This window comes from Marinomonas balearica (assembly GCF_004362145.1).
In the GTDB taxonomy this organism is placed as follows: Bacteria; Pseudomonadota; Gammaproteobacteria; order Pseudomonadales; family Marinomonadaceae; genus Marinomonas; species Marinomonas balearica.
The window spans coordinates 313,244-356,396 of record NZ_SNXC01000013.1 but is presented as its reverse complement, the minus strand read 5'-3'; the positions used below and the strand labels follow the sequence as shown (position 1 = coordinate 356,396).

Genomic DNA, 43,153 nt, shown 5'->3' with positions numbered 1-43,153 from the left:
GCAAATAAACGCATAGAGGTTATGTCATACAGAGCATCTTCCATCGCGGGATCACTCATGTTGTACCAGTTTTGCATAAAGTGAATGCGTAACATGGTCGCAAGCGGGTAAGGACGTCGCCCGTTACCTGCTTTCGGGTAAAAGGGCGCTATTTGAGCTTCAAGTTTTTGCCATGGAATCAACTCATCCATACGACCAAGAAAAAGCTCTTTGCGGGTTTTGTGGCGTTTGCTGGTAAATTCGGTATCTGCGAAGGAGAGTTGGTTCATGGTTGACTAGGAATCTTAGTCAGCTTAAGTTGGTGAGATTGTCTCATGTTGCCGACTTATTCGCAGGTTCCTTAGGCCTTAAATAATAGCATTAAACTGTTTTTAAACACTCTTTCAAAAGGGAGCCTGTAAAGGCTCCCTTTTTTAGTGAGAAGTTATTTGGCTTTATATAACGCTTCCTCATTAAGCGATAACCACCAAGCTATACGGAAGCGGAGGGAATGACAGCGGCATTAAATGCGTTTAGGTATTGTCTCTACTGTGTTAAGAACACCTTCTTCCTTTAATTTATCAATTGTTTCTCGTAGCTCCCATAACGGAGTATTTATCTTTTCAGCAATTTCAAAATTACTTGATGAACCATCGCAATACGCCAAAAAATTCATCATATCCTTGACTTGTGAACCACTACTTTTAGTACTTATAGTTGGGTATAGCCCTCTTTTTCCAAGTTGTGGCTCACATAAAACATCAGAAGACAGTATCTCATCCATTTCAAGACATTCTATCGCCCTTTTCAGCACTTCATAGCCGCCAAGTAAACCTTCTGGAGTAACAAGGTTTAAATCATCCAAGGATGTGTGGTATTCAGGGTAGCGACCGTATTTGGTGCGCATAATAGAGCAAACAGGCAAGTCTATTCCGGGGCTGCAATATTGGCGTTCGTCACTACCCCTATCTAAAAAACTATAGCTTACAAATTGAGGTTGCATATGCTTCAATACGTGCAACGCGACCCTATCAGAAATAGCATCTCCCTGACGAGACGGCAAATAAGAATAGGATCGATCATCTCCAATGCAGGTGACATTAAACCCTGCAATGACGTTCCTCTGCATATAACGATAGTTTCTACTAAGATAAGTTATCGACCCGATTGTCTCCGGAATAACGATAATACGATAAGTATATTTTCGATTTTTAAGTTCCGATATCCACTTAGCTAAATATGTTGCAACTACAGGCCCAGAGAGTTCATTATTTGCCATTGAGGGATGGCAAAGATAGCTGGAGATAAACACTTCTTTATCTGACTCTCCTTTAATAATTAGCTCTCCGTAAGTAAGAGCCCCTTCTTTCAACTCACTATCGATAAATATTTTATACTCGCCTGGTGTAAGCTGCTCTCTTTCTTTTTGGGTAATACAAAATCCCCAGCGCTCTTTATAATATGACGTTATATAAGGAATTGCATCAGGCTGATTGGGAAGCGAATATAAATGCTTTTGTAGCTCCTCATAGTCAACTACTTTATTTATCGGCATTGAATAACCAACAATATGCAAATTCGATTTTTTGAAATCGCAAATTTTATCTCCACTTGGAGTGACTATATATGCATCCTTGATATTCCATTCTTTTGGTACTTCCCAGTCGAAACATTTCGTTCCAGTAGGCACTTCAATAACTTTCATGGCTGGAACATGCTTTTTTAAAATTCCCAAAGACTGGCGAAATCCATTTCCTGTTATGCTTCGACAAATAGGAAAAAGCTCTTGGCACAGCTCATATAACTCCGTACCTAAATTAGACATCTTATTTTCCTTCAGTCCGATAAAGTGTATTTTTAGCTTTGCCCGACTGAATTATATTTGAAGTAAATTCATACATCTCTTGAGCAGAAACTGTTCTTAAACCAGAGCCTTCTTTTGGCCTACAACCAGTATATAGCCCCTCTTTCCACATTAATTCTCCTGCAGGATTTACGTGCGTTAAAATACCTTTCTCTATGTTTCGTACAAATAAACCATAGGTTTTTAACTCTGTATTTCCTAACTCATCAGTGTAATCAGAGCTAAACGTTTTATGATAACGATAATCCACCTCCATCATTTCTTCCACATGATGATAGAATGTCATACTGTTTTGATCTGGTAAATCTAATACGGCAATTCGCCCATTCATTTTTCTCAAGACAGAAAATGGCGAATCTTCACCATACCCACTGAAGTTATCAATACTTTTGAACGTATTTGCGGAAGCACCAATCGCTGCAAATGAATAAATAGGATGACCTGTTCGCACAGATAGCGGATGCTCTCGCCCCGCCTCAGTAAGCGCTCCCATATAGGAAGGCGTACTTCTTTTATCAAAGGGAACACCTTTGGTGAAATCAAAATTAAATAACGGTAACAACAATGTACCTGTTGGTCCAACCGCTTCCAAAAATGATTCAAGGATATCTTGAGGGCTAAGCCTTACTCCTAATTTAAAATAACGCTTAAAAGTTAGCTTGATATTACTATGTACAAGGAGAACATCACCTTTTCGTACTCCAGCCTCGGTCCATTCTTCTGCAAGTGTTTGGATCATTCATATCCTCCAAAAGTCGGGGGGTTGACAATTAGTATTTATGGTATGCACAAAAGTCGGCTACTTAGCCACCCAGTACCTTCAACTCATAGTCAACCCTATATTTAGCTATATTGGCGATTATAAATTATCGTCAATATAGCTAAATATAGCCGATCCTGCAGCATCTATCGATTGCTAATTCTTAGGGAACCTGCGAATAACTCAGTCTATTAGTCGCTCAGCGTTGAAGTTTTGCATTTGCGCTCTATAAACATAAATTTCGAGCGCTTTTAACGCCATTTTGGGATTGTTACTCTCATTTTTTGGGGCGCTAGACGGACTAACCCCGTGCAGATCGTATCATTTGGTCGACTCGCAGTAAGTTTCCAAGCGCAAATAAGACGGCAAGCTTCTTGTCATTCTTCGACAAGCCTTTGTAGACGACTTTTCGGAAGCCAAACTGACATTTTAGTATTCTAAACGGGTGCTCGACTTTGGCTCTGATACTGGCCTTTAAATACTCTGTTCGGATGGGGTTCTTATTTATACGAGGACATTTGTTCCAAGCTCGTATCTTACTGGGCATCTCAGCAATCAACCGATCCAGCTTCTTTCCTTTAGTTTCCTCTCGTTTTTCTACACCACGGTAGCCTGAGTCGGTTGATACAAATGACTCGTCGCCATGTATGAGCTCATGGATTTGGTTTAGATCATGATCATTGGCGGGGGTAATAGTAAAGCTATGCACTAAGCCGCGTTTTGCATCGACACCAAGATGTGCTTTTAGTCCAAAGAACCATTGATTTCCCTTTTTGGTTTGATGCATTTCAGGATCACGCGCATTCGATTTATTTTTGGTTGAGCTTCAATAATCGTCGCGTCAACGATGGTTCCTTCCTTGAAGTGGATTCCTGAGTCAGACAACCATTTATTTACTTCTTTAAAGAGCTTACGACCAAGCTTATGCTTCTCAAGCAAATGACGGAAGTTCATGATGGTTGTGTGATCAGGAATGGCTCCCTCTAAAGGCAAGCCTGCAAATAAATGCATAGAGGTTATCTTATACAGAGCATCTTCCATCGCGGGATCACTCATGTTGTACCAGTTTTGCATAAAGTGAATGCGTAACATGGTCGCAAGCGGGTAAGGACGTCGCCCGTTACCTGCTTTCGGGTAAAAGGGCTCTATTTGAGCTTCGAGTTTTTGCCATGGAATCAACTTATCCATTCGACCCAGAAAAAGCTCTTTGCGGGTTTTACCGCGTTTGCTGGTAAATTCGGTATCTGCGAAGGAGAGTTGGTTCAAGGTTGACTAGGAATCTTAGTCAGCTTAAGTTGGTGTGATTGTCTCATGTTGCCGACTTATTCGCAGGTTTCCTAAGTAAGTTATAGTTCGAATCAGGGTTGATCGGTTCAAGTCATAGCTACTCATTTATCAAAAGGATCTAAAAGTGAACATTGCGATTTTAACGTTTGAAGGGTTTAACGAATTGGATTCGTTTATTGCCGCAGGCATTTTAAACCGAATGAAGAGTATGGGGTGGAATGTCCAGATTACGTGTCCTTCAAACACTGTCACTTCGATGAATGGGGTGAGTATTTCTGCTCAGCAACCGCTGGAGTTTGCGAATACCGCCGATGTGGTTCTTGTTGGAAGTGGTATTTACACACGAGACATTGCCAAAGACTGTGAAATCTTAGATCGACTTAATTTAAACCCAGAAAAACAATTAATTTGCGCTCAATGTTCCGGAGCCTTACTTCTTTCCGCTTTGGGGCTTTTAAATAGCATACCCGCGTGTACAGATTTGACGACTAAGCCTTGGGTGATTGAATCCGGAGTAGAGGTTTTGAATCAGCCCTTTTTTGCACAGGGAAACATCGCAACCGCTGGTGGATGTATGGCGTCACAATATTTGGCAACGTGGATCATTGCAAAGCTTGCAGGCGATGAATCTGCTGAATCTGCAATTGATTACGTTGCCCCAGTGGGTGAAAAGGAATCGTCAGTAGCTCATAGCACGTCTGTTGTTTCTTCTTTTTTATAAATAGCGAGTGTTATAGAATTTAGGCTCAGATGAAAATAAATTATGGATAATACGAGGCTGTAAAATTGAGTCCCCAAGAGATTATAAAAAAGTATGAGCGTGCGCTGGCAAGCCAAGATTGGGGTTCTGTTGAACCTCTTATGCATAAGGATGTTTGCGTCACGTTTTCGAATGGTACGTTTAAAGGTTTGCTCGATGTTAAGGCTGTATTTGAGAGCAACTTCGCTTCTATTAAAGATGAAGAATATTCCATATCAAACCTACATTGGGCACATATCTCTGAAACTGAGGCAGTATGTTTATACAGCTTTAACTGGAAGGGCGTAATAGAAGGCGAGCTTTGTTCTGGAGGTGGTCGCGGCACCTCGGTTCTCGTTTTTGAAGGTGGGCAATGGCAAATTATTACTGAGCATTTAGGGCCAAATGCCTCTTGAAATGGCTGGTTGATACTGTAAAAAGGAATAGTGAGTATTACATTCCGCTAATACATTCAATTATGCTAAATAAGTCACAAGGTGTGTTTACAGGATGTTATTGCACGACTCTGAAATGAATAAAATTATCGATTTAATTGAACAAGATTCTACTAGAGTAAAGGCTTTGGAGTGTGTCGCTCGGTTAGGTCTACCTCAGTGCTTTATAGCAGCAGGATTTGTTCGCAATTTGGTTTGGGATTCATTACATAACTTAGAAACGTCTACACTGCTAAACGATGTTGATGTCATCTATTACGACTCTAGCGAATCATCGCCTCTGGCTTACTTGTTGTATGAAACACAATTAAGCGCTTGTATGCCTGATCTCAACTGGCAAGTACGTAATCAAGCAACAATGCATGAGCGTAATGGCGATATGCCATATACAAGTGTGTTGGATGCTATGAGTTACTGGCCAGAAAAAGAAACTGCCATTGCCGTACGCAAACTGACACTCAATCACTATGAATGTATATCGGCCTTTGGATTGAAGTCATTGTTTAATCGTCGTATTACGCGCAACCCCAAAAGATCACGTGAAACGTTTGAGCAGCGGGTAAATTCAAAAGGGTGGTTGGTTAGGTGGCCATCATTGAGCGTTGCTTCGTAGTGATTTTGAATCTTCAATGCCATTGTTAGATAGCGGGTCTAACGTTATTTCTATTCTGGCTTTTATGTATCGCCACATAGGTCAGGTATAGGTACTGCTCAATGTTTGAACTTATACCGCGGTATTGTCACAATATGAATCTGGTGAATTTGGATTTTAGCCAAGGCGCTTGAATTTTATACTTTTTTTGCCAAAAAAATTCCGACGTATTAAATGAATAGTTTCGAAATGTCGGCTTGTCCCGTACAATACGATTTTTGTCGTATTTCTTCTAAGGCATCATGAGCTATCAAGTACTGGCACGTAAGTGGCGCCCGCAAACCTTCCTCGAAATGGCAGGGCAAGACCATGTTTTACAGGCATTGGTTAATGCGTTGCGTCAACAGCGTTTACATCACGCTTATTTGTTCACTGGAACTCGCGGAGTGGGTAAAACAACCATCGCCCGCATTTTTGCAAAAAGTTTAAACTGTGAGACAAATGGTATCTCTCCTGAGCCTTGTGGCACTTGCTCTAGCTGTACCGAAATTGCAGAAGGCCGATTTGTTGATTTGATCGAAGTCGATGCGGCCTCTCGTACAAAAGTTGAAGATACGCGCGAGCTGTTAGAGAACGTACAATACGCGCCCACAAGGGGCCGATTTAAAGTGTACCTGATCGATGAGGTACACATGCTGTCTACTCACTCTTTCAATGCTCTTTTGAAAACGCTAGAAGAGCCACCGGAACATGTTAAGTTCCTTTTGGCAACGACGGACCCTCAGAAGCTACCTGTCACAATTTTATCTCGTTGTTTGCAGTTTAATCTTAAAAATATGTCTCCACAGCGAGTAGTGGATTATTTGCATACTGTACTTGATGCCGAGAAGGTCGGGTACGATCAAGCGGCACTTTGGCAAATTGGGCAGGCTGCGAATGGCAGTATGCGTGACGCCTTGAGTTTAACGGATCAAGCGATCGCTTTTGGTGACGGGAAAATCACTGAAACGGGCGTGACCTCCATGTTGGGGTTGGTTAATCAGAGCCAAATTATAGCGTTGTTGGAAGTCGTAGCCGATAGAAACGCGGCGCTTACTCTACAAAAAATCAATGAGCTGGCTGACTACCAACCCGATTTTGTCGCCATTTGTGCATCGTTGCTGGATACATTACATCGTGTGGCTGTTGAGCAGCAAGTGCCTGGCGTGCTTGTAGATCAGTTGGGTGATTTGGAAAAAGTTCAGCATATTGCCAAAACGGTTATGCCTGAAGATGTTCAGGTAATGTACCAAGGTTTGATGGTTGGGCGTCGGGATCTTCATCTAGCGCACAGCCCTAAAGCCGGCTTTGAGATGCTTATGCTGCGTATGATTGCCTTTAGGCCACAGCTTGGCATGACGGTGAGCCATGATGCACCTCCGGCCATTTCGGTTGCCCAACCTACTGTCGCTCAATCGACTGAAGCGCAAACAACACAGAAAAATACGTCAGACCAAACAATTGCTGAACAGCACACTTCAGAATCTAGTGACTACCATCAGGGAGTAGAAAGTTCTTTAGATGGTTCTTTAGGTGGCTCTGAAGAAATCAACACTCACTATACCGATAACGCATCGCCAAAAAAATCTGATGTTGTGCCAAATCGAGATAGTGTTAAAGATAGTGATGAATACGACCAAACTCCTCCTTGGGAAGAGTCTGTATCGCAACAGCCTAACTTGAAAAACGCTTCGGAGCCTGAATCATCCGTGGCGGAAGAGATTGTCGAAACGAGCGAATCCAGTTTCAATCAAAATGCTCCGACGGGTTTGAATCCTGACCCAGTGCCGTCATTGAATGAATATTCGCAAGACGAGCCTGTATCGTTAGAAGAAACCAAACAAGAAGAGGTTCAAGAGCCTAAGATAGAAGCATCGGGCGTACAGGACGACAATATAGAGCCTGAACAGCCTGCGATATCGGAACCGGTGAATGAACTAGACTCTTCAGATTTGGGTTCAGATTCAGGTTCAGGTCGAATGCGAGAAGTGAGTGAGCTTTTATCTCATGCTCCGCTGGATGAGCCTGAGGAAGAAGATGAAGACGAGGCGGATGAGAGAGCGATTGCAGAAACGGCAGATCCTTTTAGTTCCGCAGCGGATTTGGTTGATCACATCGGTGCGTCTGCTTCTGATCAAGGTGATGGGCAGGAAGACAGCAACCCTTTTAAAGATTCAAAGGTTGATTCTGTAACGCAACCTGCATTAGGGATGCCCGCACCGACCATTACTCATTTCAGTGAAACGACTATGCAGATATGGTGGCTAATTGCCCCCAGACTGCCACTGACGGGTCTGGTCTACAATATCACTATGAACTCATCGTTGATTTCAGCGTCAGAGCAAGGGTTGAAATTGCAGGTGCCGTTAGAGTACGGTCACATGCTGAATCAAAGTCGATACGAACAAATCCAATCTTCGTTGTCTAGCTTCTTTAATATGCCCGTGCCATTGATTATCGATACGGTTGCGGAAGTCGAGGGCGTGACAGCAGAAGAATTTGCAGCGAGTAAACGAGCGGAAGCGCTTCAGGCTGCTATTAATCATTTAAACGGCCACCCAGTAGTGCAAGCGATAAGCAATGCCTTTGGGGGGCAATTAATCTATGACACAGTAAAAGTAAAAGCTTAATTGGAGAAAAACACTATGTTTAAAGGTGGAATGGGCAACATGATGCGCCAAGCGCAGAAAATGCAAGAGAACATTCAAAAAGCCCAAGACGAAATGGCGACTATGGAAGTAGAAGGCCAAGCGGGTGCGGGTCTTGTTAAGGTTGTTATGACAGGCCGTCACGACGTTAAGCGTGTTTCCATTGATGATTCACTTATGGGTGATGATAAAGAAATGTTAGAAGATTTAGTTGCTGCGGCATTAAATGATGCAGTACGTAATATTGAATCAACTCAGAAAGCGAAAATGGATGCGGCAACAGAAGGTATGTCTCTTCCGCCAGGCTTCAAAATGCCGTTCTAAAGAACGGCTAACGTGTTTCCTAAACAGCCTTAATGCTGTTAGATTGATAAACCTGTCCAGGAGACGACTTTGTTTAGTCCTCTTATAAAAGAGCTGATGGAATCCCTCAGGTGCCTGCCAGGTGTGGGCCCTAAGTCTGCTCAAAAAATGGCGTTGTATCTCCTAGAACGAGACAGCCAAGGTGCAGACCGTTTAGCGTGCTCACTTCGGGACGCGTTGGATAAGGTTGGACGGTGCGGTACGTGCCGCACCTTGACCGAAGACAGCGAATGTTCCATTTGTTTGGATCAAGAGCGAGATCAGACACGGCTTTGTATCGTTGAGACACCTGCCGATGTTATTGCGATGGAAAATGCAGGTTCGTTTGATGGCCGGTATTTTGTTTTGTTGGGTCATTTATCTCCCATCGATGGTATTGGTCCAGAGGAGTTGGGGCTAGATCGACTCGAAAAACTTGTGGTTCAAGCAAGCGTTGAAGAGGTCATAATAGCCACAAATTCAACGATAGAAGGTGAAGCAACGAGTCATTACATATCGGAATTGCTGAAACCGTTAAACATTGAATTAAGTCGATTAGCTCAGGGAGTGCCGATCGGTGGTGAGCTGGAATATGTCGATGGCAACACATTGGCATTGGCATTGAAAGGGCGAAAGAAACTTTAGTATGACAACAGTAGATCAGAGTTATGACATTGTTTGGGTGGAGACCGACGCTGAGTTGGCTTCTTGGTGTAAGTACTGGTCTACGTTAGATGTGATCGCGGTAGATACGGAGTTTTTACGCCGTACCACTTACTATCCTATCACCGGATTGATTCAAATTAGTGAAGGCGAAAAAGCCGTATTAATTGATCCGCAAACTATTACCGAATGGGCACCGTTAAAAAGCTTAATGGTGGATCTAAGTGTAATAAAAGTATTTCACGCGTGTTCCGAAGATCTTGACGTATTCGACCGACTTCTAGGGGTTTTGCCGACACCGTTTTACGATACGCAGATTGGTGAGGCTTATGCGAATGGCCAGTGGTCGGTCAGTTATGTGAAGCTAATTCAATCTTATTTAAATATTGAAGTGGCGAAAGACGAAACACGATCGGATTGGACTGTGCGTCCGTTAACAGAAGCTCAAAAGCGCTATGCAGCACTGGATGTGATTTATCTCGCAAAAGTGTATCCGCAGCAAATTGAAATGTTGCAGAAAAAAGCAATGCTAGAGTGGGCGCTGGAAGATTGTGACACGCTAAAATGGCAATATAAGCAAAATGGCGACCCAGAGGCCAATTGGAGCAACGTTAAGGCGGCTTGGCGATTGAGCCCAAAGAGTTTGACCTTACTTCGTTTGCTGTTTATTTGGCGTGAAGAGCAGGCTAAATTGGAGAATGTGCCTAAAGGGCAGGTTCTGAAAGATCGAAGCCTATGGGCCATCGCGAAATTTATGCCCGATCACCATAAAGCGATCGCTAAAATCGAAGACCTAACAGGAAAACAGCATCGACTTTATGGAGATACAATTTTAGAAAAGGTAAAAGTTGTACAGTCTCTCTCAGGAGATGAGTATCAATTGATGCTGCCTACGCCGTTACCGTCTCAAGCGGGCGAGCTTTCTAAATCGATAAAAAGCTACATTAAGCAGCGATCTGAAGAGTTGGGTGTCGCACCAGAAGCTGTTATGAAGCGCAAACTTTTGGACCCGATCGTTCGTTATTTATACGAAGGTGGAGAGCTGGATTGGTCTAATCCTGCGATGCTGGGATGGCGAAAAGATAAAATTGTAGAGCCAATACTGTCAAACTTTGGCGAACAACCCTCTAATTAAGTAATGAGCCAAATATGAGCAGAATGATTATTGAAATATTTCGTTCCTCGAAAAAGGATGAAATGTACCTATACGTTGAAAAGTCAAAAGGTTTGACGAATGTTCCAGAAGCGTTAATGGAGCGTTTTGGTAAAGGCATTAGTGCGATGACAATGCTAATAACCGAAGATCAAAAACTAGCGCGGGCTGATGCAGGTGCTGTAATGAAAGCGATTCAGGAGCAAGGTTTTTACCTTCAATTGCCTCCTGTTCGTGATGAATATTTGCTTGATCTATATAAAACGCCAACGCAGGCGGCTTATTAATGATCGCTAAGCGTTATGAGCCCTTTTGGAAGACGCATACTCTTAAAGAGATGTCCCGTGAGCAGTGGGAATCGATTTGCGATGGTTGTGGGAAGTGTTGTCTCCAAAAGCTGCAAGACGACGAAACTAACGAAGTATACTACACGGATTTGGCCTGCCATCAGCTTGATTTAGGTAAATGTCAGTGCAAGGTATATGAAACACGCGAACAGCATGTTGAGTCATGTTTAACACTGAAAGTTGACGATATTCCTGAATTTCATTGGTTGCCTGACACCTGTAGTTATCGTGTTCTATCAGAAACAGGCGATTTGCCGAATTGGCATCCTTTGATCGTAGGAAATGATAAAGAAATGCAGCGCCAAGGCCTAAGTGTTAAGCATTACGCCGTAAATGAGTTAAAAGTGAATGAAGAAGACTGGGATACTCATATTATCCGATGGGTTCACGGCATGCCTGAATCTTATGACCCGTTTGGTTAAATTTACTGGTTTGACGGAGAAATCTGTGTAGTCCTTCTACAATAAGCGATAAGCCCAATGGGAAGAGGTTTTCATCCCGAGTGAAAGAAAACCTCTTAAGCAAGGAGTAGAGTGTGATTCTTAGAATGCAATCTTTGTTATATGGAGCATTAATTGTTGTATGTTCTGTAGTGTTTCCCAAAGCGTTTGCAGACACGCAATTTCGTATTATTGTTGATGCCTCCGGCAGTATGGTGATCAGTGATCCGGATAAGCTGACATCAGAGGCGCTCAAACTCATATCAAATCTTGCCCCAGAAGAGCATGCAACGTTAGGTGTATGGTTATTTGGAGAAACGCCGAGGGTGCTTCTTCCTGAAGCGCCTATCAACAAAGAAACGAAAGCAAAACTTGCGAATTACGTCGATAATTATGTGACGCAAGATCTAAAAACCGACCTTGAATCCATCCTAGAACTGCTTCTTAAAACGCCTGACGGGCACTTTTTATCCAAAGACATTAACCGCCATTGGATCTTAGTGACGGATGGCATGGTTGACGTAGATTTGGATAAAGACATTAACGAAGCCTCCCGCCGTCGTATCATGACGACATTGACCGAAGCGCTGGAGAAGCGAGGTATTCATTTACATACCGTTTCTATGACGGGCTACACTGATGAGGAAATGCTTAAGCAACTCTCAGTGAAAACCAACGCTTCACACACCGAAGTGGCTTCACCTGAAGAATTGCTGGATACATTTGATCGTATTTTTGCTCAAACAACGCCAGCAGAAGAAGTGCCCTTTGAAGGGAATTCGTTCTTTATTGATCCCTCAATCGACGAAGTCACTTTGCTGGTATTTCATGAAGATTCAAATACAAACCCTGAACTCATAAAACCCAATGGGATGAATGTCCCCTTAAGGTCTAGTGGTTCAGTTACGGTTTCGCATACACCTTATTACACCCTTGTGACAATATTGGAGCCTGAGAGCGGAACATGGCAAGTAAAAAACGTTGATATTCAACGAAGCTCGATTCGTGTTATCACCTCGCTAAATGCTCAAGCCACCAAAATATCGCCAGTGGTGTTTGTGAATGAGCCGGTTTTTTCAACCGTAGGCTTATTCGAGAGTAACGATCTAATTAAAGACCCAAAAGTGTTGGGTCTTATGGATGTGACACAGGAGCTTGCGCTGATAACGGGTGACAGTCGTCAAATCGTTGAGCAGCGTAAAATGAAGCAATCTGCCAGCCAATTTAAGCATAAAGTCGAAAAGCTCAGCACAGAAGGGAATTATGCGCTTTCTAGTACGGTGGATGGTCAAACATTTACGCGCAAATTGACTCAGTACTTTTCGGTTTTTCCTGCTATCAAATTTGACTCTGCAAATAGAAGTGAAAACTTTGTAGCGTTCAGTGCAACACCCACAAATTTGCGACTAAACACGCTACGAAGCAATGTTAAGTTGGATATAACGTATAAAGACGGTACTACAGAGACTCAGGAGATGCCTTTTGTTGGTCAAGGCTATTGGGAAAAAGTGTTTCCAATAGAGCCAGGTAGTCAGATGAAGGTAAAAGGTAAGTTGATTGGCATCACGCAAGCAGGTATACGATTCGAATACGAATCGGAGCCTTGGACAGTTGAGCGCAAGGCTGCTGGTGAGGTTCGGCTTTTACGCGGTGATGAGGCGCTGTCTACAGAGGCGTTGACTGCACTTGCGACGACAAACAGGGCGCTGATGCCTGTCGTTGTGGCACCACAGGTGACGGTTGTTGCAGACGAAGACATCGAAACAGCGCCAGAAGCCGTTGTTGAAGAGAGTGCTGAAGAAAAGCCTGATGAAACGCCTCCAGCGCAAGAGACAGAAGACGAACCTGTTACCGAGATTAAAGAAGTTGCAACGTTGGGCATGGGAGATTGGCTGCTTTACGGTGGCTTAAATTTGCTCGGCTTGTCATTGATCGGTGGTGGTTATTTCGCCTACCGACGAATTAAACGAAATAAAGATGATTCAGAAGAGTTAGAACAAGAAGATGTGTGAGTTGTTAGGCATGAGTGCCAATGTACCAACGGATATTTGCTTCAGTTTTTCAGGGCTAAGAGCAAGAGGTGGGCGTACAGGGCCTCACAAAGATGGCTGGGGGATGGCAATGTATCGTGATCGCCAAGTTTGGGCTATTCATGATCCTCGCCCGAGCGCCGATTCGGATATGGCGGAAGTAATGAGTAAAACGTCGCTCAAATGCGACATAGTCATTAGCCATATTCGACAAGCGAATGTGGGAAATGTGTGTCTCCCTAATACTCACCCTTTTAGTCGAATGATATGGGGTGAAACGTGGGTATACGCACATAATGGGCAATTGGAAAACTCTGAAGCTTTGCCGGTTAATGAGTATCACCCGATTGGTTCTACAGATTCCGAGCGTGCATTTTGCTGGATATTGGGGCAATTAAAGGTGCGCTATGGAGACGATAAGCCAAATCAAGAAGCGCTATCAAATACGCTGTATGAGCTAACCAGCCAGCTAAAAAATAAGGGAGTATTTAATATGATGCTCTCTGATGGCGAATCGTTATTCTGTTATTGTACGACAAAGCTGCATTGGATAACTCGTCGAGCGCCATTTAAGCCCGCAACTTTGTTCGATGAAGACGTAAGTGTCGATTTTAAAGAAGTAACCACAGACAAAGACGTGGTGACCGTCATCGCGACGCAACCCCTTACAGAAGACGAGCAGTGGAACCAAATGGAAGAAGGTGAATTGTGTGTCTTCAATGCGGGGGAGGTGATGTTTAGGTGCTCAACGGTATACCGCTAAACGCTACACTCTTTTAGTCTCAAGTATTGGGAAATGTAAATTTAAGTAGCATTCCCCTGTGATTTTATTACCTATTAAATTCTTCTCACTGTTAAAACTCAGTTTCTTGGGCTTCTGAGCGCCTGCACTACTGCTAAATTTTTCCTACCCAAATTTTTGAGTGTTTCTGTTTCTTTTGCATTTTTTTATGCCTAATCACGACTACGCTTTTGGTTCACATAATGGATTGTTGTCGCCTAATTAATATTAGCTGAGCCTAATTTATGTAAAATTACTTTCGGTAATGTGTTTATTAAAAGAAAGGGTTTGCTTCTATTTTTTAAGATGGTGTATTAAAATAAAAAACTGAACGTATATGCAAAATTAATATTAATAATGTATTTTTTTGAAACTTAAGATATAAATCTTGTGGTGTATATGTATTCTTTGTGGGTATATCTTTTCGTATTCTGTATTTATAGGGGGATGATAATGTTGAGGGTGGTTCATTGTGTTTAGTTTTTTGAGTAATTTAACGCTAAATAAGCAACTGAGAGTTTCGTTTTTATTCTTGCTTATACTGACTATGTGTGTGAGTTTTTTCGGTGTATACGGGCTTTATCAAACGGACAAAGGTTTTAATAGCTATCGGAGTCTTGCTATTGAAACTAACCTCGCGGGTCGGATGCAAGCGAACCTTTTATATGCCAGAATTTCTGTTATTAAATACTTCTCAGATCAAGATCCACAGATTGTTAACCAATACAATAAACGGATGGATAATCTAAACCGTTTCTTTGACGATGCGGCCGAAATTGTAGTTGATGAAAGAAGGGTGCAGCTAACGACAGAAAGTAAGACCTTGCTAACGCAATATGATGACGCTTTCGGAGAAGTTCGTAGACTTATAAAGAGCAGAAATGAAATCGTGAACCAAAAACTCAATGTTGTCGGTGCTTCTCTTACTGCTGAGTTTGGTAAATTCCTAGGTAAAGTTCGAGAAGAAGGTGATCCTAAAAAACTCCTGATTGCCATAGAGTTAGAGGATTATTTGTATGCGGGACGACTGTCTGTCATTAAATATTTAGTAAGTAATCAGACCTCTGATATTGAGCTGGCTAGGTTAAATCTGTCCGATAAATTAAAGCCTGGCTTAAGCCATTTAACTGGATCTTATCCGGAATTTTCTGATGATATTTCACAGGTAGAAGCACTTCTTACTAAATATTTGGTCAGTTTGGAAGAGATTAATGACACCATCACTCGCCGCAACCGCATTATAGACAGCGAACTCAATGTCATCGGTGCTAAGATTGCAGATAATTTGGAATCAATGAAACTGTCTGTAAAGTCGCATCAAGATGAAATAGGGCCACAACTAACGCAAACAACTGATGCAATATTAAATACTGTTATTGTCGTATCTGCTTTGGCTGTGATTTTGGGCGGTATTCTTAGTTTTGTATTGCCAGGGGTTATTCGAAAGCCAATTGGCGGTGAACCTGAAGAGATAAATATTATTGCCAATAATATCGCTAACGGCGATTTTACTCAAAACTTAGACGCAAGTAATGCAACGGGGATTTACAGTTCAATCTCGGTAATGTCAAAGAATTTAAAAGAAACGATTCATGGTGTTGTAGAGATAGGAAACAAACTAGATAGTCAGTCAACATATACTGCGGATATTGCAAATAATACTCGAGGCGATGCTGTTATTCAAAAAGACACTAGTGCTCAAATTGCCACCGCTTTAAATGAAATGACATATAGTATTAATGAAGTTGTGAAACTTTCAGAAAATTCCGCAGAATCGACACGAGATGCAAATCAGTCAACGGTTGAAGGGTTGGAGTATGTAGCGAGAATGGTTGTTGCGATTGAGCGCCTCTCCGATATCGTCAAAGGCACTAAAGAGGATATTCAAGTCCTAGAGAAAAGCAGTGAGACGATTGGTGCTGTCGTTGATGTGATCGGTGGGATTTCTGAGCAAACGAACTTATTGGCTCTAAATGCAGCGATTGAAGCAGCAAGAGCAGGTGAGCAAGGTAGAGGGTTCGCGGTTGTTGCTGATGAAGTGCGTAGTCTCGCGCAAAGAACGCAAGAATCGACCGATGAAATAAAAACCATGATTGACGGGCTTCGGACGAGTACGAATCGAGTGGTTGTTGGTATCAACGACAGTGCGCTAGAAGCTGAGAAAACGGTTGAGATCAGTGGAGAGACTAAGAACTCATTGGATGTCATCCGCGAAAAAGTGAGCTTGATTAATGATATGAACAGTCAGGTGGCTGTGTCTGTTAATCAGCAATCAGCGGTATGTGAAGATATAAACCGAAATATTACAGCGCTGGTTGATGCGACTCAAAATACTGAAGATAGAGCATTAAAATCAGTAGACGCGAGTGTTGATATGAAAGATATGTCTTCGGAGTTAAAGAAACTTGTCGAAGGTTTTAGGGTATAAGCCGCTGATGATCGAATAAAACCGGAGTTGGTTAGGCGGCTTTTTTTGATGAGTTATAATAAAAACGAGTTATAACTCATCAATTATTTAATTAAAAAATACAGAATGTTTTAATCACAGAGTTGATGGTATTCTTGAGTTCTCACCGCGAGCCGAAGAAAGGGCGCGTGAACGGCTAATCGCAAGTGTCGAAATGAGAGCGATAGCATTCTAATTCAAGCTACTTGTCCAAGGATTCAGGGCGTAGATACATTCTTTTAGGGGTTTTATTTACAATGATATGTGGTGTTCAAATTGGGTAGAACACCACATATAAATTCATCGCTAACGAAGTACAGCTTTAAGTTTTGGCTTTGCTATTGCTTAGGCGTACTCGCTTAGACGCGTTAATCTTCGTATCCGAATAATTGTCTTTCTAGCAAATCAACCAATGTGTGAATAACCGTTATTTGACACTCTTGAACACGCGCTGTTCCAGTGAGGTTAATCTTGATCTCAGTATCATCTCGTGAGGTTAATGAAGATACGTTTTTTGCATCCGGTGTGGTTAATGCAATGATCGCGATTTTACGCTCGTGAGCTGCTTGAATTGCTTGAATAATAGGCGATGTATTGCCTTTATTTGCAATCACAAACAGCACATCACCCGGGTTTCCAAGTGCGGTGATTTGCTTGGAAAAGACATCATGATAACTGTCGTTATGAGTGATTGATAAGATCGTAGGCGCATCCGAGTTTAAAGAAAACGCGGGTAATCCAGGGCGCTCTCTATCCATACGGTCAGATAAGAGCGTGCTAAAATACTGCGACAAATGAGCGCTTGTGCCGTTGCCAATACAAATGACCTTACCGCCTGACGCAATGCTGCCAAAAAGAACTTTAGCAGCATGTTCAATATAAGGTGGTAAGCTCTCAAGGGCTTGTTGTTGCGCTTCAAAGCTTTGTGCGAATTGAGTGTAAATTGCTTCTTGAAGATCCATACTACTAAATAATTGCCTTAAACCAGTTCAAACTGTTCTCGTCTATTGTTTGGTCAAATGTTACAGCGTCGAACCTTATTGGACTGTGCTCATGTTTGTGCTTTTTTATCCAAAATTGCGCTGTTAACAGTATCTTATTAAGTTTTGACGGAGTAATGCTCTCAATAGCTTTACCTCGACTGTGATTCTTTCTGAATTTAACTTCTACAAAAACAACAACATCGCCTTCCATGCAAATGATGTCGATTTCGCCATAACGACTGTGAAAATTTCTACCTATCACTCTTAGGCCGCTACGTTCCAGAAACACAGCGGCGAAATGTTCTGCCTGATCGCCGCTTTTTATGCGCTTATTGCTGTGTTTCTTCTCCTTGAAACTCGAAAGCAGTTTGAGCATCTACGATTTTCCCTTTTCTGTAGGTGACTATATTCGGTCGACGATGAAAAACACCCTGATCGTCTAACGTAATAATGCCTGTTTTCGCGGATAATCTTGCATTGGCTAGCTGTTCGAAAACAGGGTAGCGATTTGCGAGAAGTAGGGAATCCGATCCCATCGCTTTCAGGCGTAAAATCAAATTTGAATCCGTTGAACCTGCGTTGTCCGTTTCGACCAATAGCTCTGGAATCTCTGTAAACAGTATACGCTCTATATCTTCTTTCTTAGCAAGCTTATACGGTGGTGTATCGTTCAAAGAGTTTGTTGAAAGCAAAGGGATGTGGTCTGCAAAGTAAAAATCGACAAGAGGTCGAATTTGTTTTGCGTCACTGATTTTACCGACAAAAAATATGTAATCCAGATCCTGACGAGCGCGAGAGATGCTCTCTACCGGCTCGCCAATCCATTTCGCGATGGATCTTTGACGCTTTTCGCTTTCATCAACCAGAAGTATTTTCTTAATGGCGTTTTGTCGGCCCTTAGGTGTGTCTTCGTAGCTTAAGTTTATCGCAACGGGCACCGCAGCTTCTTCCGCAACAGTATTAAACTCATCCCCTTGGCGCAATGCCCACGTCGCCTGAGTGGTAAGAATAGCGGCTTTTTCTGCACCTGCTTGTTTGGCTACATTAATCAACTCGCTAATGTCATCCGCGACGTTGAGAGAAAAGTAAAATAGATTGGTTTTCGAAGGGTTCTGCTCCAGACGATTTAGCGCGATTGTCGGCACGGTTAAATCGGTTTGCAGTAAGCGAGCAACATTACTTTTTCTCAGAGGCCCGATAACGACATCAGGGTTTGTGTTGGTCGCCTCAAGGTAAGCGTCTTCGATGTGCTCGTATTGGTCGCTGTCGATGACTTTAATTTTTGGACGAATGCCTGTGCTGGCATAGTAGGTTTTTAAAAAGCCTTCTAATATCGCGTCTGAGGCGGGCTTAAGTGTGCTGCTCATAGGCAGCATCAAAGCAATAGAAGTAGGAACCAAATCGCCTAACGACGCAATGAGCTGAAAATCGATTGGCGGATTGATTGAAGCCGGATGTGAAGGATGGCTCGTTCGCCATTTCGCAAATGCTTCTAACTGCTGCTCAAGGGTTAATGATTGATTACGAAGCAATGAGCTGACGTCAAGCCAGCCACGTAAAATGATATTGTTATCGTTACGTAAATACTCCAGCTCCACGTCAGTCAGGTTTTGCGCAGCGAGCCAAAGTTTAGATTGGTTATCAGAACGCCCATCAGGCGGCAAAGTAAATGAGAGCTTTAGTCGCTCTTTTAACGTCGCTGGCCAATTTTCCAGCGTTTCCAGAACCGATGCTCGTTGCAAACCGAGCTGATTTTCAGATGCAGGGGACTGAGCGGCAGGCAGGCGCTTTGCCCGAGATAATGCAGAAAGAGCATCTAACGGTTTTTTCAATTCTGCATTTGCCTGAGCCAGCAATAAATAGCCTTGGAACTGAACTGAACTTGAGAATGGCGTTACATTGTCATTCAAGATAGACGCAGCGTGTTGCCACTCCTCAACCGCCATCATTTCATTTGCAGCGTGAAAGTAAAAAAGAATCGATTGTTCGAGAGAATCGGCATTGCGTGCACGCCACAGCGCAAACTCAATAGGGTCTGTAGGGGCTTGTTCGTCAATAATTAAAGGGATCTCAGACGTAGAACCCGTATTGGATACCGTGTCATCATTAGTTTCTATCGATCCGCACCCAACAAGCAACAAAGTGAATGTAGTTAATGTTATGATACGCGAATGAAGAGATCTCATAAGCTCAATACTTCAGTTGTTTCAAAGAGGTAACATGGTAACACAGACCACGCCTGATGTGAGAGGAAGCTTTTACATCGTAGCGACACCCATAGGTAATTTAGACGATATTACCGCACGTGCGTTAAAGATTTTAGAAAGTTCGGACTACATCGCAGCGGAAGATACGCGTCATAGTAAGAAACTGCTGAATCATTTTGGCATCGAAACCAAGTTGTTCTCGGTTCACGATCACAATGAACGTGACAAAGTCGATTATATAAAGAGTCTGCTTGATGATGGCAAAAATGTTGCCCTCGTTTCAGATGCGGGCACGCCATTAATATCCGATCCTGGTTATCACGTAGTAAATGGACTGCGAGAGGCCAACTATCCTGTTGTTCCTGTACCTGGCCCAAGTGCGTTAATTACGGCGTTGTGTGCGTCAGGTTTGCCCACCGATCAGTTTTCTTTTTTGGGCTTTCTACCAGCGAAATCTAAAGCCCGAAAAGACATCGTGGCAAATTGGGCGAATGTTGCGGGTACGGTTGTATTCTACGAATCGACACATAGAATCATCGATTCAGTAAAAGACATCAATGAAGTTCACGGTGATCAAGTCACTTTGTCGTTAGCACGCGAACTGACCAAAACCTTTGAAACCTTCCTTCATGGAACGCCTTCTCAGATACTGGATGTATTTGCTCTAGATTCCAACCAAACTCGCGGTGAGTTTGTCGTCATGGCGTCTCTGAAAAAAGAAGACGTTAATGAAGAGGAAGCGAAAGCCAACGAGATGCTGGATTTACTACTTCCCGAAGTCTCTGTTAAGAAAGCCTCTGAAATTGTGGCTAAATTTCTTGATCTAAAGAAAAACCAAGTCTACAAGCTCGCTTTGGAAAAGAGTAAAAACGACTGATTGAAGCCCCCTTTTTTCTGAGTCCAAACAAAATTTATTGGTTTCAATGAGTTGGAACGGGCGCTAAAAAAGGGGGCTTTAGGTTCATTGGCACTCCATTCATTTTCTATCCGCCTGATACTCATACATTCTTCGCAGTCAGAATAGACTAAAAGATAAAGTGAGTTTTGTTCATTCGGAAAGAGCATGTCATTTTTGAGATAGGGCGAAAAAGCTTGATCGAAAGGATGAAATTTCCCTATGAGGAGAGGGGAAGCACCTAGCGAACATTTACAATCTATACATTGAATCAGGCACTTATTCTAAACACACGGTTATTTCTTTTCGCTCTACACTCAGATCGCAATTTGTTCATATAAAAAAACTTGTCGGAGTGCCATTTGGCTGAGATCGCATAATTAAGTGCGGGATCCGCGGAACCTGATCAGGCTTAACCGCCTGCGTAGGGAACAAGAAAAATTACTTTCTTTATTCTGCAGCAAATGTATTTGTGATTGTGTTTGCTGCGCCGTCTCTCTTTTTGATTTACGTCTGCTCATTGCCCCTTCAAATTAATCTAATACAGTTACCTTTTACGTATGAGTAAGCTCATATTTTGTTGAAGGTAATCTCCCGACAAGCATTTTCTAAGTTTAACTCAGCCCGGTGGCTACGCAGAGGATTAAAAAGCGGCGCTTGAGCAATTTGAAATTTGTGATACTCAGTCGATAAAGGACGTTGCCAATATGATTCGTCAGCAAGGTAAAGAGGTTGTGTGGAAAGATTGGGATGAGGCGGTTAGGTAATGAAGATACGATTAGCACGCGCCGCTTCGATATTTTCGTTGAGGCGGAACGTGCTAGATCGGTCTAACTACTGAGTGACTTGAGCGAACCAATCAAAGTAAGTTGGGAAAGTTTTAGACGTACAGCCCGGATCGTTGATTGTGACTTTGGTATTCGAGAAAGCAATCAATGAAAAACACATTGCAATACGGTGGTCGTTATAGGTATCGATCGCTGCGTGTTTTAACTCAGGTACCGGAGTGACAGTAATGTAGTCGTTGCCTTCTATTACTTCTGCTCCAAGCTTTTTAAGCTCTGTCGCCATGGCGTTTAATCGATCTGTTTCTTTTACTCGCCAGTTGTATATATTGCGGATCGTAGTTGTACCTTCTGCAAAAAGGGCAGTGGTCGCAATCGTCATTGCAGCATCGGGAATATGGTTCATATCCATGTCGATGCCTTTAAGTTCGCCTCGTTCAGATTCTATCCACGTTGGGCCATAGGTTATTTTCGCACCCATTGCCGCCAGCGCTTCAGCGAATTTTACGTCACCTTGAACGCTGTCTGAACCCACGCCATGAACTTTGATTTTACCGCCAGCAATGGCAGCCGCTGCTAGAAAGTACGAAGCTGAGGATGCATCGCCTTCTACCATTATTTCACCGGGGCTGACGTAAGTTTGCTGTCCTTTCACAACGAATGCTTGGTAATCACGGTTTTCAACGTCGATACCAAATTGCTTCATTACGTGTAAGGTAATATCAATGTAGGGTTTGGAAACTAATTCACCGTCTACGTGAATGGTTAGGTCGCCTTGTGCAAGCGGTGCGCTCATAAGTAGCGCCGTTAGGAATTGGCTAGAAATGTTTCCTTTGATGGACACTTCGCCGCCGTTGAGGCCTGCTGCCTTTATTTTCAACGGTGGGTAGCCTGCTTCTCCCTGATAGTCGACATCCACACCCAATGTTTTAAGGGCGTCGATCAAATCTCCGATTGGGCGTTCGTGCATTCGCGGCTCGCCGTGCAACAGGAACTCCCCGTTGCCTAAGCATAATGCTGCCGCTAAAGGACGCATTGCTGTGCCGGCATTGCCTAAAAATAGATCCGCTTGTTCGGCGTTAATTGGGCCACCTAAACCTTCTAAAATACACGTGCGACCTTCGTCTTCTAACGTATACTGCACGCCCATAAGCTTTAGAGCATTCAACATATGGCGGATATCGTCACTGTCGAGAAGGTTCGTGATTTTGGTTGTGCCTTTAGCAAGTGTTGCTAATAAAAGGATTCGGTTTGAAAGACTTTTCGACCCTGGAATCTGGATTTCTCCAGTTGCCGAAGATAGGGGGCCAAGCGTTAAACTTTCCATCAAAGTTCCTGTGTCGTCGTATGCATGTGAGCTGCGGTATACCGCATTGTGTTTTTTATTGCCAAAGCTCTTTTCAATAGCACCTATCGTTTATAGGTTACAATACGAGCCCGGTTTTTTTAGGCCGTATAGTGTATACGTATTGACGCGTTATAATCCAGTGAATTGCTTCCATATTTATGTGTAGAGGATACAAAGTGAAACATCAGTATCACCCATTAGGGTTCGAAGGGTCCAGGTTGTCTCAAGGATTTTGGCGAATGAACGAATGGGGATTTAATCCTCAAGAGCGGCTTCGCTTTATTGAGCAATCAATCGATCTAGGTGTTACAACATTCGATCACGCTGATATTTATGGGGATTATCGTTGTGAATCTTTATTTGGTGATGCGCTGGCAATCAAGCCTGATTTGAGAAAATCGATGCAGTTGATCACTAAGTGCGGTATTCATTTACCTTGCGAGCAACGACCTGATGTTGTTCGGTATCGTTACGATCACACCGCTGAGCACATTATTCGCTCCGCAGAACAATCGCTAGCAAATTTAAAGACAGACTATCTTGACCTCCTTTTGTTGCATCGTCCAAGCCCCTTGATGGACCCTGATGGTGTTGCTGATGCGTTTGAGCATCTGTTTACGCTTGGAAAAGTGAAACATTTTGGCGTTTCAAACTTCTCTCCAGCGCAATTTGATTTGCTTCAGTCGAGGCTGGAAACACCTCTTATTGTTAATCAAATTGAATTATCAGTGCTGGAGCCAAAGCACATAGAAGACGATATGTTGAATCATTTGCAACAGCATGCTGTAACCCCGATGGCATGGTCTCCATTAGGAGGAGGTGCGCTTTTTGGTGAGGATCAATCATCAAAACGTCTTTGTAATGTTCGTCAGATTATTCAGAGCATTGCAAATGAACTGAATGTTTCTATGGATCAAGTTGCCCTTGCATGGTTACTAAAACATCCTTCAAGAATCTGCCCAATATTGGGGTCAGGAAAAGTCGATAGATTATCGTCCGCAGTTGGCGCTTTGAACGTGGCAATGTCTGATGATCATTGGTTTGATATCTGGGAAGCTTCACGCGGTGAGCGTTTGCCATGAGTCTGTGCGATTCTCTCGCCATCAGTAGACGTAAGCGTACGTTACCTCTGAGCGCTCAATTATGTTTGTTCGGTATCAAAAGGTTTCATTTCGTTAATTGAACCTGTTTTATTCTAATGCATTTCTATAATGATAAAGAACGTCGTTTGATTTAATCGATATTATTCATTAATGAAAGGAGTGCTTGTAATGCGGAAGCTTATTCGAAAACTAACGTATCTTTCTGTGTTTTCAGCGGTCATCTCAATGAATGCTTTTGCATTGGATACGCCGGAAGGTAAAGTTCTGTTGACGATAACAGGAAACATCTCGGAAAAAAACACACCTACCAGTGCTGAGTTTGATCTCGATATGTTGCGCGAAATTGGATTTGAAGATCAGGTAACCAATACCCCATGGACAGACGGAATAAACACCTATACAGGGCCGCGTTTAAAAGCGATTCTAGATGCGGTGGGTGCCTCCGGTAACGATATGGTGGTAACGGCTCTCAATGACTACAGTGCCATTGTTCCAGTTGCCGATGCAGAAAAACACAATGTACTGTTAGCTCTGATGAGTGATGGGGAAATGCTAAGTGTTCGAGATAAAGGGCCAATTTTTGTTATTTACCCTTTTGACGACGACCCTTCACTCAACAATGAAGTCATTCAGAATCGATCTGTTTGGCAAGTTAAGTCGATTCGCGTCGATTAACATACGTTACGCATCCTATGACAATCATAGCGACGAAGGCTCGGTTCTTTCTTGCACTGCTTGCCTTCAGCGCTGTCTCTTTTCTCGGGGGCGCTGTCTATTTGTATTTTGAAACTCATCGAACCGGCGATGAGATTGCCACTCGGGCTCAGGAAGATACAGTGTGGGCAATGCATCAACTTGAGCTGGAGTCGCACCGATTTTCTGCTCAGGTTGACTTGTTAGCGAATTCTAACTTTTCTAGTGAGGCGATTGCGCAGGATCAATTATCAAATGCGAAAGGGCGATTTGATATTTTATACAGTCGCGTTAATGCTCTGCTGGGAGGAAAGCTCAAAGGGTTTAGCTTAAGAATTGAAAACTTCGATGAATACTTAAGTACGATCACAATGTCATTTGATCGAGTAGATCTCCTTCTATACAAGGAACAGGTATATGAAAAAGACATAAACCAAATACTGATCGAGTCGAAGAAAATATCAAAATACGCCAAATTAATCTCCTTGGGTGGATTGCAACTTAAAGCAAATGATCTTGCGAGCGACAGACTGGCTGAAGCGTCTCTGTATCGAAAACTTGGCGTTCTTGTTTTGCTGTTAACCATCACAATGACGATGATCATAGTCATGCTTCTTTATTTAATCAGAGCAAGTATTTTAGACAATCAGAGAATGGTTCGATTGGCGAGCGATCTGGAAAAAACCGCGATTGCAGCCGAAGCAGCAGCCAAAGCGAAATCCGAATTTCTGGCAACAATGAGTCATGAAATTCGAACACCAATGAACGCAATCATTGGGTTAACTCACTTGGTATTGGATTCCGAATTACACCAAAAGCAACGACGCTATTTAAATCGGATAAATGAATCAGCCGATAACTTACTGCGATTGATCAATGATATTTTGGATTTCTCGAAAGCGGAATCGGGCAAATTAGAGATCGTTTCCAGTTCATATCAATTAGACGATCTTCTTGAGTACGTTCATAACGTTAATTTACCTGCGGCGAGAGAGAAAAAACTCTTATTGATGATTCAAAGGGATTTTGATTTAGAGGATGTTTTATACGGTGATGTGACTCGCATTCAGCAGGTTTTGGTGAATGTAGTGGGCAATGCTATTAAGTTTACCAAAAAGGGATATGTTTGTTTAAGCGTCCGAAAAAATCACAAAGGCGAATTGCAATTTTGCGTTGAAGACAGCGGTATTGGTATTGATTCTCATGTTGATATTTTTGATGGATTTACCCAAGCCGATGCCAGTACAACACGTAAATATGGTGGCACGGGCCTTGGTTTAAGTATTAGTAAAAAGCTGCTTGAATTGATGGATGGGCGAATTTCATTTAAGAGTGAGCGGGGGAGCGGATCTGTATTTTTTATAGAACTTCCGTACCGTATCGCTTCAAATGTGCCTCAGTTTTATTATGTTTCAAAGTTGCGGTTTGTGTTGTTAGAGCATGATAAAACTGCACATGCATTTATAGAAAATTCCCGATATCACACCGCGGATGAAAATACGTCTTCTAATAGTGTTTGGTTGATCAGCGCATCCACCTACGATCAATTACCTTCGTCGGATAAGTCGCTTCTCCCAGCCAATGCTTCTGTTGTGTTTTGTGATGAGTCGTTTACAAAAACGAGCCTTACCGAAATACCTAATATCAGTGGTGTTCAAACTCTTATTACCCCCAAAGCAATTTTCAACAGCGTGGCAGATAGCCGGGAGCGTGATAGTAGTGAGGGCGTTAGTAACAAAATTTTAAAAAACGACGTGTCCGGCTTTGGTAGCATCACCGACTTCATCGGGGCTAAGGTTTTGGTTGCGGAAGACAACCCCGTAAACGCCGAAATTGTCAAAGCGTTATTGGTGAAGCTTGGGATCAATGCGACGTTAGTTGACAACGGTGAGGAAGCGGTAAAATCGTTAGAAAAGCACTCGTTTGATATTGTCTTGATGGATATTCAGATGCCTATTATGGATGGTGTTACAGCGACTCGTTCCATTCGAGCAATGGGGACTACAGTGCCGATTATTGCGTTATCAGCCGACGTTATTGATAGCGATAAATCCTCGGTTTTGAATGAAGGAATGCAAGATTATTTATCAAAACCGTTCAAACCTCGTGCTTTAGTTGAGGTGCTCAATAAGTGGCTAAAGCCTCAATTAATTCACCGCGCTTCACTTGCATCTTCTTTATCAGAGCCGCCTGTGCTCGAAAATCCATTGACCGAAGGCATTTCACCTGAGGATGGTTTTTTAGAGGCGTTATCTGGCGCAAAAAGTCACAAACACGATGCAGAAAAAGCAACACGTTCAACGTTAGAAAGCGACATAGCGACGGTCGAACAATTACGGCAACTACATACTTTACTGATTCAAGGGAGTTCGGATGTCGACCAGTTGATCGTGAAGATCTTAGAGACCGAAGCGCTGCTTTTTAAAGATGAGTTGGAAACAACGAAAGCGTATATAGAGCGATACGATTATATGCAGGCGCAAGACATCATAGAACATATATTAACCGCTATAGGTGAAGCACATGAATAGCACTAACCTCGGTATGAGTAATAAGGATAATTACAGAAATATGGAACCAAATATTGACAGCTGTATTGAAGCGCAACGTAAAACGGTTTTAATCATTGATGATACCCCTGGCAATATAGATTTATTGCGAGGGGTTCTGTCGCCTAAATATAACGTGAGCATTGCTAAAAGCGCTGAAATAGCTTTGTCTGTATTAGAGCGATTACACCCCGATCTGATTTTACTTGATATCATGATGCCGGAAATGAACGGCTACGAATTGTGTGTCAATTTGAAATCTGATCCAAAGTATTCCGGCATCCCAGTGATTTTTGTAACCGCTATGAATTCGGCTGAAGATGAGGCAAAAGGGTTTGAAGTCGGCGCCGTCGATTTTATAACTAAACCTATTTCAAAGGACATTACATTATCGCGAGTTCGCCTCCACATAGCGTTAGCTGAACAGCATAAGCGTGACCGCTGTATGTTGGAAAAGCGGACAGAGCAGCTAGAAGAAGCGTTAGAATCGGCGGTTAAAATGCTGAGCGACGCCGCGAGCTTTAAAGACCACGATACCGAAGAGCATATGTGGAGAATGGCGGAATATTCAGCTCTGTTAGCTGAAGATATTGGTTGGGAAAAAAGCAGTGTTGAAATGTTAAAGCTGGCTTCACCTATGCATGATATGGGTAAGATAGGGATACCAGATTCGATATTAACGGCACCGCGAAAACTGACGGCTGATGAGTGGGAGGTGATGAAAACACATCCAGAGATTGGTCATAGAATTTTGGATCGAAGCAGTGCACCACTTTTCAAAATGGCGGGTGAAATTGCGCTAAACCACCATGAGCGTTGGGATGGTACGGGCTACCCGAAAGGGTTGGTTGGAAAAAGCATTCCTATGTCAGCAAGAATCGTTGCGCTAGCGGATGTGTTTGACTCGTTAACAATGCGACGAGCGTATAAGCCTTCGTGGCCGATTGAAGATGCCTATGAATATATTCAGGAAAATGCAGGAATGCATTTTGACCCTGAGTTGGTGGAGCGCTTCATTCAACTGGATTGCAAGATTAGGATAATCAAATCCAGATGGGACAGTGTCATAGACGGTGGCGATGAAATTTGAGAGAGCAGGTTACGCTCCCTCAACCCAATTACTTAGAATTAGTTATAACCAATTTCTAAGTAATTGGTTATTTAACCGCAGCACTTTTTGAACTTTTTGCCTGACCCGCAATGGCATGGGTCGTTTCTTCCTAGCTTCATTTCTTGGGGTAAGACATGTGGAGTATTGCCTTGAACTTCATGTTCACCTGATACGTAGTACCAAACGTTTTTCACTTTTTTAAACAGAGACCGTTCACTTAAACGTCCAATGTGTTTGCCTTCTTTGAAATGTGCAGTAAAGGAAACCATACCGGATTTGTCTTTTTCAAGCCCACTTTCTGTTTCGTTGATTTTAAGTTTTATCCATTGCGTTGTTTCGTTGCTTTCTTGAACATCCGTTGCGGATTGCTCTGGATCACTTTCAAGCTTTTGAGTCGCAGCAATGTAATCGAAATTTTGAAGGGCAAAAGCCGAATAGCGTGAACGCATCAATGCCTCGGCGGTGGGTGCGGTACCGGGATTATGATGGTACATTCCGCAACACATTTCATACGGTGAACCTGTTCCACAAGGGCATAAAATAGGTGCTTGGTTCGGCACTTTGTTTGGCATGGGTACTCCTCAGATCGCCACAAACTCTATTACATGCGTATAATACCTTTTTATTTTTGATCGAACAGGATTTATTTGTGAGTAACGTAGCGCCTAGCTCGTATTTTTGGTTTGATTTTGAAACAACTGGAGTGGATCCCGCTAAAGATAGACCCATGCAGTTTGCTGGAATTCGGACGGATTTAGATTTTAACCCAATTGGTGAGCCGATCATGTTTTACTGCAAGCTTGCAGAAGACGTGCTCCCTAATCCAGATGCGTGCTTGCTGACGGGCATCATCCCACAGGATGCAAATCGAGACGGGCTTTGCGAAGCCGAATTTATGGCGGAAATTGAGAAAGAATTGTCTCAACCAGGAACGTGTGCATTAGGCTACAACACACTGAGGTTTGACGATGAGGTTGTCCGATATGGATTTTACCGTAACTTCATCGATCCATACGCTCGAGAATGGCAAAATAACTGTTCGCGTTGGGATGTGATTGATCTGGTTCGTATGACCTTCGCTATGCGACCCGATGGCATAAAATGGCCGAAAAACGAAGAAGGTAAAGTGTCATTAAAGCTGGAGTTGTTGACCAAAGAAAATGGCATTGCTCATGAACAAGCTCACGATGCGTTATCGGATGTGCATGGCACCATCGCCATTGCAAAATTAATTCGTGATAAACAGCCAAAGTTGTTTGATTATTACGCGAAGATGCGACGTAAAAGTGAGTTGCAGCAGTTTATAGATCCGTATCGAATGAAGCCCTTTTTACACATTTCGGGTATGTTTGGTTTGGATAAAAAGTTCTCTGCGTTTGTCGCGCCCGTCGCACCGCACCCAAGCAATAAAAACGGCATTGTTGTTTTTGATTTGATGGCAGATGCGACGCCATTGGTTTCGTTGTCCGTAGACGAAATTCGTCAACGTGTATTTTCTACTTCTGAAGAGTTGGGCGAGTTGTCGCGTCTCCCTTTGAAGGTTATACACCTTAATCGTGCTCCTGCTGTTGCTCCAGCGACATTTTTGAAAGATGCCGATGTCGTGAGTCGACTTGAATTAAATGGCGATGTTTGTCGGGCGAATTTAAATATACTTAAATCTACTCAAGGGCTTGCGGCAAAACTGACTAAAGTGTTTGAGCAAGAAGAGCGGAAAATCGATAAAGACCCGGATACCATGTTGTACAGCGGCGGATTTTTTTCTCGTGAGGACAAACAACGTATGGAAGAAATCAGAAGTACCCCGATAGATGCTTTAGGTGAGATCGAAATGGCGTTTGATGATCGTCGTTTGCCTGAAATGTTTATGCGCTATCTTGGTCGTAATTATCCCGAGCAGCTAAATGAACAGCAAAGAGAAGAATGGGAAGAGTATCGCCAGATGCGATTACTAAAAGCAGATGGTGGCGGAACCATACACATGGATGCCTTTTTTGCGCGATTAAATGAATTGGCTTTGGACGAAGACCTAGAGCCGTCTAAAAGATTGATGCTGCAGGATCTGTCTGATTACGCACAAAGTATCTATCCTTTCTGATGATAGTGGTTGTAGAGCATCGAGAAAATTTAACGGGATAGAGCTCCGTCTATTGAGTGAGGAAAAGGAAATGGTTTTACGTTCTAAAGGAACGCAGTGGCTGGTGGGTTTTGCCGCGCTTATTGTTATTATCGCGGGTCTAAAATCCGCGTCGCAAATTGTCGTTCCATTTATGTTGTCCGTCTTTATTGCGATTATTTGTGCGCCTTTGATGTCGAGCCTGCGCAGGCGTAACGTACCAACATGGGTGTCAATATTACTGGTGATGTTATTGATCTTAGGAGGTTTGGGAAGCATTGCGTTACTTGTCGGGTCATCGCTTGATGATTTTTCGAAAGCGCTTCCGACGTACAAAGAGCGATTTGGAACAGAATTGGCCAGCCTTATAGCTCAGCTTAACTCTATTGGGTTGCATATTTCTTATGATCAAGTGAAAGGGTACGTGGACCCCGCGTCGTTAATGCAAATGTTTGCTAATGCGCTTGCAAGCTTGGGCAGTGTGTTAACTAACTTGTTTTTAGTGGTATTAACGGTTGTGTTTATTTTAGTTGAAGCAGTGGAATTGCCTAAAAAATTGCACATCGCCCTTGATAACGCACATCGTTCACTCGAGCGCTTTGATCAGTTTATTTTAGCGGTCAATCGTTACCTCGTGATTAAAACTCTTGTGAGTGCTTTGACGGGGGTAACCATTACTATTTGGCTTGCAGTGATCGGCGTTGATTTCCCAATATTGTGGGGCGTGTGTGCGTTTTTATTAAACTTTGTTCCTAATATTGGGTCCGTCATTGCGGCGATTCCCGCTATTATGTTGGCGTTTGTTCAACTTGGTACGTTAGGAGCAGGGTTAACCGCTTTAGGTTTTGCGGTGGTTAACGTCATTGTAGGTAATGTGATCGAGCCTAGATATATGGGTAAAGGTCTTGGGTTATCGACTCTGGTTGTGTTTCTGTCGTTACTTGTATGGGGTTGGGTGTTTGGTCCAGTGGGTATGCTTTTATCGATTCCTCTTACTATAATTGTAAAACTGGCATTAGAGGCGAATCCGCGTTTACATTGGATTGCCGTTATGTTGGATTCAAACCCAGAGCGTTATAAAAGTAATTAGGGGTCGTTATGGAACTAAATGTGTTAGTAACCGGTGCGGGTCGCGGTATTGGTTTGGCGTTCGTGAAGCATTTGTTGGCCAGTGGTCATAGAGTATGGGCGACGTATCGACGGCCTGAAAATGCAACAGAGTTGCTAACACTTGAGGATCTCAATCCGTTGCTTTCAACCGCTCAGTTGGACGTAGCGGAGCCCGGCTCTATTGCACGACTTAAAGAAAAGTGGCGCCACCTTTCTTTGGATTGGATTATAAACAATGCGGGCTACTATGGGCCGAAAGGCGTCAAATTTGGCGAGGTCGATGTCGCTGAGTGGCAAAAAGTGTTTGCAACGAATACCATTGGGCCTTATTTGATTGCCGAAGCCTTTGTCGATTGTCTTGAAGACAGCGACGCTCCTAAACTTGCGTTTCTCAGCAGTAAAGTTGGGAGCATTGAAGATAACCAATCAGGAGGAGGGTATTTGTATCGCTCTTCTAAAACGGCACTGAACCAAGTTGTAAAAAGTCTTTCAATTGATTTAAGGCAAAAAGGGATTAGTGTAGTAGCGCTTCATCCCGGATGGGTGAAAACGTCAATGGGTGGCCCAAATGCACTTATTTCTGTTGATGTTAGTGTTGAAGGGCTGTTGTCGGTCATTGAACTGCTTGATTTAGGTAAAACGGGAACCTTTATTAACTACGATGGTAGCCAAATCCCGTGGTAAAACGGCGATAATGCGCTAAATGGTTAATTTTTCTTAGATTTCCTTATTATATCCATTATATTCACCTTAATAGCTAGCGCTTTTGTTACTACTCACCTATAATTCGCCGTCAGGTTTATCCTCGAACTGAAATGAAGTGCCACAAGCACTTCAACCATCCTATAGAAAGGTACTCATTTACATGTCTGACGCTGATATTCAGCCAACATTTGATTCGTTGGGCTTAGCCGCCCCTATTCTTAAAGCGGTTGCCGACCTCGGTTACGAGCAACCCTCAGCTATCCAAGCGCAAAGTATTCCTTACCTTCTCGAAGGGCACGATTTACTAGGGCAAGCGCAGACGGGTACTGGTAAGACTGCAGCGTTTGCGCTACCGCTGCTTTCACGTATAGATGTAACAAACAAATCAACTCAGCTGTTGGTTCTTGCTCCTACTCGAGAGCTTGCAATTCAGGTTTCCGAAGCGTTTCAAAGCTACGCTCGCAACATTCCTGATTTTCACGTATTGCCGATTTACGGCGGTATGTCTTACGATACGCAATTACGCCAATTGCGTCGCGGTGTTCAAGTGGTTGTCGGTACTCCGGGCCGTGTTATGGACCATATTCGCCGTAAAACTTTAAGACTTGATGGTCTTCAAGCACTCGTGCTTGATGAGGCAGATGAAATGCTTCGTATGGGGTTCATCGACGATGTCGAATGGATTCTTGAGCACACCCCTGACGGACACCAAACTGCATTGTTCTCTGCAACAATGCCGCCTGTGATCCGTAAAGTGGCTAATAAGCATCTTAATAATCCTAAAGAAGTTAAGATCGTTACAAAAACCTCTACTGCTACAACGATTGCTCAAAAGTACTGGCAGGTAAGTGGTATTCATAAGCTGGATGCGCTAACACGTATCTTAGAAATGAACGAACACGATGGTATGATCATCTTTGTTCGTACAAAAGCAGCGACAGTAGAATTAGCTGAAAAGTTAACTGCTCGCGGTCATGCGTGTGAAGCATTGAATGGCGATATTAGCCAAAACCTACGTGAACGTACTGTTGATCGTATCAAGAAAGGTCAAATCGACATTCTTGTAGCGACTGATGTTGTAGCGCGTGGACTTGATGTTGATCGTGTAAGTCACGTTGTTAACTACGACATTCCTTACGATACAGAGTCTTATGTACACCGTATTGGTCGTACAGGCCGTGCTGGTCGTTCTGGTACAGCGATCTTATTTGTTGGTCATCGCGAACGTCGCATGCTTCAGCAAATCGAACGTGCTACTCGTCAGACGATTGAACGTATGCAGCTTCCAACAGCTTCAGATATCAATGAACAACGCGTGGCTCGTTTTAAACAACGTATCACCGACACAATTGATAACGAAGATTTGGATTTCTTCATCGAGCTTGCTTCTACTTATCAAAAAGAAAATGATGTTGACCCTGTGAAACTGAGTGCTGCATTAGCACACATGGCACAAGGTAAAACGCCTCTTCTTCTTAAAGAGCTTGAAGTTCGTCAAGAGCGTCGTGAGCGCCGTGATCGTGATGATCGTCCAGATCGTCCAGATCGTGCAGAGCGTGCTCCTCGTCGTCATCGTCCTGTTACGGCTGATGCGATGCCTCTGAAAGATAACCCAAGCATGGAAATGCAGCGTTATGTTGTACAAGTTGGCTACCGTGACGGTGTGAAGCCTGGCAACATTGTAGGTGCAATTGCGAATGAAGCGGATGTTGAAAGCCGTTACATTGGTCACATTGAGATCTATGAAGATTTCGCGACAGTTGATTTGCCTGCTGATCTTTCAGAACAAGCGATTGGTAAGTTAAATAAGACTCGTATTTGTGGTCAGCGCACTGAAATTGGTGTTCTTACTGATGCTGATGCGTTGAACGAACGTGCTTCTAATCCGAGCCGTCGTCCTGCTGGTGGCAATCGTCGTCCTGGTGGCAGTGATCGCCGTCCTGGTGGTGATCGTCGCCCTAGTGGTGGTGATCGTGGAAGACGCTCTAATAGCGCGCCACGCGAACGTCGTGGTAAACGCTCTGAATAATAGCGACATCCAAAAAAAGCCGAGTTGATACTCGGCTTTTTTTGGACTTTAATAATTTCCCTTTACTAGTTGTCCGTAAAGTGGATAGCGTAAATAATAGTTACTTCCATAAAATTCGATGAGAGGGAAAACCTATTTATGTGCTTTACCGTAGAACCCGCCTTGTATGAATTCTTTTAATTCAATTCGCTAGATTTCTAATTCTAATACCCTCTTAGAATTAGAAAGTTTTTTCTGCTTGTAATATGAAGTAAGCCAGATATATGTATAAAACACGATTTTTTTTTGAACGACATTTTGAAATATCCCCTTTTTTATTTTTCGGTTTTTGCCTGCTAGGGACTCTTTTAGGGTTTAGTGCAACAAGGCTTGTATTTTTTGAACTAAACTCAGACTACTTTGTTCATGCAGCAACAGAACATATTTGGTGGGCGTTTGTTCATGGAGTGAGATTTGATTTGTCGTTATCTGCCCTGATTAATGCCCCGCTACTTATTTTTTTACTTCTGACTATATGGTTTAACAAATTAACGCAGGTAAATTTAAAGTGTATTTTTCTCTATTTCATTGTTGTGGATATTCCTGCACTTATTATTAATGTAGTTGATTCGGCGTATTTTCCCTACACTGGTAGGCGCAGTGGTCCAGAAGTATTTGCTATGGCTGGAGATTTGGCTTCACAGTTCCCTGAAATATTGTTTGTCTATTGGCAATACATTGCAATTTCTTTTGTAGTATTTGTTATATTTACGTGGCTTTTTCTTAAGTTAAAAGAAAGGGTACCGTGTTATCAAGTCAACTTCTACATGATGATATTTCTATCTGTTTTCATCTTTATTTCTGCTGTCGCTGCTGCGCGTGGGGGTGCTCAATCCAAACCTATACGGAGTTTAACTGCTTATAGTAGTCCATCGCCAGATTTAGGACCTTTGGTGTTGAATACTCCGTTTTCTCTTTTGAAGGAAGATCTAGGAAATCTAAAAAAGGTTAAGTATTTCAATAGTAAAGACGAGATAATCGGGATATTGACCGAAGGGGAAGGTGTTCCACGTTCACATATTACTCCTGAAGTAGGGAGCAAAAATGTGGTTATTGTTATACTTGAGAGTTTTGGACTGGAGTATTTTGGCCCTCCGTATGGGAAGAAATCTTATGCTCCATTCCTGCAAAGCCTTGCAGAGAAAGGGCGATTTTTTCCAAATGGTATTGCAAATGGAAGGCGCTCTATTGAAGCCATTCCATCGATTATGCTGGGACTTCCTTCGCTGATGACAGAAAATATAATGAAGTCACCGTATCAGACAAATACACTTCATGGTTTGGGTGAGTTGGTTAAGGAGCATGGGTACAGTACGGCATTTTTTCATGGCGCGAAAAATGGAAGTATGTATTTTGATGATACGACTTATCGATTTGGATTCGATCATTATTTTGGGCGTAATGAATACCCTGATTCTTCGGATTTTGATGGGCAGTGGGGGATATTTGATGAACCTTTTCTCCAGTTCACCGTAAGTGAAATAGACAAATTGCCGAAACCTTTTGTAGCTGGAATATTTACGATTAGTTCACATACACCCTATACATTGCCTGCTAAGTATCAAGATAAGTTTCTTGAGGCAGACATTCCAATGCATAGAGTGATCCAATACTCAGACATGGCCTTAGAGCAATTTTTTGAAACTGCAAAAACGAAAGATTGGTATAATGACACGTTATTCGTTCTGTTGGCTGATCATACTTCTGATAACTTTGACAGAGATTTTTCGACACCATTAGGTCGACATCAAATTCCTATCATTCTTTATCAACCTCAGAATGAAATAGAGGGTGGGGTTTCCACTGCTATAGCTCAACAAGCAAATATTCCAGCAACTGTTGTCGATTATTTACATATTCCTTCAGCGAATAAGCTTTCAGTGTTTAGTCACTCTTTGCTTAGGAATAACGGTATAATGGATGCAGTTATTAAGGAAGAAGAAGCGTTTTGGATATTATCTGAGAATAAGTTTGTTAAACTTTCGTTAGATAAAACTTTGGAGCCAGAACACGGTATACTTCCCTCGACCTTCGCTAAGTACGATGGTGACACTGATGACTTATCATTTGAAGATCTGGAAGAGCGTTTGAAAGCGTATTTACAAGTATATAATATTGGTCTGATAGACAATTCTTTGTACCTTTATTCTAAATAAATAATATAGGCACTCAATGAACGAAATTACCCTCATAAAACCTGACGATTGGCATCTTCATTTCCGTGACGGCCTAATGCTTAACGAGACTGTAAAAGCAACTGCGCGGTGTTTTGCCCGCGCAATTGTAATGCCTAACTTAGTTCCGCCTGTTACTTCAGGGGAAATGGTCGCAGCTTATCGCGACCGTATTCTTGCAGCTCGACCTGATGGCAGCAACTTTGAACCACTCATGTCGTTATACCTTACAGATAAAACGACTGCAGAAGATATAAAAGCGGCAAAAGAAGCGGGTGCTGTTGCTGCAAAAATGTATCCAGCGGGGGCAACGACTAACTCGGATGCGGGTGTAAACAGTCTCGATTCATTGTTTCCTGTGTTTGAGGCACTTGCAGACAACGACATGTTGTTGCTGATTCATGGAGAAGTGACCGAAAAACACATTGATATCTTTGACCGTGAAAAAGAATTCATTGATCGCCATCTTACTCGTATTGTCGAAAAAGTGCCGTCTCTTAAAGTTGTTTTTGAACATATTACAACCAAAGACGCTGCGCAATTTGTTCTGTCTGCTCGTGAAGGTGTAGCAGCAACTATTACACCGCAGCATTTAATGATGAACCGTAACGACATTCTAGATGGCGGTATTAAACCGCATAATTACTGCCTACCTGTACTTAAACGTTCGACTCATCAAGAAGCTTTGCGTCAAGCTGTTGCCTCTGGTTCAAATCGGTTTTTCTTAGGAACAGATTCTGCTCCACATGCACGCCATAAAAAGGAAAATGCATGTGGTTGTGCGGGTTGTTATAGCGCTTGGTCAGCTCTTGAGCTTTACACTCAAGTGTTTGAAGAGCTAAACGCACTGGATAAACTGGAAGGCTTTGCGAGTCTACATGGGCCGGATTTTTACGGATTACCTCGTAATACGGAAACGGTCACTCTCATCAAAGAAGATTGGCAAGTACCGGATAATATTGTTCTTCCAGACGGCGATCCAATCGTTCCATTTTACGCTAACCAAACTGTACGTTGGAAGCTAAAATAACACAACGCGGCTCTGGTCTTCTCCGGAGCCCGTCTTCCTGCCTTCCTAGAAAATAAACTCGTTCTCTCAACTTGTCGAATGGTACACTGCATATTAATCATGCTTTACGCTATATTCTCCGTAGACTAAGGACAGTAACAGAATGAAAATTATCGTTTTGGCGAATAGAGATATCGCGAGTAACTATGCTCTTAATTTGTTAATTCCACCTCTTAGCGGCCACGATGTATCGGTATTTTTATCGTCAAAAGTGGGTGGTAGGGTACAAAGCATACCTCAGTTGGAAACTCTGAAATTTTTTGAGCAAAGCCTGTTTAACCAGTTGCTGTCGCCAATCATCAATGATTTATATCCTAAGCCTCTTACTTCAAATTCGAAGTGCAAAACGTTTGAGCAAATGAATGAATGGCTATCGCAACCAATCAAAGTGTTGAATAAAATCAACTCAATTGAAGAGGTCGATAGAATACAAAAACTCAAACCAGATCTAATTATTTCAATCCGTTATGGCAACATTCTTAAAGATGGGGTAATACAGGTTCCTCGGTTCGGTGTGTTGAATTTACATTCGGGGTTGTTGCCAGAATATCGAGGTGTAATGGCTACTTTTTGGTCGATGTTGCATGGCGAAAAAACGATTGGAACTACATTGCACTATATTGAAAACAGTAGTATCGATACTGGTCGAGTTGTCGCTAAGACCAGATTTGAGGTGGATAAAAAGAAGTCATACCTTTGGCATGTGTTGCAGCTTTATGTTGAAGGTGTAGAACGAATCTTAAATACGGTTTCACTTATCGAAGGCAATAAGCGAGTGGACACATGTCCCCAAGGTAATTCAGGACAGTATTTTTCATTTCCGCAATTAGACGATTTTTTAGAGTTTGAAAATAAAGGGCTTACTTTAGTTAATGAAGGTGAAATAATTGATTTTCTCCGAGCGCAGTATTATTAAAACCTATTGACCAGAGGGGCGATCGTTCTGTGAAGGTGAGTTCAAGGTGCCTTAGGAAGAAGCATGAATACCTTCATGGAGTTAGGTAGAGGCTGAATGGGTTTGGCAGCTCGGCTATATGAGTTCAATAATATTCATATCTGGGTCACGGATAATAAATGATGTTCCTGTTGGATGTGTAATAGGTTGACCGCTTGGGAGAATATTTAACTCTGCTAATGTATCTAATACGGAATCTTTGTCGAATATCTCAAGCGCTAAGTGGGTATAACCCGAGCTTTTTTAGGCGTATTCATCAAAATATTGTTAAGTTCAGGTTGATTCGTATTTAAAATAAAATTGATATTAATACCGCTTTGGTGCTCTAAAGTGCGTCATTTTATTGATTATATTGTTGAAGCGCTTAGGTGCTAGATTCATGTCTAGACTGCCGTTTCTTGTTTCGATTGTTAATTGTATTTTAGTTTAAGAGTGATAAAAAATTATGCTTACTCCAGAAATGAAGAATTCATTAAACGAAAGTGTTCTTTGCTGGCTGTCAACTATAGGGGCGGATGGTTATCCTAATTGTTCGCCTAAGGAAATTTTCACCTTTGTTGAAGATGCCCATATTGTTGTCGCCGATATTGCATCACCCGTTAGTAGGCAAAATGTTCTAGATAATCCGCTTGTTTGCGTTAGCTTTGTACATGTACTCAAGCAAAAAGGTTTTAAGGTGAAGGGCGTTGCGCACTATATTGAGCCTTCCGACAGTGAATTCGCAGATTTATTTGTACTCCTCGAACCAATGGTAGGTGACGTTTTTCCAGTGAGAGGCTTATTTAATATTTCAGTTACTCAGATTCAGCCGATTATCGCTCCCGGATATTTTATTATTCCAGGCACAACTGAAGCATCGCAAATTGAAAAAGCTAAGCAGGTTTATGGCGTCTGATCGTTGAGTTTTAAACCGTTCCAATACTACTAGTGGTACTCTACAGCCATGTTGGGGATTTTAAGCGAATGAAACGAGCATGTATGCTTTGGGTTCAGGGATATTGAGCAGTCATTGTATGACCGTCACTTATAAATCATATTACTCCAAGCATTATATATGAACGGTGTTCTAAAAAATGAATCCGGTAAGGGCGATTTGAATTATTTTTCTTGTTAATTGTGCTTATTATTGGTTGGAGCTCAAACTGTTTTGAGTGGCAGCTAATTAAAATAACAAAAAACAGGATTATCCATGAAACCCATTTTAATGCTTAATGTAGGTCTTGCTCTGGTTCTAACTGCATCACTTGGACAAGCCGCCGAGATGGATTGCCGATCTTTGTCTAACTCAATATCAAATAGCGTCGATATAACCACAAAATATGTCTCTAAAGACGATATCGTCAATGTTCCCTATTGTTTGGTGCGGGGAGAGCTAGATAAGCGCACAGGGATAGATGGAAAATTTTACTCGTTAAAATTTGAACTTCGCTTGCCTGAAAACTGGAAAAAACGCTTTGCATTCCAATTTAATGGCGGGAACGACGGTGCGGTTAAGCCTGCTCTTGGCGTAGCGGCAGGTTTAACGCCGGATCAATATCCGATTAATCAAGGATTTGCTGTGGTTTCCAGTGATGCTGGCCACAATGGCAAGTCGAACCCTGACGCTGGACTTGTCGGCGGGGCATTGTTTGGTCACGATCCTCAGGCGCGCCAAGATTACGGATATTCCTTTATTGAAAAATTGAATCCTGTTGCGCGAGAATTGGTAGAAAGCTATTACAAACAATCGATTCAGTATTCATATGGTATCGGTAAATCTAATGGTGGACGCCAAGCGATGGTATCGGCTGTTCGTTACCCAAATATGTTTGATGGCTTGTTGGTCGGATATCCAGGCTTTAACTTACCTAAAGCGGCTGTTCAGCATGCGTGGGATATTCAATCTCTTCATGCTGTTAATACTGATATCAGTAAAGCACTGACCCGCCAAGATTTGAATGTGTTTTCTGGTGCAATACTAAAGCAATGTGATTCTTTAGATGGCGTGGAAGACGGTTTGATATTTTCTTCAGATGAGTGTCAGAAAGTGTTCAATCCACATGCATTGAGTTGTGCAACGGATTCTATGCAAGGTTGTTTAGCAGAAGAGAAAATCAATGCGTTGCTCTTGATGCATCAAGGACCAAGTAACAGCATGAATGAAGCGCTCTATTCTGATTGGGTATACGATTCGGGGATCAGTTCAGGTGGCTGGCGTTTTTGGAAAGTTGAAAGCCATATTAAACCATGGGATCACAAACCGATTATTGGTGTCATGGGAGCGGCTTCCTTAGCGCATATATTTAGTACGCCACCTGTTGATGTGAGTGGTGATCCTAAGTCATTGATTGATTTCCTACTAGCGTATGATTTCGATAAAGATGCTCCCAAAATATATAACAAAACTGAAGTGTTTCCGTTGTCTGCAATGAAAGTGATGACACCGCCTAGCGCTGACAGTCCAACATTGAGAGATTTTCAAAAGTCGAATGGCAAATTGATGATTTATCATGGAAACAGTGATCCCGTGTTTTCTGTTAAGGACACTGTGCGTTGGTATAATCGTTTAGATGAAAATAATGATGGAAACGCGAGAGACTTCGCGAAATTGTATCGAGTACCGGGAATGCCTCACGGTCAAGGCGGGCCTTCTGCCGATCAATTTAACATGCTTGAACCATTGGTGTCTTGGGTTGAGCAAGGTCTCTCTCCAGAGAAGGTAATAGCGATAACACGTGATGATAATCGTGACATTCCCCAAAGTATGAAAGGTCTTTCTCGCCCTTTGTGTGCTTACCCATTGACGGCTATATTCAGTGAAGGCGAGGCTTCAAAGGCAAGTTCATTTAGGTGTCAATAGACGTTATTTAGATAAGAAAATGGGCTTTTTTGTTGATTAGATTTCTTCTTTGAATCAGCTGAGTTGGTGGTATTGCCCCCAACTCTCTTTTATCAATGACATTGCTTTCAGTGTGTTTTTAAAAAGCTGAAGCCAAAGAGCCAATTTTTTGTTTTCGCCGTTGTTTTCAAGTCGCTTGTATCCTGCCTACAAAATGTACTATGTTATTAATCTTTAATTGGTTTTATAAATCGGTTTATTAATAGCAACGTACGGACTGTGTATGAATGAAAATAATGCAACGCTAACAGAAGTGGTTGATGTCGATAGTAAAGATTGGTTTTTACAAGATTTAATTGAAATTACTAATAGCGGTAAAATGACCTTCGATGTCACCTTAACAGTCGGTGGTTTCTTGGTATCGGGAACATTGGTCGGTGGCAAGGAATACTTTGAGGGGTTTGGTGAAGAGTTCTCGTTTGGGTTAGACGGTGAGGCTGCTGAGAAGGTAAAGTCGGCGTTCGCTAAAAACGGCTTAATGTATTCAGAAGCCAGTTCTCCAGCTACATTACCAAATTATGTTCACCTTAAAAATGCGCGTTTTTTCCACACAATTGGAACACCAGTACCTGGAAATCGAGGTGTATGGTGGAGAGGGCGTGTGTCTGAAGTGGTTGGGTTCTCCTTGGGTGCGTTAATACCGGATGATAACTAGGGAATTTGTATGCTTATCGTAATGTTTTTGGAAAATTGACTCGCTATGATAAAAAAGGCTCATTACTATATGCGTGTTGATTAACGTTCAGAAATATAGGTTTATATGTCTATCCCTCCGTGTACAAAGTGTCAGTCCAATTATGTTTATCAAGACAGAGAGTTGCTAATCTGTCCCGAATGCGGTCATGAGTCGAGCCCATTTGATGAGAGAGCGGAAGAAGCTTCTGTGTCTATTAAGGATGCTAATGGAACGTTGTTAGAAGAAGGAGATAAGGTAACACTGGTTAAAGATCTTAAAGTAAAAGGAAGTTCACAAGTTCTGAAAATAGGTACGAAAGCCTTAATTAAACGTGTTGTCGATGGAAAGGACCATCAGCTAGATTGCAGAGTAGATGGTGCTGGAGAAATGATGGTGACGGCAAAGTTTGTGAAGAAAGCGTAAGGCATGACTATGAAAATTGAAGATAAACTGATTGCCTATTATGGAACTGTCTTGATGCTGGCCAGCATCTACTATGCATTCTCATTCTTTTTTCTGGTGGTCAATGGTCTGCCCCTGCAGCTTGACTGGTTGATATCGCATCCTGTCGACAATGATTATTTAGGTTTTGTGCTTTTTTATGGTAGTGGTGTTGTGACGCCCGCGGTATGTGCCTTAGCAGGAAAAAAGCTGTCGACTTACCGGAGTGTTGAGTACCCACTTTTAGCCGCGTTTATTTGGATCTGTATTTGGAACTTTATCGGCAATATTTTATTGGTCTTAGGTTTAGGTGTTTATCTGTTTAAATTGCTTTCTAAAAGAGGGCGAGACCGTATACGAGTGAAACGAAAATGAAAGAGATCGAGCTAAAACGCGATAACATTGATCAGCTAGTTGGTAAAATTAAGCGTTATTTCAATGAAGAGTTGGATCAGGATATTGGTGGATTTGATGCTGAGTTTTTGATTCAGTTTTTTGTCAAAGAGCTGGGGCCGTATATATACAATCAAGGATTATCTGATGCCCATTCGCTCTTCAATGAGAAGGCTGATGAATTGAGTTATCTCATTCAAGAGCTGGAGAAGCCTACTCACTAAGTATTTGCTAATTGCTTTACTTTTTAATGGTTTACTCGTAGTACTGAGGGCTTAAAAAATGGTTTAATTGACGCGCTGTCATTCATTTTTTTAGGTACCTTTTTA

The 43,153-nt window shown here is 42.4% G+C and carries 38 protein-coding genes, 1 pseudogene and 1 riboswitch; of the genes and pseudogenes, 30 read left to right on the top strand and 9 right to left on the bottom strand.

Annotated elements, in window-relative coordinates:
• The 4 genes and pseudogenes from DFP79_RS13550 to DFP79_RS13535 form a co-directional block, all read right to left on the bottom strand.
• On the bottom strand, positions 1–269 hold a 269-nt coding region (locus DFP79_RS13550), incomplete at its 3' end, for a transposase (protein ID WP_133504471.1).
• 233 nt (positions 270–502) lie between these two features.
• Entirely contained in the window at positions 503–1,804 is a 1,302-nt protein-coding gene (locus tag DFP79_RS13545; protein ID WP_133504470.1) for a DUF4910 domain-containing protein, read from the bottom strand.
• Between the two features lies 1 nt (position 1,805).
• On the bottom strand, positions 1,806–2,582 hold the full coding sequence (locus tag DFP79_RS13540; RefSeq protein WP_133504469.1) for an AAC(3) family N-acetyltransferase: 777 nt from the start codon (positions 2,580–2,582) through the stop codon (positions 1,806–1,808).
• A gap of 322 nt (positions 2,583–2,904) precedes the next feature.
• Positions 2,905–3,869: pseudogene (locus DFP79_RS13535) on the bottom strand (IS5 family transposase).
• Positions 3,870–4,014: 145 nt separating this feature from the next.
• On the opposite strand from DFP79_RS13535, the gene DFP79_RS13530 reads away from it, so the two are divergent.
• The 12 genes from DFP79_RS13530 (at position 4,015) to DFP79_RS13475 (ending at position 16,547) form a co-directional block, all read left to right on the top strand.
• Positions 4,015–4,611 carry a DJ-1/PfpI family protein gene (locus tag DFP79_RS13530; RefSeq protein ID WP_133504468.1) on the top strand — a complete coding sequence of 199 codons (597 nt, stop codon included), beginning with the start codon at positions 4,015–4,017 and terminating at the stop codon, positions 4,609–4,611.
• Between the two features lie 65 nt (positions 4,612–4,676).
• Positions 4,677–5,045 (top strand): nuclear transport factor 2 family protein, encoded by a 369-nt coding sequence (locus DFP79_RS13525; RefSeq protein WP_133504467.1) that lies wholly within the window; start codon positions 4,677–4,679, stop codon positions 5,043–5,045.
• Positions 5,046–5,160: 115 nt separating this feature from the next.
• A complete protein-coding gene (locus tag DFP79_RS13520) occupies positions 5,161–5,697 on the top strand; it encodes a nucleotidyltransferase family protein (RefSeq protein WP_133504466.1) in 537 nt (178 codons plus the stop codon).
• Positions 5,698–5,978: 281 nt separating this feature from the next.
• On the top strand, positions 5,979–8,345 hold the full coding sequence (dnaX, locus tag DFP79_RS13515; RefSeq protein WP_133504465.1) for a DNA polymerase III subunit gamma/tau: 2,367 nt from the start codon (positions 5,979–5,981) through the stop codon (positions 8,343–8,345).
• A 15-nt stretch (positions 8,346–8,360) separates the two neighbouring features.
• The gene (locus DFP79_RS13510; protein WP_133504464.1) at positions 8,361–8,687 is read left to right on the top strand and encodes a YbaB/EbfC family nucleoid-associated protein; all 327 of its coding nucleotides are present in this window, start codon (positions 8,361–8,363) and stop codon (positions 8,685–8,687) included.
• 69 nt (positions 8,688–8,756) lie between these two features.
• Entirely contained in the window at positions 8,757–9,350 is a 594-nt protein-coding gene (gene recR, locus DFP79_RS13505) for a recombination mediator RecR (protein WP_133504463.1), read from the top strand.
• Between the two features lies 1 nt (position 9,351).
• A complete protein-coding gene (rnd, locus tag DFP79_RS13500) occupies positions 9,352–10,503 on the top strand; it encodes a ribonuclease D (protein ID WP_133504462.1) in 1,152 nt (383 codons plus the stop codon).
• Between the two features lie 14 nt (positions 10,504–10,517).
• A complete protein-coding gene (locus tag DFP79_RS13495; RefSeq protein WP_133504461.1) occupies positions 10,518–10,808 on the top strand; it encodes a YcgL domain-containing protein in 291 nt (96 codons plus the stop codon).
• The gene (locus tag DFP79_RS13490; RefSeq protein ID WP_133504460.1) at positions 10,808–11,290 is read left to right on the top strand and encodes a YcgN family cysteine cluster protein; all 483 of its coding nucleotides are present in this window, start codon (positions 10,808–10,810) and stop codon (positions 11,288–11,290) included. The genes DFP79_RS13495 and DFP79_RS13490 overlap by 1 nt, the downstream gene beginning before the upstream one ends.
• 113 nt (positions 11,291–11,403) lie before the next feature.
• On the top strand, positions 11,404–13,320 hold the full coding sequence (locus DFP79_RS13485; protein WP_133504459.1) for a VWA domain-containing protein: 1,917 nt from the start codon (positions 11,404–11,406) through the stop codon (positions 13,318–13,320).
• Positions 13,313–14,101, top strand: a complete 789-nt coding sequence (locus tag DFP79_RS13480) for a class II glutamine amidotransferase (RefSeq protein ID WP_133504458.1) — start codon at positions 13,313–13,315, stop codon at positions 14,099–14,101. Before DFP79_RS13485 ends, DFP79_RS13480 begins: the two co-directional genes overlap by 8 nt.
• A gap of 490 nt (positions 14,102–14,591) precedes the next feature.
• Positions 14,592–16,547, top strand: a complete 1,956-nt coding sequence (locus DFP79_RS13475) for a HAMP domain-containing methyl-accepting chemotaxis protein (protein ID WP_133504457.1) — start codon at positions 14,592–14,594, stop codon at positions 16,545–16,547.
• Positions 16,548–16,933: 386 nt separating this feature from the next.
• Here DFP79_RS13475 and DFP79_RS13470 read toward each other — a convergent pair whose 3' ends face one another.
• From DFP79_RS13470 to DFP79_RS13460, 3 genes are read right to left on the bottom strand one after another with little or no spacing between them, the layout of a single operon-like run.
• A complete protein-coding gene (locus tag DFP79_RS13470) occupies positions 16,934–17,527 on the bottom strand; it encodes an SIS domain-containing protein (protein ID WP_133504456.1) in 594 nt (197 codons plus the stop codon).
• Positions 17,528–17,531: 4 nt separating this feature from the next.
• Positions 17,532–17,924, bottom strand: a complete 393-nt coding sequence (locus DFP79_RS13465) for a YraN family protein (RefSeq protein ID WP_133504455.1) — start codon at positions 17,922–17,924, stop codon at positions 17,532–17,534.
• Positions 17,878–19,734: a penicillin-binding protein activator gene (locus DFP79_RS13460; protein ID WP_133504454.1), complete on the bottom strand. Its 1,857-nt coding sequence runs from the start codon at positions 19,732–19,734 to the stop codon at positions 17,878–17,880. The genes DFP79_RS13465 and DFP79_RS13460 overlap by 47 nt, the downstream gene beginning before the upstream one ends.
• Positions 19,735–19,768: 34 nt before the next feature.
• On the opposite strand from DFP79_RS13460, the gene rsmI reads away from it, so the two are divergent.
• Complete coding sequence (rsmI, locus tag DFP79_RS13455) at positions 19,769–20,632, top strand: 16S rRNA (cytidine(1402)-2'-O)-methyltransferase (RefSeq protein ID WP_133504453.1); 864 nt, start codon at positions 19,769–19,771, stop codon at positions 20,630–20,632.
• 359 nt (positions 20,633–20,991) lie between these two features.
• Positions 20,992–21,098: riboswitch (TPP riboswitch) on the top strand.
• A gap of 386 nt (positions 21,099–21,484) precedes the next feature.
• Here rsmI and aroA read toward each other — a convergent pair.
• Complete coding sequence (aroA, locus tag DFP79_RS13445; protein WP_133504452.1) at positions 21,485–22,762, bottom strand: 3-phosphoshikimate 1-carboxyvinyltransferase; 1,278 nt, start codon at positions 22,760–22,762, stop codon at positions 21,485–21,487.
• A gap of 197 nt (positions 22,763–22,959) precedes the next feature.
• On the opposite strand from aroA, the gene DFP79_RS13440 reads away from it, so the two are divergent.
• The 4 genes from DFP79_RS13440 to DFP79_RS13425 all read left to right on the top strand — a co-directional run bounded on the left by DFP79_RS13440 (position 22,960) and on the right by DFP79_RS13425 (position 28,218).
• Complete coding sequence (locus DFP79_RS13440) at positions 22,960–23,865, top strand: aldo/keto reductase (protein ID WP_208111439.1); 906 nt, start codon at positions 22,960–22,962, stop codon at positions 23,863–23,865.
• A gap of 189 nt (positions 23,866–24,054) precedes the next feature.
• Positions 24,055–24,561: a putative pterin-binding protein gene (locus DFP79_RS13435; protein ID WP_208111438.1), complete on the top strand. Its 507-nt coding sequence runs from the start codon at positions 24,055–24,057 to the stop codon at positions 24,559–24,561.
• A 17-nt stretch (positions 24,562–24,578) separates the two neighbouring features.
• Positions 24,579–27,110: a response regulator gene (locus DFP79_RS13430; RefSeq protein ID WP_133504449.1), complete on the top strand. Its 2,532-nt coding sequence runs from the start codon at positions 24,579–24,581 to the stop codon at positions 27,108–27,110.
• Complete coding sequence (locus tag DFP79_RS13425; protein WP_243730275.1) at positions 27,103–28,218, top strand: HD domain-containing phosphohydrolase; 1,116 nt, start codon at positions 27,103–27,105, stop codon at positions 28,216–28,218. Before DFP79_RS13430 ends, DFP79_RS13425 begins: the two co-directional genes overlap by 8 nt.
• Positions 28,219–28,289: 71 nt before the next feature.
• Here the strand turns inward: DFP79_RS13425 and DFP79_RS13420 are convergent, their stop codons facing one another.
• Positions 28,290–28,811, bottom strand: a complete 522-nt coding sequence (locus tag DFP79_RS13420) for a YchJ family protein (protein ID WP_133504448.1) — start codon at positions 28,809–28,811, stop codon at positions 28,290–28,292.
• 77 nt (positions 28,812–28,888) lie between these two features.
• Between DFP79_RS13420 and sbcB the strand changes: the two genes are divergently transcribed.
• The 13 genes from sbcB to DFP79_RS13355 all read left to right on the top strand — a co-directional run bounded on the left by sbcB (position 28,889) and on the right by DFP79_RS13355 (position 43,048).
• The gene (gene sbcB, locus DFP79_RS13415) at positions 28,889–30,337 is read left to right on the top strand and encodes an exodeoxyribonuclease I (RefSeq protein WP_133504447.1); all 1,449 of its coding nucleotides are present in this window, start codon (positions 28,889–28,891) and stop codon (positions 30,335–30,337) included.
• 70 nt (positions 30,338–30,407) lie between these two features.
• Positions 30,408–31,445 (top strand): AI-2E family transporter, encoded by a 1,038-nt coding sequence (locus DFP79_RS13410; protein ID WP_133504446.1) that lies wholly within the window; start codon positions 30,408–30,410, stop codon positions 31,443–31,445.
• 8 nt (positions 31,446–31,453) lie between these two features.
• On the top strand, positions 31,454–32,149 hold the full coding sequence (locus DFP79_RS13405; RefSeq protein ID WP_133504445.1) for an SDR family oxidoreductase: 696 nt from the start codon (positions 31,454–31,456) through the stop codon (positions 32,147–32,149).
• Positions 32,150–32,330: 181 nt separating this feature from the next.
• On the top strand, positions 32,331–34,199 hold the full coding sequence (locus DFP79_RS13400; RefSeq protein ID WP_133504444.1) for a DEAD/DEAH box helicase: 1,869 nt from the start codon (positions 32,331–32,333) through the stop codon (positions 34,197–34,199).
• A 263-nt stretch (positions 34,200–34,462) separates the two neighbouring features.
• Entirely contained in the window at positions 34,463–36,394 is a 1,932-nt protein-coding gene (locus DFP79_RS13395; protein ID WP_133504443.1) for an LTA synthase family protein, read from the top strand.
• Positions 36,395–36,410: 16 nt separating this feature from the next.
• Entirely contained in the window at positions 36,411–37,442 is a 1,032-nt protein-coding gene (gene pyrC / locus DFP79_RS13390) for a dihydroorotase (RefSeq protein ID WP_133504442.1), read from the top strand.
• A 142-nt stretch (positions 37,443–37,584) separates the two neighbouring features.
• On the top strand, positions 37,585–38,397 hold the full coding sequence (locus DFP79_RS13385; protein WP_133504441.1) for a formyl transferase: 813 nt from the start codon (positions 37,585–37,587) through the stop codon (positions 38,395–38,397).
• Positions 38,398–38,881: 484 nt separating this feature from the next.
• Positions 38,882–39,331 carry a pyridoxamine 5'-phosphate oxidase family protein gene (locus DFP79_RS13380; RefSeq protein WP_133504440.1) on the top strand — a complete coding sequence of 150 codons (450 nt, stop codon included), beginning with the start codon at positions 38,882–38,884 and terminating at the stop codon, positions 39,329–39,331.
• A gap of 294 nt (positions 39,332–39,625) precedes the next feature.
• Positions 39,626–41,275: a tannase/feruloyl esterase family alpha/beta hydrolase gene (locus tag DFP79_RS13375; RefSeq protein ID WP_133504439.1), complete on the top strand. Its 1,650-nt coding sequence runs from the start codon at positions 39,626–39,628 to the stop codon at positions 41,273–41,275.
• Between the two features lie 262 nt (positions 41,276–41,537).
• Complete coding sequence (gvpU, locus tag DFP79_RS13370; protein ID WP_133504438.1) at positions 41,538–41,969, top strand: gas vesicle accessory protein GvpU; 432 nt, start codon at positions 41,538–41,540, stop codon at positions 41,967–41,969.
• A 105-nt stretch (positions 41,970–42,074) separates the two neighbouring features.
• The gene (locus DFP79_RS13365) at positions 42,075–42,413 is read left to right on the top strand and encodes a zinc ribbon domain-containing protein YjdM (RefSeq protein WP_133504437.1); all 339 of its coding nucleotides are present in this window, start codon (positions 42,075–42,077) and stop codon (positions 42,411–42,413) included.
• Between the two features lie 9 nt (positions 42,414–42,422).
• On the top strand, positions 42,423–42,806 hold the full coding sequence (locus tag DFP79_RS13360; RefSeq protein ID WP_133504436.1) for a hypothetical protein: 384 nt from the start codon (positions 42,423–42,425) through the stop codon (positions 42,804–42,806).
• Positions 42,803–43,048: a DUF2164 domain-containing protein gene (locus tag DFP79_RS13355; RefSeq protein WP_133504435.1), complete on the top strand. Its 246-nt coding sequence runs from the start codon at positions 42,803–42,805 to the stop codon at positions 43,046–43,048. Before DFP79_RS13360 ends, DFP79_RS13355 begins: the two co-directional genes overlap by 4 nt.
• The last annotated feature ends 105 nt before the right edge of the window (positions 43,049–43,153 follow it).

Coding starts and splice junctions, on each gene's coding strand:
- DFP79_RS13545 (WP_133504470.1), bottom strand. CDS start 1,804: ATGTCTAATTTAGGTACGGAGTTATATGAGCTGTGCCAAGAGCTTTTT.
- DFP79_RS13540 (WP_133504469.1), bottom strand. CDS start 2,582: ATGATCCAAACACTTGCAGAAGAATGGACCGAGGCTGGAGTACGAAAA.
- DFP79_RS13520 (WP_133504466.1), top strand. CDS start 5,161: ATGAATAAAATTATCGATTTAATTGAACAAGATTCTACTAGAGTAAAG.
- dnaX (WP_133504465.1), top strand. CDS start 5,979: ATGAGCTATCAAGTACTGGCACGTAAGTGGCGCCCGCAAACCTTCCTC.
- DFP79_RS13510 (WP_133504464.1), top strand. CDS start 8,361: ATGTTTAAAGGTGGAATGGGCAACATGATGCGCCAAGCGCAGAAAATG.
- rnd (WP_133504462.1), top strand. CDS start 9,352: ATGACAACAGTAGATCAGAGTTATGACATTGTTTGGGTGGAGACCGAC.
- DFP79_RS13495 (WP_133504461.1), top strand. CDS start 10,518: ATGAGCAGAATGATTATTGAAATATTTCGTTCCTCGAAAAAGGATGAA.
- DFP79_RS13490 (WP_133504460.1), top strand. CDS start 10,808: ATGATCGCTAAGCGTTATGAGCCCTTTTGGAAGACGCATACTCTTAAA.
- DFP79_RS13480 (WP_133504458.1), top strand. CDS start 13,313: ATGTGTGAGTTGTTAGGCATGAGTGCCAATGTACCAACGGATATTTGC.
- DFP79_RS13470 (WP_133504456.1), bottom strand. CDS start 17,527: ATGGATCTTCAAGAAGCAATTTACACTCAATTCGCACAAAGCTTTGAA.
- DFP79_RS13465 (WP_133504455.1), bottom strand. CDS start 17,924: ATGCTCAAACTGCTTTCGAGTTTCAAGGAGAAGAAACACAGCAATAAG.
- DFP79_RS13460 (WP_133504454.1), bottom strand. CDS start 19,734: ATGAGATCTCTTCATTCGCGTATCATAACATTAACTACATTCACTTTG.
- rsmI (WP_133504453.1), top strand. CDS start 19,769: ATGGTAACACAGACCACGCCTGATGTGAGAGGAAGCTTTTACATCGTA.
- aroA (WP_133504452.1), bottom strand. CDS start 22,762: ATGGAAAGTTTAACGCTTGGCCCCCTATCTTCGGCAACTGGAGAAATC.
- DFP79_RS13435 (WP_208111438.1), top strand. CDS start 24,055: ATGCGGAAGCTTATTCGAAAACTAACGTATCTTTCTGTGTTTTCAGCG.
- DFP79_RS13430 (WP_133504449.1), top strand. CDS start 24,579: ATGACAATCATAGCGACGAAGGCTCGGTTCTTTCTTGCACTGCTTGCC.
- DFP79_RS13425 (WP_243730275.1), top strand. CDS start 27,103: ATGAATAGCACTAACCTCGGTATGAGTAATAAGGATAATTACAGAAAT.
- DFP79_RS13420 (WP_133504448.1), bottom strand. CDS start 28,811: ATGCCAAACAAAGTGCCGAACCAAGCACCTATTTTATGCCCTTGTGGA.
- DFP79_RS13410 (WP_133504446.1), top strand. CDS start 30,408: ATGGTTTTACGTTCTAAAGGAACGCAGTGGCTGGTGGGTTTTGCCGCG.
- DFP79_RS13405 (WP_133504445.1), top strand. CDS start 31,454: ATGGAACTAAATGTGTTAGTAACCGGTGCGGGTCGCGGTATTGGTTTG.
- DFP79_RS13400 (WP_133504444.1), top strand. CDS start 32,331: ATGTCTGACGCTGATATTCAGCCAACATTTGATTCGTTGGGCTTAGCC.
- DFP79_RS13395 (WP_133504443.1), top strand. CDS start 34,463: ATGTATAAAACACGATTTTTTTTTGAACGACATTTTGAAATATCCCCT.
- pyrC (WP_133504442.1), top strand. CDS start 36,411: ATGAACGAAATTACCCTCATAAAACCTGACGATTGGCATCTTCATTTC.
- DFP79_RS13385 (WP_133504441.1), top strand. CDS start 37,585: ATGAAAATTATCGTTTTGGCGAATAGAGATATCGCGAGTAACTATGCT.
- DFP79_RS13380 (WP_133504440.1), top strand. CDS start 38,882: ATGCTTACTCCAGAAATGAAGAATTCATTAAACGAAAGTGTTCTTTGC.
- DFP79_RS13375 (WP_133504439.1), top strand. CDS start 39,626: ATGAAACCCATTTTAATGCTTAATGTAGGTCTTGCTCTGGTTCTAACT.
- gvpU (WP_133504438.1), top strand. CDS start 41,538: ATGAATGAAAATAATGCAACGCTAACAGAAGTGGTTGATGTCGATAGT.
- DFP79_RS13365 (WP_133504437.1), top strand. CDS start 42,075: ATGTCTATCCCTCCGTGTACAAAGTGTCAGTCCAATTATGTTTATCAA.
- DFP79_RS13360 (WP_133504436.1), top strand. CDS start 42,423: ATGAAAATTGAAGATAAACTGATTGCCTATTATGGAACTGTCTTGATG.
- DFP79_RS13355 (WP_133504435.1), top strand. CDS start 42,803: ATGAAAGAGATCGAGCTAAAACGCGATAACATTGATCAGCTAGTTGGT.